Source organism: Acinetobacter sp. ANC 4178, from assembly GCF_004331175.1.
Classification (GTDB): Bacteria; Pseudomonadota; Gammaproteobacteria; order Pseudomonadales; family Moraxellaceae; genus Acinetobacter.
In genome coordinates, this window is the sequence record NZ_SJOD01000006.1 from 113,707 (window position 1) to 171,377 (window position 57,671).

The 57,671-nt window shown below is 41.0% G+C and carries 53 protein-coding genes and 1 pseudogene (2 of these 54 only partly in view); 16 read left to right on the forward strand and 38 right to left on the reverse strand.

The genetic code is table 11. The annotated features are described in order from the left end of the window. Window positions 1-374: the end of a YccS family putative transporter gene (yccS, locus tag E0H87_RS13230; RefSeq protein WP_131324019.1), read on the forward strand. It extends 1,777 nt beyond the left edge of the window; 374 of the gene's 2,151 nt are visible here — the last part of the coding sequence; the start codon falls outside the window, past its left edge; the stop codon is at window positions 372-374. 158 nt (window positions 375-532) lie between these two features. Continuing rightward, a complete protein-coding gene (locus E0H87_RS13235) occupies window positions 533-817 on the forward strand; it encodes a DUF3817 domain-containing protein (RefSeq protein WP_131324020.1) in 285 nt (94 codons plus the stop codon). A gap of 77 nt (window positions 818-894) precedes the next feature. Here the strand turns inward: E0H87_RS13235 and E0H87_RS13240 are convergent, their stop codons facing one another. The 4 genes from E0H87_RS13240 to E0H87_RS13255 form a co-directional block, all read right to left on the reverse strand. Next, a complete protein-coding gene (locus E0H87_RS13240) occupies window positions 895-2,124 on the reverse strand; it encodes an MFS transporter (protein WP_131324021.1) in 1,230 nt (409 codons plus the stop codon). A 296-nt stretch (window positions 2,125-2,420) separates the two neighbouring features. Further along, window positions 2,421-3,893: an AbiH family protein gene (locus E0H87_RS13245; protein WP_131324022.1), complete on the reverse strand. Its 1,473-nt coding sequence runs from the start codon at window positions 3,891-3,893 to the stop codon at window positions 2,421-2,423. Window positions 3,894-3,980: 87 nt separating this feature from the next. Then, window positions 3,981-4,352 carry a hypothetical protein gene (locus E0H87_RS13250; RefSeq protein ID WP_131324023.1) on the reverse strand — a complete coding sequence of 124 codons (372 nt, stop codon included), beginning with the start codon at window positions 4,350-4,352 and terminating at the stop codon, window positions 3,981-3,983. A 179-nt stretch (window positions 4,353-4,531) separates the two neighbouring features. After that, the gene (locus E0H87_RS13255; RefSeq protein WP_131324024.1) at window positions 4,532-5,941 is read right to left on the reverse strand and encodes an FAD-binding oxidoreductase; all 1,410 of its coding nucleotides are present in this window, start codon (window positions 5,939-5,941) and stop codon (window positions 4,532-4,534) included. 355 nt (window positions 5,942-6,296) lie between these two features. Here E0H87_RS13255 and serA point away from each other — a divergent pair, with 355 nt between their 5' ends. The 4 genes from serA to E0H87_RS13275 all read left to right on the forward strand — a co-directional run bounded on the left by serA (window position 6,297) and on the right by E0H87_RS13275 (window position 10,952). Further along, entirely contained in the window at window positions 6,297-7,529 is a 1,233-nt protein-coding gene (gene serA, locus E0H87_RS13260) for a phosphoglycerate dehydrogenase (RefSeq protein WP_131324025.1), read from the forward strand. Window positions 7,530-7,818: 289 nt separating this feature from the next. Then, window positions 7,819-8,724: an EamA family transporter gene (locus tag E0H87_RS13265; RefSeq protein WP_131324026.1), complete on the forward strand. Its 906-nt coding sequence runs from the start codon at window positions 7,819-7,821 to the stop codon at window positions 8,722-8,724. 69 nt (window positions 8,725-8,793) lie between these two features. Then, on the forward strand, window positions 8,794-9,684 hold the full coding sequence (locus tag E0H87_RS13270) for an EamA family transporter (RefSeq protein WP_131324027.1): 891 nt from the start codon (window positions 8,794-8,796) through the stop codon (window positions 9,682-9,684). Between the two features lie 182 nt (window positions 9,685-9,866). Further along, a complete protein-coding gene (locus E0H87_RS13275) occupies window positions 9,867-10,952 on the forward strand; it encodes a glycosyltransferase (protein ID WP_131324028.1) in 1,086 nt (361 codons plus the stop codon). Window positions 10,953-11,027: 75 nt separating this feature from the next. On the opposite strand, the gene E0H87_RS13280 is transcribed toward E0H87_RS13275, so the two are convergent. Both E0H87_RS13280 and truB read right to left on the reverse strand, forming a co-directional pair. Continuing rightward, complete coding sequence (locus E0H87_RS13280; protein ID WP_131324029.1) at window positions 11,028-11,798, reverse strand: sulfite exporter TauE/SafE family protein; 771 nt, start codon at window positions 11,796-11,798, stop codon at window positions 11,028-11,030. A 13-nt stretch (window positions 11,799-11,811) separates the two neighbouring features. Beyond that, complete coding sequence (gene truB, locus E0H87_RS13285; protein WP_131324030.1) at window positions 11,812-12,717, reverse strand: tRNA pseudouridine(55) synthase TruB; 906 nt, start codon at window positions 12,715-12,717, stop codon at window positions 11,812-11,814. A 153-nt stretch (window positions 12,718-12,870) separates the two neighbouring features. Between truB and E0H87_RS13290 the strand changes: the two genes are divergently transcribed. The 3 genes from E0H87_RS13290 (at window position 12,871) to E0H87_RS13300 (ending at window position 16,061) form a co-directional block, all read left to right on the forward strand. Then, entirely contained in the window at window positions 12,871-13,908 is a 1,038-nt protein-coding gene (locus E0H87_RS13290; protein ID WP_131324031.1) for a lipase secretion chaperone, read from the forward strand. Between the two features lie 33 nt (window positions 13,909-13,941). Further along, window positions 13,942-14,925 carry an esterase/lipase family protein gene (locus E0H87_RS13295; protein ID WP_131324032.1) on the forward strand — a complete coding sequence of 328 codons (984 nt, stop codon included), beginning with the start codon at window positions 13,942-13,944 and terminating at the stop codon, window positions 14,923-14,925. Window positions 14,926-15,089: 164 nt separating this feature from the next. Further along, window positions 15,090-16,061 carry a lipase family alpha/beta hydrolase gene (locus E0H87_RS13300; RefSeq protein ID WP_131324033.1) on the forward strand — a complete coding sequence of 324 codons (972 nt, stop codon included), beginning with the start codon at window positions 15,090-15,092 and terminating at the stop codon, window positions 16,059-16,061. Window positions 16,062-16,118: 57 nt separating this feature from the next. On the opposite strand, the gene rplS is transcribed toward E0H87_RS13300, so the two are convergent. The 12 genes from rplS to ispH all read right to left on the reverse strand — a co-directional run bounded on the left by rplS (window position 16,119) and on the right by ispH (window position 27,239). Continuing rightward, window positions 16,119-16,493 carry a 50S ribosomal protein L19 gene (gene rplS, locus E0H87_RS13305; protein WP_016168675.1) on the reverse strand — a complete coding sequence of 125 codons (375 nt, stop codon included), beginning with the start codon at window positions 16,491-16,493 and terminating at the stop codon, window positions 16,119-16,121. 187 nt (window positions 16,494-16,680) lie between these two features. After that, window positions 16,681-17,415 (reverse strand): tRNA (guanosine(37)-N1)-methyltransferase TrmD, encoded by a 735-nt coding sequence (gene trmD, locus E0H87_RS13310; RefSeq protein WP_131324034.1) that lies wholly within the window; start codon window positions 17,413-17,415, stop codon window positions 16,681-16,683. Window positions 17,416-17,458: 43 nt separating this feature from the next. Beyond that, a complete protein-coding gene (gene rimM / locus E0H87_RS13315; protein ID WP_131324035.1) occupies window positions 17,459-18,007 on the reverse strand; it encodes a ribosome maturation factor RimM in 549 nt (182 codons plus the stop codon). 25 nt (window positions 18,008-18,032) lie between these two features. Next, window positions 18,033-18,290 carry a 30S ribosomal protein S16 gene (gene rpsP / locus E0H87_RS13320; RefSeq protein ID WP_131324036.1) on the reverse strand — a complete coding sequence of 86 codons (258 nt, stop codon included), beginning with the start codon at window positions 18,288-18,290 and terminating at the stop codon, window positions 18,033-18,035. A 146-nt stretch (window positions 18,291-18,436) separates the two neighbouring features. After that, entirely contained in the window at window positions 18,437-18,871 is a 435-nt protein-coding gene (locus E0H87_RS13325) for a type IV pilin protein (protein WP_131324037.1), read from the reverse strand. Further along, a complete protein-coding gene (locus E0H87_RS13330; protein WP_319922778.1) occupies window positions 18,865-19,413 on the reverse strand; it encodes a type IV pilin protein in 549 nt (182 codons plus the stop codon). The genes E0H87_RS13325 and E0H87_RS13330 overlap by 7 nt, the downstream gene beginning before the upstream one ends. Next, window positions 19,388-23,401, reverse strand: a complete 4,014-nt coding sequence (locus E0H87_RS13335; protein WP_131324038.1) for a PilC/PilY family type IV pilus protein — start codon at window positions 23,399-23,401, stop codon at window positions 19,388-19,390. The genes E0H87_RS13330 and E0H87_RS13335 overlap by 26 nt, the downstream gene beginning before the upstream one ends. A 17-nt stretch (window positions 23,402-23,418) precedes the next feature. After that, a complete protein-coding gene (locus E0H87_RS13340; protein ID WP_131324039.1) occupies window positions 23,419-24,219 on the reverse strand; it encodes a pilus assembly PilX N-terminal domain-containing protein in 801 nt (266 codons plus the stop codon). Next, on the reverse strand, window positions 24,216-25,121 hold the full coding sequence (locus E0H87_RS13345; protein WP_131324040.1) for a PilW family protein: 906 nt from the start codon (window positions 25,119-25,121) through the stop codon (window positions 24,216-24,218). The genes E0H87_RS13340 and E0H87_RS13345 overlap by 4 nt, the downstream gene beginning before the upstream one ends. Window position 25,122: 1 nt before the next feature. Next, entirely contained in the window at window positions 25,123-25,644 is a 522-nt protein-coding gene (gene pilV, locus E0H87_RS13350) for a type IV pilus modification protein PilV (protein ID WP_131324041.1), read from the reverse strand. Next, a complete protein-coding gene (locus E0H87_RS13355) occupies window positions 25,641-26,240 on the reverse strand; it encodes a GspH/FimT family pseudopilin (protein ID WP_227547362.1) in 600 nt (199 codons plus the stop codon). The genes pilV and E0H87_RS13355 overlap by 4 nt, the downstream gene beginning before the upstream one ends. A gap of 48 nt (window positions 26,241-26,288) precedes the next feature. Further along, on the reverse strand, window positions 26,289-27,239 hold the full coding sequence (ispH, locus tag E0H87_RS13360) for a 4-hydroxy-3-methylbut-2-enyl diphosphate reductase (protein ID WP_131324042.1): 951 nt from the start codon (window positions 27,237-27,239) through the stop codon (window positions 26,289-26,291). Window positions 27,240-27,374: 135 nt separating this feature from the next. Here ispH and gmk point away from each other — a divergent pair, with 135 nt between their 5' ends. The 6 genes from gmk (at window position 27,375) to bfr (ending at window position 32,265) form a co-directional block, all read left to right on the forward strand. Beyond that, complete coding sequence (gmk, locus tag E0H87_RS13365; protein WP_131324043.1) at window positions 27,375-27,998, forward strand: guanylate kinase; 624 nt, start codon at window positions 27,375-27,377, stop codon at window positions 27,996-27,998. Between the two features lie 79 nt (window positions 27,999-28,077). Continuing rightward, window positions 28,078-28,359: a DNA-directed RNA polymerase subunit omega gene (rpoZ, locus tag E0H87_RS13370; protein WP_004978050.1), complete on the forward strand. Its 282-nt coding sequence runs from the start codon at window positions 28,078-28,080 to the stop codon at window positions 28,357-28,359. Window positions 28,360-28,582: 223 nt separating this feature from the next. Beyond that, entirely contained in the window at window positions 28,583-30,688 is a 2,106-nt protein-coding gene (locus E0H87_RS13375) for a RelA/SpoT family protein (RefSeq protein WP_131324044.1), read from the forward strand. Between the two features lie 74 nt (window positions 30,689-30,762). Next, window positions 30,763-31,146 (forward strand): RidA family protein, encoded by a 384-nt coding sequence (locus E0H87_RS13380; protein WP_044739681.1) that lies wholly within the window; start codon window positions 30,763-30,765, stop codon window positions 31,144-31,146. Window positions 31,147-31,366: 220 nt separating this feature from the next. Then, on the forward strand, window positions 31,367-31,561 hold the full coding sequence (locus E0H87_RS13385) for a bacterioferritin-associated ferredoxin (RefSeq protein ID WP_016168690.1): 195 nt from the start codon (window positions 31,367-31,369) through the stop codon (window positions 31,559-31,561). A gap of 239 nt (window positions 31,562-31,800) precedes the next feature. After that, a complete protein-coding gene (gene bfr / locus E0H87_RS13390) occupies window positions 31,801-32,265 on the forward strand; it encodes a heteropolymeric bacterioferritin subunit Bfr (protein ID WP_016168691.1) in 465 nt (154 codons plus the stop codon). Window positions 32,266-32,306: 41 nt separating this feature from the next. Here the strand turns inward: bfr and E0H87_RS13395 are convergent, their stop codons facing one another. From E0H87_RS13395 to E0H87_RS13480, 18 genes and pseudogenes are all read right to left on the reverse strand, one after another. Next, entirely contained in the window at window positions 32,307-33,935 is a 1,629-nt protein-coding gene (locus tag E0H87_RS13395) for a PglL family O-oligosaccharyltransferase (protein WP_131324045.1), read from the reverse strand. Between the two features lie 67 nt (window positions 33,936-34,002). Then, window positions 34,003-34,728, reverse strand: a complete 726-nt coding sequence (gene tfpZ / locus E0H87_RS13400) for a TfpX/TfpZ family type IV pilin accessory protein (protein ID WP_131324046.1) — start codon at window positions 34,726-34,728, stop codon at window positions 34,003-34,005. A 282-nt stretch (window positions 34,729-35,010) separates the two neighbouring features. Beyond that, a pseudogene (locus tag E0H87_RS13405) lies at window positions 35,011-35,110 on the reverse strand (type IV pilin protein); the annotation flags it as partial. A 169-nt stretch (window positions 35,111-35,279) separates the two neighbouring features. After that, window positions 35,280-35,630, reverse strand: coding sequence for a prepilin-type N-terminal cleavage/methylation domain-containing protein (locus E0H87_RS16300; RefSeq protein ID WP_131324047.1), 351 nt, complete (start codon window positions 35,628-35,630; stop codon window positions 35,280-35,282). Between the two features lie 263 nt (window positions 35,631-35,893). Then, complete coding sequence (locus E0H87_RS13415; protein ID WP_131324048.1) at window positions 35,894-36,454, reverse strand: TPM domain-containing protein; 561 nt, start codon at window positions 36,452-36,454, stop codon at window positions 35,894-35,896. Next, the gene (locus E0H87_RS13420; protein WP_131324049.1) at window positions 36,448-37,497 is read right to left on the reverse strand and encodes a TPM domain-containing protein; all 1,050 of its coding nucleotides are present in this window, start codon (window positions 37,495-37,497) and stop codon (window positions 36,448-36,450) included. The genes E0H87_RS13415 and E0H87_RS13420 overlap by 7 nt, the downstream gene beginning before the upstream one ends. A 26-nt stretch (window positions 37,498-37,523) precedes the next feature. Then, a complete protein-coding gene (locus tag E0H87_RS13425; protein ID WP_131324050.1) occupies window positions 37,524-38,114 on the reverse strand; it encodes a LemA family protein in 591 nt (196 codons plus the stop codon). A 136-nt stretch (window positions 38,115-38,250) separates the two neighbouring features. Next, a complete protein-coding gene (locus tag E0H87_RS13430) occupies window positions 38,251-39,129 on the reverse strand; it encodes a metal-dependent hydrolase (protein ID WP_131324051.1) in 879 nt (292 codons plus the stop codon). A 187-nt stretch (window positions 39,130-39,316) separates the two neighbouring features. Further along, window positions 39,317-40,738: an FAD-dependent oxidoreductase gene (locus E0H87_RS13435; protein ID WP_131324052.1), complete on the reverse strand. Its 1,422-nt coding sequence runs from the start codon at window positions 40,736-40,738 to the stop codon at window positions 39,317-39,319. 69 nt (window positions 40,739-40,807) lie between these two features. Further along, entirely contained in the window at window positions 40,808-45,283 is a 4,476-nt protein-coding gene (gene gltB, locus E0H87_RS13440; RefSeq protein ID WP_171458381.1) for a glutamate synthase large subunit, read from the reverse strand. A gap of 446 nt (window positions 45,284-45,729) precedes the next feature. Beyond that, entirely contained in the window at window positions 45,730-46,602 is an 873-nt protein-coding gene (locus E0H87_RS13445) for a hypothetical protein (protein WP_131324054.1), read from the reverse strand. A gap of 10 nt (window positions 46,603-46,612) precedes the next feature. Then, window positions 46,613-47,695 (reverse strand): 3-dehydroquinate synthase, encoded by a 1,083-nt coding sequence (aroB, locus tag E0H87_RS13450; RefSeq protein ID WP_131324055.1) that lies wholly within the window; start codon window positions 47,693-47,695, stop codon window positions 46,613-46,615. Between the two features lie 20 nt (window positions 47,696-47,715). After that, a complete protein-coding gene (gene aroK, locus E0H87_RS13455; protein WP_131324056.1) occupies window positions 47,716-48,258 on the reverse strand; it encodes a shikimate kinase AroK in 543 nt (180 codons plus the stop codon). Between the two features lie 37 nt (window positions 48,259-48,295). Beyond that, entirely contained in the window at window positions 48,296-50,443 is a 2,148-nt protein-coding gene (pilQ, locus tag E0H87_RS13460) for a type IV pilus secretin PilQ family protein (protein WP_131324201.1), read from the reverse strand. Between the two features lie 60 nt (window positions 50,444-50,503). Continuing rightward, complete coding sequence (locus E0H87_RS13465) at window positions 50,504-51,031, reverse strand: pilus assembly protein PilP (RefSeq protein ID WP_131264630.1); 528 nt, start codon at window positions 51,029-51,031, stop codon at window positions 50,504-50,506. Beyond that, window positions 51,028-51,774, reverse strand: coding sequence for a type 4a pilus biogenesis protein PilO (locus E0H87_RS13470; protein ID WP_131324057.1), 747 nt, complete (start codon window positions 51,772-51,774; stop codon window positions 51,028-51,030). Before E0H87_RS13470 ends, E0H87_RS13465 begins: the two co-directional genes overlap by 4 nt. Continuing rightward, window positions 51,771-52,448 (reverse strand): PilN domain-containing protein, encoded by a 678-nt coding sequence (locus tag E0H87_RS13475; RefSeq protein WP_131324058.1) that lies wholly within the window; start codon window positions 52,446-52,448, stop codon window positions 51,771-51,773. Before E0H87_RS13475 ends, E0H87_RS13470 begins: the two co-directional genes overlap by 4 nt. Next, window positions 52,448-53,506 (reverse strand): pilus assembly protein PilM, encoded by a 1,059-nt coding sequence (locus E0H87_RS13480; protein ID WP_131324059.1) that lies wholly within the window; start codon window positions 53,504-53,506, stop codon window positions 52,448-52,450. Before E0H87_RS13480 ends, E0H87_RS13475 begins: the two co-directional genes overlap by 1 nt. A 165-nt stretch (window positions 53,507-53,671) precedes the next feature. On the opposite strand from E0H87_RS13480, the gene ponA reads away from it, so the two are divergent. Further along, window positions 53,672-56,197, forward strand: a complete 2,526-nt coding sequence (gene ponA / locus E0H87_RS13485; RefSeq protein WP_131324060.1) for a penicillin-binding protein PBP1a — start codon at window positions 53,672-53,674, stop codon at window positions 56,195-56,197. Window positions 56,198-56,255: 58 nt separating this feature from the next. On the opposite strand, the gene E0H87_RS13490 is transcribed toward ponA, so the two are convergent. Both E0H87_RS13490 and mraY read right to left on the reverse strand, forming a co-directional pair. Continuing rightward, complete coding sequence (locus tag E0H87_RS13490; RefSeq protein ID WP_131324061.1) at window positions 56,256-57,059, reverse strand: putative RNA methyltransferase; 804 nt, start codon at window positions 57,057-57,059, stop codon at window positions 56,256-56,258. Between the two features lie 72 nt (window positions 57,060-57,131). After that, window positions 57,132-57,671: the 3' portion of a phospho-N-acetylmuramoyl-pentapeptide-transferase gene (gene mraY, locus E0H87_RS13495; protein WP_131324062.1), read on the reverse strand. The gene runs 579 nt beyond the window's last position; only the last 540 of its 1,119 coding nucleotides appear in the window; its start codon lies beyond the right edge, outside the window — the gene reads right to left on this strand; it ends in the stop codon at window positions 57,132-57,134.

Consider the following 57,671-nt stretch of genomic DNA (forward strand, 5'->3'; position numbering starts at 1 on the left):
TGATTTCCAGTCTAAGTGCTGAACCACAGCCAAACCCTGAACTGATTCAACACGCCTTCCGTTATCTGGTCTATAGCCATAGCCAACTCAGTTATATTGCTGCTTTGGGTAGTCATCGTGAGCAGGTTCAAGATCCTAAAATTTTGGAACTGTTGCAATGGTGTTTACAGACCTTACAAGATAGCTTAATCCTGCAACACGAATTGGATCAACAACACATCCAAAGCAAACTGGATGAACTTCAATGTATGAGTAATGACTCTGAACTGCCTGAACATTGGCAATTGGTGCTCAAGCAAATGAGTCTATTACTCGAAACCTTGCCTGAATTATTAAGGCTGAAACAGCGCTTATTGGCATTAGAAATTAAATAAATGTGAATCATACAAAACATTCAGAATTTTGTGCTGATTCACTCAGATTGGTCACTGAAGACAGCTAAAGTTTTGTCGATTAGACCCACTTTCTATGTATAAAGATTCACCTGATTCAGCTAGAATCGAGATTCATTCTCAATTTTATTGTTTTTAATATGACTATTAAAACCTTACGTATTGTTGGTTTTCTGGAAGGCTTATCTTTCCTACTTCTCCTGTTTATTGCCATGCCTTTGAAATATATTTGGGGTAACCCTATTTTGGTGAAGTTCGTCGGTATGGGACACGGCATTTTATTTATTCTATTTTTGGCCGTACTGTTTGCTGTGTGCGAAAAACAAAAATGGTCGATTAAAATGTTTATTCTCGGTTTTATTGCCTCAATTTTACCCTTCGGCCCCTTTGTTTTTGATCACAAATTAAAGAAATTTGAATCTTAAACAATTGCATGTTCCTAGTATCAATAAAAGTCAAACAGGCAAATATTTGCCTGTTTGAACAAAAAGTTTTAAGCAAATTAAAACTCACCTTTGGCTTTACGTTCCAACAAGATTTGTTGCAACATGCGTCGTGGGAAACTAAACCACAATGCAATTAAAGTGAAACACGCCAAGCCATAGGCCAGTAAGTGGTACTGCTCATACAGAATACGCACCCCTTCAATAATAAAAAAGAAACTGAACATCAACAGCATCGACACGGCGGCAGCCACAGTACCTTTCGACACCTCAGAAGACATTAAAGCAAAACGGTACAGCACCGAAAAACTAATCCCCTCACCAAAGCTGATCAAGGTCATACCGATGATTAAACACAGCAAGAAATAATCGCGCCAAAAAATACCCGCTAAAATTAGTAGCGTGCCTAACAGCATAATCGGTAAACCCATCATCACCGTTTTGCCCAAAGCCAGTCGATCAATGATTTTAATCAATACCAAATTACCCGCTATCAACCCGCCCAATACAGGGAATTGTGCCAGACCATATTGCAGACTGCTCAGTCCCAGCTCTTCGACCAACATCACGGGTGAAAGTGCAATCCATAACATCAAAGGCATACTCACCATAGGCAAGGCCAAAGTTAAACCAAGAAAACGTTTATTTTGATAGACGCGTTTAAAGTCCGAAAAAATATAACGTAATGGCTGTTTCACTACGGTTGGTTGGGTTGCAGGCATTTTTGCTTTTAAGCCAAACCAACTGAGAAAGGCCAATAATGCAATCCCGATAAAGCCCCAATGCCATGACACATGGTCAATCAGGAATGCCCCTAGAACTGGACCGAGCAAAGGTGCAAGTAAGGAAATATTGGCCATCAGTGCCATGACTTTAATGGCATCACGCTCTTCAAAAGTTTCCTGAATGGCAGCATAACCCACGGCTGAAATTACGGTTAATCCTATGCCTTGTAAAAAGCGTAGGGCCAGAAATTGCTCAATGTTGTGAGTGAGTAAAATCAGTAAACAACAGACGCTAAAAAACAGTACGCCTGTTAACAGTACTTTTTTACGCCCTAATCGATCTGATAATGGACCCAACAGCCATGCCACACAGGCGCCACCCAACAGATAAAAAGACATGGATGATGGTGCCCAACTGCTGCTGACCCCAAATTCTTTGGTGATGGCTAGCATGGCAGGTTGGACTAAATCATTTCCGATATAGACGGAAAATTCGAACAGCACCAAAGCTAAAGGAAACATCAGCGTGGCACGGTTCAACGTGGTTGTTTGAACTTTTTGCATTATTTTCTACAGATCATGATGGTCTGGTCGAGGTCTTACGCTATTTTTCGGGAGATAAACGTCAGCCCAATGACCAGCACTGAGAGATTTATTTAAATTACGTTTTTTTGAATGTGCTAAGGTTTAGCAGCTTAATACACCGTATTCACAAGGTGTCTAAGACAGTTTAAGTAATTTCAGTTGTGAGATTTTTATAACTCAAGCTAGTACACCCACTAGGTCAAGTGGGTGTAGTTTAGCAGTTTATGCGCTAGGAATTGTAATTTTTTACATTAAGTAAAAGATCAAAATCTATATTAAGCAATTTGTTGATTTTCAGCTTCTATAAATTTAATTTCTGGATTTTCTTTAAATTGCAGCCACTTATTTTTCATCCATTGTTCAATTTTATCTTTGCCTAAAATTGCTAATAAATTATTTAATAATGCAAACTTTGCTGGCTTATTGAAATAGTAAACCGTAACTCGAACATTACGATCCATATCATCATTTAAACTAAACAGATCGATAATATAATCTTTATCCGAAACATCTAGCGAGTGCCCCCAAATATAAAAATTCAAATTCAAAAAACTTTCATTTTCTAATCTGGTCAAGCCACTCATCGCTTGCTGCAGCCGTCCCTTATATTCCACTTTAAAGTCTTCAATTTCTTTTTTATTTGAAGCTACTTTATTTTTATACTTATCTAAAAATAGATAATCTGTATCCTTGAAAAGCTTCTGCTGATATTTGGTAAAGCCATAGGCTTTTATTTTCTTTAAAGATTCATCTTCTAAATCAGAAACACCCAAAACGATATTTTGATTTTGGCCACAACTACCATGTAAATATTCCACTTCAACAGATTTATGAAGACGTTGATAAGTATTGGTATAATTAAATGAGAAAATTTTATCAGGATAAATCCAATCTTCACTCTCAATAGAAAAGGTATCAGTAGAGGATAATTGACTAACTATCAAGTCAAGATATAAATTAAAAATAATAATAAATTCATCTAGTATTTCTTGTAAATAATTAAATAAATTATCATTATTTAATTTTACGTATCCTGAATATTTTTGAATATATTGATCATTGATATAAAATCGTAAGCTTCCATGATCAGGATCGCCAATATCAATTGACACACTAAAACTGTATCCCCTCTCATCATAGTCATCTTGATCTATGAAATAGCCTGAATTTAGGATATTTAATTTTTCTAATAGGTTACATTGCTCTCTTGTTAAAAATATTTGCCGTGGCTCTCCTCCACCATAGAAATTGATTTCATGAGAAAAACTTCCAAACTCATCTAACTTACTATCTAAACTTACAATAAATTTTGCTACAACTCTTAGTGCATCATTAATCTTAGTTTCAAAATCAATCCATGTTTTTACTTCTCTTACATGATCTTTGAAGTATTGATACCAATAATTATTTTTTAACTTATATTGAAATTTCACAATTTTTTCTATTGAGAGCTCTACAGATGAAATGTCATAGATCTCTTTGGTTTTATCAATAAATTTCTTATCTCTGCATTCAAGAAACAGACTATTAAAATTCATCTTGTATGTCTTTTCGTCTGTAGCAAGTTTGATGTCTAATACCTTTAAAATTAAATCGGGTAGAGTATTAACAGGATTATTAAGGACGTTTTGAATAGGTTTTCCTAAATCCTTTTTTTCTATCGCCGCCATAACATCCATAAAATGATCGTACTTAGTCGGCAAATAATGGGATAAATCAAAGCCATTCCCCACAATTAAAATATTCATTTTTATAAAGTCTCAAATAAAAAAAGCGCATCACTCGATACGCTTTTTATGCGACAAAATACTCAAACTTTCAAGCCTATTCCTACATTAAGAACACTTCTCTGTTTGGAAATTCTTAGTATTTTTACCACGCATACATTGGTACGATTTTTCAGTTTCAATCAACTTCCAGTCATTATCCATATGTTTAAAACTATAAATGGTCCGAATCGAACGAACTGAATCATCCATTAAACCTGTTTCCGTCACTTTCACTTGTGCAGCCGTTGGTGCTTCTACACTGTTAAAAAATTGACGAATTTCCACAGTAGATAATTCTTTGACTAAATCTGGGCGCTCTTTTAATACTTTTGCCAACGGCGTATCTGAACTACTGACTTTATTGACTAGATTTTTGGTTGTAGCACAGCCTGCCAATAATCCTAAGCATAAAGCTGAAACCGAAACTAAACGTAACATGACAAATTCCCCATAGATATCATTACATACCCGTTATGATGCATGGCTTAACCGCATAACACTATGGCAACAATGTAGCGTTTATTTTGCTTAATTGAGGGATGTATCCCTTTTATTCAAGCTATAAAAAACACCGCAATGTTGCCATTACGGTGTTTCGCATTTCATTCGATTTGAACTTATAAATCGAATAATTTACCCGGGTTCATAATCCCGTTCGGATCGAAAACTTTTTTCAAAGCTTTCATGTATTCAATTTCTTCAGCACTGCGTGAATATTCCAAATATGGCTTTTTGGTCATACCCACACCGTGCTCGGCAGAGATAGAACCGTCATATTTTTTCACAGTATCGAATACGTATTTATTCACCACCTGACATTTGGCAAAGAATTCATCTTTGCTTAAATCAGCAGGTTTTAAAATATTTAAGTGCAAGTTACCGTCACCAATATGACCAAACCAACAGATTTCAAAGTCTGGATAGTTTTCTGCCACAATACTGTCAATTTCTTGAATAAACGCAGGCACGTGCGTAATCAAAACTGAAATATCATTTTTGTATGGAGTAAATGGCGCAATCGACTCTGAAATGTCTTCACGTAAACGCCATAAGCTTTCTACTTGCTCTAGGCTTTGGCTTAACACACCATCCAGTACCCAACCTTGTTCCATGCAATGCTCAAAAATTTCCATCGCCTTGTCCATAATTGGCTCAAACGGCGCTTCAAATTCAAGTAGCACGTAGAATGGGCATTCTGTTTCAAATGGGCGTTGCACATGACCATGATCCAGTACTTTCTGCATTGCCAATTCACCAAAGAATTCAAATGCAGTTAAGTCAATTTTAGCTTGGAAGGCATGTAGTACAGGCATCACCGCATTAAAATCAGGTACACCCAACACCATCACTTGAAGGTCTTGTGGTTGACGCTCTAATTTAATTTCAGCTTCAGTGACTAAACCTAAAGTCCCTTCACCGCCAATGAACAAATGCTGTAGTGCATAACCCGTGGCATTTTTAATCATGCCTTTGTTTAAACGTAAAATGTCGCCTTTACCCGTCACCACGGTTAAACCCAACACCCAGTTACGGGTCATGCCGTATTTAATAACTTTGATCCCGCCCGCATTGGTGCCAATATTGCCGCCAATTTGTGAAGAACCTGCAGAAGCAAAATCTACTGGGTAGTACATGCCTTGTTCTTGGGCATAACGCTGTAATTGTTCAGTGACCACACCCGCTTGTACGCGCACCATACGGTCAGCAGGGAAAAATTCCAGAATCTGGTTCATTTTGTCCATGCTCACCACGATTTCACCATTGGCTGCCACTGCACCCGCAGATAAACCTGTACGACCACCCGATGGGGTTATCGCAACATTGTATTGGTTCGCAAGCTTAACAATGGCTTGAACTTGCTCAGTCGTTGCAGGGAAAACGATCACAGATGGGTTCGGATCAAAGTGTTTGGTATAATCCCGACCCCAATTTTGCAGGCTATCGGTATCCGTTTTAATACGGTTTTCGCCAACAATTTCGGTCAATTGGGTCAACAACTCTGGGGTTAAAGCGACTGGAGCATTCATCGTTTTCAGACCTTGCAATGAAGTAAACAAGTGGTGTCGAATCTAATGCATTATTCAGCTGAAACTGCGTAACAAAGGAACAATAACTAGACAGCACGTGAAGTAACGGACAGTCCATCTGCACCGTATTTTTTCACGGAGCATTATTATATGCCATTTTTCGTCAAAACCCGCAGAAAATCGCGTTTTAACAAGGTTACCTTGTAAATTACAGGCTTAGTTAGACCAATTACGACAAGTTGTGACGTATATTTCATCAAAATACCTGATCGCAGGGTCATAAAGGAAATGTATATCGACCTAAGTCCTATGTTATGATACCGCGACCAAATTTGGCCTTTGTAGCGGAGCCGTAATGAGCCAACATCTTTCCCTGCCTAAAGATAAAATTCGTTTCTTGTTGTTAGAAGGCGTTCACCAAAACGCTGTCGACACTTTAAATGCTGCTGGATACACCAACATCGATTATCGTAAAACTGCGCTTGAGGGTGAAGCGTTGAAAGAAGCGATCAAAGATGCCCATTTCATTGGTATTCGTTCCCGTACACAACTCACTGAAGAAGTGTTTGAAGCAGCAAATAAATTAATTGCTGTAGGCTGTTTCTGTATCGGGACTAACCAAGTGAACTTAAATGCCGCGATGGTTCGTGGTATTCCAGTATTTAACGCACCATATTCAAATACACGTTCAGTAGCTGAACTTGTACTTGCAGAAGCGATTCTTCTTCTTCGTCGTGTACCTGAAAAATCAACAGATACACATGCGGGTGGTTGGAACAAATCGGCTGTAGGTTCGTTTGAAACACGTGGTAAAACTTTAGGGATTGTCGGTTACGGTTCAATCGGTTCTCAACTTTCAGTTTTAGCTGAAAGCATGGGTATGAAAGTCATCTATTTTGATGCAGTGACTAAATTACCTTTAGGTAACGCACGTCAAGTCGGCACTATGGCTGAACTTCTTGCCAATGCTGATGTGGTTTCTTTACATGTTCCAGATGTTCCATCTACACGTAACTTCTTCGGTAAAGACCAATTTGCACAAATGAAAGAAGGTTCAATCTTCATCAATGCTGCACGTGGTACATGTGTCCTCATCGAAGACTTAGCAGATGCCTTAAAATCAGGTCATGTTGCGGGTGCTGCGGTTGACGTATTCCCGAAAGAACCTAAAGCCAATGGTGAAGAATTTGTTTCTCCACTACGCAACATTCCAAACGTGATTTTAACCCCACATGTGGGTGGTTCGACTATGGAAGCGCAAGCGAACATTGGTTTGGAAGTGGCTGAGAAATTCGTTTCTTATTCAGATAAAGGCATGACTTTATCTGCGGTGAACTTCCCAGAAATTGCGTTGCCATTAACTGAAGGTAAACACCGTTTACTTCACATTCATAAGAATGTGCCTGGCGTACTTTCAAAAATCAACAACTTGTTTGCTGAACACGGCATCAACATCTCTGGTCAGTCTTTAATGACCAAAGGTGATGTTGGTTATTTAGTGATGGATGTTGATGCTACTGCATCTCAAGAAGCACTTGATACATTACAAGACGTTGAAGGTACAATCCGCGTTCGCGTATTGTTCTAAGTTATTTGATGTGAAAAACCACAGACTTGTGTCTGTGGTTTTTTATTGATCCATCCTCCGCTTAATGGGATCAATAAAAAGCATTTCACAGCGCAAAACCGATCTATTGCCGATGGGAAATAGATCGGTTTTGTTTCAATTCAGTATTCTAACCAACATGCTCTTGCTTTGTTCTACATCTATTGCACTAATTTAGTTCATCCCTGACAAGCTATTTCACCAGCACAGTGTTATGATTGAAAAAAATACACAAATTGACCATCTGATATAAAACAAAATGTCCTAACTCATGTTGAACTTTAAAACACCCTCATATTTACAAGCGGTTTTCCTGCTCTTTATTGCCATGCTCTGTGTGCAAAGTAGCGGTTCATTGGCCAAAATTCTGTTTCAGCAATTTCCAGTTCTTACCGTTTCTGCCATGCGTATGCTGCTAGGTTCGCTCATTCTGGCGATTATTTTCCAGATCTGGAAAATTAATTTTAAAAGTGTTCGTTGGTCTTCTATTTTAAGTTATGGCATTGCACTGGCAGGCATGAACGGACTGTTTTATTTATCGATTGAACGGCTTCCTTTGGGCATTGCAGTTTCATTTGAATTTATTGGTCCCTTGAGCGTCGCCTTGTACTATGCACGGCAAAAATACGACTTACTTTGGGTCAGCATGGCAATTTTAGGCTTAGTCTTGCTGTTTCCTTTCGATCAAGCCACACAATCGCTCGATTTAACAGGCATTGCCTTTGCAATTGGCGCAGGGGCATGTTGGGCCGTGTATATTATTGCAGGTCAACGTCCTTCGGGTATTTCAGGCAATCATACGGTGTGTTTGGGCATGTTTGTCGGCATGCTGTGCTTACTGCCCGTCGCCTTATTTTCAGGGATGACCAGCAATGTTTTCCAGCCACCCAATTTATTTTATTTTATCGGTTTGGCCATTCTGGCAAGTGCTTTACCCTTTACCTTGGAAATGATTGCCTTACGTAATTTGACTGCCTTGAGTTTTGGGACCTTAATGAGTCTTGAACCCGCAATTGCAGCACTTTCTGGCTTTGTGTTCTTGAATGAGCAATTGCTTTGGACACAGTGGTTAGCCCTAAGCACTATTATTATAGCCTCGATAGGCTGTACCTATACGACTCAACAAGCCAAACGTGCTAAAGAAACCCATTTAGCATCTTCAAGCCCAATTGATTGAGATGGGCTGCACCGATTATCTCAATCAATTCATACCAGACCCACCGCCCAGATGTAGAGAAAAAGCGATATGCGCAACAGCCAACTGAGTGCCGTATTTTTCATGGTGTTATCCATGTTGTCCTATCAAGTCAGTGCTTCGTTTGCCAAGCAGCTCATGCAAGCATTAGACCCGTTTACTGTGGTGACCTTACGTCTCAGTTTTGCCTCTATTTTGGTGGTATTGATGTTCCGTTCATGGAAAATCATACAACGCCTGCCTTATTTAAAATGGCGTGATTTACTGTTTTACAGTGCTGCTGTCTGCGTCATGAATGTTTTGTTCTATGCTTCTTTAGGCAAGTTACCACAAGGCATTGCTGTTGGATTAGAGTTTTTAGGACCTCTGACCTTGGCGCTACTCTCGATTAAACACAAAGGTGACTATATTTGGGTCGGACTCGCAATTGCGGGGATTGCCCTGATGGTGCCTTGGCAAGATGCACAGGCTCACAATTTCTCTTATATCGGTGCAGCATGTGCATTAGGTGCAGGTATTTGTTGGGCATTTTATATTTATTTTGGTCAAAGAGTTGCACGCCAGAATATGGGAATGCATGCACTGAGTATCGCTATCGTACTATCAACCCTGGTTTTATTGCCGATTAACAGCGTGCGTAATCCTGAAGCGATGCTGCAATTTCAATACTGGCCACAAGCTTTAATCATTGCCCTTTTAGCCACTGCAATTCCGTATGCACTGGATTTAATGGCACTCAAACGCCTGAGCAAACTCAGCTATGGCACACTGTCCAGCTTATCTCCTGCTTTAGCAGCAATTGCAGGTATGCTGCTGTTAAAAGAACATATCACCCTCTGGCAAACTTTGGCCCTGATCTGCATTATGACCGCTTCGGTTGGTGTCACCTATCGTGCCAGTCGCACTGCACCTGAATCTGATATAGAAGCATCGACCTCTTAAATCCAAATTTAACATATCAAGAACAGTTGCTGAATTTTAAAATCTACAACTGTTCTTTAAACGACAAAATCCCATCCAGCCAAGTACCCTCAACTAAAATAACGCTTACGGGAAGACCCTTGAATTCAATGTGCTGAAAAACTACTATAATCAAAAGGATTGAAGGGAACATAAGAACAACAATGCAACCACATATTCGCCTCAATATGATTGTTAAAAACGAATCTGCTGTGATTTTACGATGCTTAAAATCGGTCAAACCGTGGATTCATTCTTGGGTGATTGTCGATACGGGTTCAACCGATGGCACACAAAAACTAATTCAAGACTTTATGCAGGATTTGCCTGGCAAGCTATTTGAACGCCCTTGGCACAATTTTGGTTTCAATCGTACTGAAGCTTTACAATTGGCACAGGATTCCTCCCTTCCACATGCCGATTACCTGATGTTTATTGATGCCGATGAAAGCCTCTTGGTCAAACCCGAATTTCAATGGGGCACATTATCGGGTAGCGCGTATTATTTTGAATGCATCTATGATCATTTACGTTATCAACGCAATGCCATGATCTCGACCAAACTTCCTTGGGTGTGGAAAGGCGTATTACATGAATATCTTGATTCTACCTCTCCGCATCAATGGACATCTCTAGACGGTCCGCGCATTTTTGTACAACATGACAGCGCCCGCGGACATGACCCGCAAACCTATCTCAAAGATATTGAGGTTTTAAAGCAGGGTATTCTGGATGAACCAGAAAATTTGCGTTATCAATTTTATCTCGCCCAAAGTTATCAAGATGCGCACATGCCTCAGCAGGCATTAGAAGCCTATCAACGACGTGCCAATGCAGGTGGTTGGGAAGAAGAACGCTGGATGTCGCAGTTTAGAGCAGCAAAATTTATAGAAATATTAAAGAAACCTACAGAAGAAATTCGTAGCGCTTATTTGCAAGCTTGGGTCAGCCGCCCACAACGTGCGGAACCACTCTATGAACTGGCACGCTATTATCGTGAACAAAAACAATTTGAAAGTGCATGCCAATTTGCCTTACAAGCCTGCCAAATCAAACGACCCAGTGACATTTTATTTCTCGATGACAGTGTCTATGCATGGCGAGCACTCGATGAACTGAGCGTTGCTGCATCCTATTGCCCTGACTATAAAGAAAAAGGTAAACATGCCATCCTCAAATTATTGATGGAACAAAAATACCCTGCCTCCGAAGAAGCACGACTTATTACCAATCTACATGTCTATAAATGAAAAAACCTTGCCGAAGCAAGGGTCACTTAGAAATTGGATTTAAGCAGCTGATGCAAAATTGCATCAGCTGAACCATCAGGCTGCGAAGAAAATCTGATAACTTAAACGGACAATTAAAATAGATACTAATATTAAAAAGATGATGCGAATAAAACCACTGCCATATTTTAAAGCCAGTTTAACCCCAACCAAAGAGCCTGCTATATTGGCAACAGCCATAGTTAAGCCAATGCCAAATAACACATGACCTGCGGGCACAAAAAAACTCAGTGCAGCAAAATTGGTCATAAAATTGGCAATTTTGGAGAGCGCCGAAGCATGAAGAAAATCGACTTTTAAGTAGCGAATAAAATAGAAAATAAAGAAACTGCCCGTTCCTGGTCCAAAAATCCCATCATAAAAACCAATCAACACACTGCCGACTGCTGCAAGTACCAGTATTTTAGTGGTGATTTCCTGTTGAAAATGGACCTGACCAAATTGTTTCTTCATGAATGTGTAAATTGCGATAATAATCAACATACACAGGACAAAGGGTTTCAGTACTTGGGTGGGAATCATGGAAACACAGGCGGCTCCCACGTAAGAACTAATAAAAGCACCGATCCCAATCACCAACAACAACTTCCACGACAATGATACGCGACGCATAAATGAAAATGCCGCAGATGCCGTACCAAAAATAGAAGAAAGTTTATTGGTGCCAAAAACTGTAGCAGGTGCTAACTGTGGCATTGCTCCCATAATGGCCGGGATTTGAATTAAGCCACCCCCACCTACTGCTGCATCAATGGCCCCAGCACAAAAAGCAAAGAAGACCAAGCTCAGAATCAGATCAAGTTCCATGGTATTAAGCCTCCTACAGATTCAAAACACGTTTAGGAATTAAACGCTTTCGATCATTAATTTCGGCCAAACCTAAGCACTTTTCACCATCAAACACGAGCACTTGTGCTTCGGCAGCATGCTCAATATTGCTTTCCATGCCACGACTAAAATATTCTGCTCGACCTTCTGGGACTTGAATTTGAGTAAAATGCTGAACAGGTGCATACACAGGTAACAACAGTGCTTCGCGCTCCTGTTCAGTTAGCCCTTCTAAATAGTCAATGGTATAACTTGGAATCAGCTCAAAATGCCCAGTTTGAATGCGATGCAAATAAGTCAAATGCCCTCGCGTCCCTAAAGCTTTGGCAATGTCTTCCCCCAATACACGAATATAAGTGCCTTTAGAACAGGTCACATCTAAGGTAATACTGCTTTCGGTAAATGAAAGCAACTGAATGGCTTCAATGGTTATAGGACGTGCTTCACGTTCCACTTCAATCCCTTTACGTGCCAATTCGTATAGCGGGCGACCCTGCTTTTTGAGTGCAGAATACATTGGAGGAATTTGCTGAATTTCTCCAACAAACTGATTCAATACCTGCTGAATTTTAACTTCAGTCAATACTGGCACCGCTTGTTCGTGCAGTATCTCACCTTCCACATCACCCGTCGTTGTGCTGTGACCAAGCTGTATCGTGGTTTGATAACGTTTGGTGGAATCCAATAAGAAATGAGAAAACTTCGTGGCTTCGCCAAAGCAAATCGGTAATAGACCTGATGCCAGCGGATCTAAAGCACCTGTATGCCCTGCTTTCTCTGCCCTCAATAACCAGCGTACTTTTTGTAATGCCGCATTTGAACTAATACCCAAGGGTTTATTTAACAAAAATACCCCATGAACCGCACGGCGCTGGATTTTTGCAGCAGATGATTTCATAACTCAGAACACGTATTTCAACTGCCGCAATACTAACAACCGCTCATCTAGTTTTACAACTTTTCTGTTGTTTATTTGCGTTCGCATTGCACAATAAAACAAGTTCAGCGAATGAACCAAATAAAAATTAAAAATGGATATTAGGCATAGGATATGCAAAAAAAGAAATTATGGCTGATACTCGCCATTGTACTGGTTATTCTACTGGGCTTTTTGGTGTGGCTTGCGCCCAGTGCAACCACTGGCTCCAACACTACAGCCTCTTCACTCGCAGAGGCACAGTCGAATTCGACCTCAGCCCTTGCAGGAAATAAAACGCTATCGCATGGCACAGCACCAACTTTTGTGAGTGCAAGCCAGCAAGACACTGAAATCAATTGTCAGCTCAGTTTAGATCAAAGTCAGCATTTAATCGTGAATGAACAAACGCGAAATTGCTTTGAATATTTCATTACCCAATATGGTGAAAAACAAATTGATCAAATTAAGCAAGACTTCACGCGCTACATGCAAAAAGGCTACAAAGAACCTGCGTTAAGCCAAATTATTGATTTATGGAATCGCTATATTGATTACCGTATTCAGTTAGGTAACCTAAAAGAACCCAACTTAGACAAACAAGATCCTGAGTACTACCGAAAAGTTTTTGCGCTGATGAAAGACTTGCGCACACAATTTTTTTCCCTGCCAGAAATTGAGGGATTATTTGGCGCAGAAAATACCTACCATGAATATACCTTAAACCGTATGTCGATCATGGCAGATAAGAACTTAACTGAAGCACAAAAAGCACAAAAACTGAAAGAGCTATTTGCCCAGTTGCCTGAGGACTGGCGTGAAAATCTGGAACAATTGTCTAAATTGGAAGATTTACGCAAACTGACCAGCGATATTAAAGCCCGCGGTGGTTCTGCTGAAGACCTCCGCCAAATGCGCATGAATTTAGTCGGTGCAGACGCGACTTCTAGACTGGAACAACTGGACCAAGATCGAGGTCAATGGAAGTCACGTGTGAATGACTATTTAACGCAGCGTGACCAGATTCTAAAGAGTCAGATGAGTGAATCCGCGCAGCAACAAGCCATTGCTCAATTACGCCAACAACAATTTAAAAATCCACAAGAACAACTTCGACTTGGAACCTTTGAAACTACACATGACTCAGGAGGAAAGCTCCCGTTCGCGGAATAATGCTGCATCACACACTTTTTTCAGGATGAAAATATGTATAAAACGAAAAATATAGCACATAGTCTTTCACTGCTCGGATTAGCCGTATGTATCGGGCTTGGCACTCAAACTGTATCTGCTGGTGTCCTAAGCGTGACTAACACAGCTCAAAGTACCTATGCCAAAACCAAATATCCATTATTGTTCACTCATGGAATGTTTGGCTTTAGTCGCGTTGGCGTCGCTGAATTCGGCTTGGATTATTGGTATCAAATTCTGCCCGATCTGGCGCGTAATGGTGCCACCACCTTTGCGGCGCAAATCTCACCTTTAGAATCAACCGAGGTTCGTGGCGAACAACTGTTACAACAAGTCGAAGAAGTGATGGCGATTACAGGTAAATCCAAAGTCAATTTAATTGGACATAGTCATGGAGGTCCGACTATTCGCTACGTCGAGGCAGTCAAACCCCAATATGTTGCGTCCCTAACTGGGGTAGGTGCAACATTTAGAGGCTCCAAAGTCGCAGATGATTTACTGTCAAGCCAAACAGGTTCACAGCTCTTGAGCATCGCCACGGATTATATTATTGGACCACTTATTACCTTTGCCGAGGGGAACCCATCGCTACAGAGTGATCTTAAAGCCTCTTTGACCTCGATCAGTGAAAAAGGCTCTCAAGTCTTCAATCAAAAATACCCAACCACTGCCTTAGCATCCGACTGTAGTAAAAGTGGAGCCAGCTCCAATAATGGGATTTACTATTATTCTTGGACAGGAACCTCTCAAGTGACCAACGTCATTGATGTTGCAGACAGTGCTATTTCGCTACTGGCGCCAATCTCATATCTCAGTACCGACAATGATGGATTGGTGACACGTTGCAGCACCCATTTCGGCAAAGTCATTCGTGATAATTATGATTGGAATCACTTAGATGAAGTCAATCAAGTCTTAGGATTAAGAGGACTGTTCAGCCCAGATCCAGTCGATGTTTATCGTCAACATGCCAACCGCTTAAAACTGCAAGGTCTTTAATACAGCTCCCTCGCTCAGCATATGACTCAGCGGGGGTTTTAGAATTATAAAGTTACAAATTGTATTTAATTTGATCGGATTTATCCGCCTAATCTTCAGCCCAACTTTATACTCATTTTGACAATTCTTTTTGTCGATAGAAAAATTAAAATAGAGGAAGATCAATGAAATATGGACTCTTGATAGCGGGACTGCTATCAACCTGTGTGCTAAGCACCACCCAAACTCAAGCCAGTGCATCGCAAATTCAAGCTAAATACGTCGCCTCAAACTATGCAAAAACCAAATATCCATTGGTCTTTGCACATGGTATGGGTGGATGGATTCGTGCGGGCACAGATGAACTGGGTGTGGATTATTGGTATCAAATTTTGCCTGATTTAGCACGCAATGGTGCCAATGCATGGGCAACACGTGTTTCACCTTTTAATAGCTCGGAAGTACGCGGCGAACAACTGCTACAACAAGTCGATGAAATTTTAGCAATTACAGGTGCAAAAAAAGTCAATTTACTGGGGCATAGCCACGGCGGGCATAGTATTGCTTATGTTTCAAATGTTGCCCCCTCTAAAGTCGCCTCTTCAACTGCAATATCAAGCCCTTTAAAAGGCTCACCTGTGGCGGATTTGATTATTTCTGCTCAAGGTACACCACTCGAACAGCCTTTGGTCAGCCTGATTAACTTTGGCTCTAAAGCAATTGTATGGGCACAACAGCAGGATCCTAACTCCCTCCCGCATGATGCCCTTGCTGCAGGAAAAAGCTTAAGTCAGGGCGGATCTAAATCATTTAGTCAAAAGTATGCTTTAGGCATGCCGAAGACAGCCTGTGGTGAAGGTGCTGCAACAGAAAATGGAATTTACTTCTATTCATTCTCAGGCAATTCGACTTTAACCAATATCCTTGATCCTGATTCACTATTGGCAGCAACAGGTTTACTGATGCAAGCCCCGAATGACAATGATGGCTTGGTTTCACGTTGTAGCGCAAAATATGGCAAGACCATTCGAGACAATTACAACTGGAACCATTTAGATGTGATTAATCAATTCTTTGCTTTACGCTCAGTATTCTCACCAGATCCAGTCGATGTTTATCGCCAACATGCCAACCGTTTAAAACTTCAAGGTCTCTAAAATTTAATCAAAAAAAATGCGCCAAACGGCGCATTTTTTTCACTCAAATAAAACTGATTAAGCAACAGTTTTACGAGCTGGTAACTTTTCACGAATACGTGCAGCTTTACCAGACAATTCACGTAGGTAGTAAAGTTTAGCACGACGAACGTCACCACGACGTTTCACTTCGATTTTAGCAACGATTGGAGAGTGAGTTTGGAATACACGCTCAACACCAACACCGCTAGAAATTTTACGTACTGTGAACGCAGAGTTCAAACCACGGTTTTTCTTCGCAATTACAACACCTTCAAATGCTTGAAGACGCTCACGATCACCTTCTTTTACTTTTACCTGAACGATAACAGTATCACCTGGTGCAAAAGCTGGGATGTCTTGTTTAAGCTGTGCATTTTCAACAGCTTGTACTAAAGGATGCTTACCGCTCATGGGGTATCTCCAATATGTGTGGGTCAGAAGAGGTCTGATATCCACTGGGTATAGAGGCTAAAACGCATAGACCCGATTGACTTTCCCTTTATGCTTGACCGCTTCAAGACACAAAGAGCCTAATAAACAACACTTCAACACAACCGTTCAAGTATTGGATTCGGAAAATAACCTAAAGTTATCTCCCTTATAAATCTTTGAGCCATTTTTTTTGCTGCTTGCTCAACTCAACCTTTTCTACCAACTCAGGTCGGCGTTCAAGAGTCCGTTGATAACGCTGCAAAAACCGCCATTTTTCAATGTTTGCATGATGTCCCGACTTTAATATATCGGGTACATCCAAACCTTCAAAATGGTCTGGCTTGGTATATTGTGGACAATCTAACAGACCATCCACAAAAGAATCTTGCACAGCCGATTGCTCATCAGACATGGTATTCGGCAAACGTCGAATAATACTGTCCAACAACACCATCGCAGGAAGCTCTCCACCTGATAAAACGTAATCCCCGATTGACCATTCCTGATCAACATATTTTTGGATTAAACGCTCATCTACCCCTTCATAACGCCCACACAACACAATCAATCCATCATAATTGACAAACTGCTGTACCGCTGGTTCATTTAAGGTTTTTCCTTGTGGTGACATATACACCACAGGAACATGAACGGCTCCCGCTTGCTCTGCAAGCTGTTTGGCACGTTGAATGGCTTTTGCCAAAGGCTCCGCCATCATCACCATACCTGGACCACCACCAAAGGGACGTTCATCCACTCGTTTGTAGTTGCCTTCAGCAAATTCACGTGGATTAATACAATGGACTTGTACAATCTCACGCTTTGCTGCGCGCCCGCTAATACCGTAGGCTGTAATCGCTTCAAACATTTCAGGAAAAAGCGTAATGACTGCAAAAAACACCGCAGACTCCTCTATTTTCCTGCTGTGTGAATCCTAAACAGGATTAATAATCTACGCCCCAATTTACGTAGATACGACCAGCTTCTAGATCAACGCGTTGCACCACATCTTTATGCCATGGAATCATACGCTCTTCACTATCGATGCTTTCAGCAGTTGCGCGAACCACCATCACATCATTAGCGCCTGTTTCAAACAGTTCGTGGATTTGACCGAGATTCACTTCTTGTTCTTCATCATTCAGACCTAACACTGTTAAGCCTTTTAAATCCGACCAATAATACTCGTCCACGCCCGCTTGGGGCAGTTGCGATTTTGAAATCCAAACATTTGCACCGACTAAATTATCTGCTGCTGTGCGATCACTCACACCTTTCAGCGAAACAACCAAGCCTTTGCCATGTGGTTTCCAACGTTTTACATCAATCGTTTGCCAACCTGCTTTGGTCTCAATGTACCAAGGCAGGTAGTCAAATATGTTGCTCATAGGTTCTGTATTGGAATAGACCCAGAGCCACCCATTTAATCCATATGCTGAACGTAACTGTCCAATCTGAATACGATCTTCGGGAACATTCTGTGTTGGTGTCATGGGCTACCTACTACTTAATCTAAAATTATGCAGCAGTTGCAGCTTTCTTAGCTTGAGCAGCTAAAGAAGCAACACGATCAGAAGGTTGAGCACCTTGTGCTACCCAGTGAGCAAAACGGTCAGCATCTAAACGAAGTTTTTCTGCTTTACCTTGAGCTGTAGGGTTGAAGAAACCGATACGTTCGATGAAACGACCGTCACGTGCATTACGACTATCAGTCACAATGATTTGATAAAACGGACGTTTTTTAGCACCACCGCGTGCAAGACGAATAACTACCATGATACAACCTTATAGTTTTTACGGATTATCCCTGTACCGACCATCGATACACTTCAAACCCCTTTCATAGAGGGCAATATTCTACGCTAAATTCTGCAATAGGGAAAGATCAAAAAATGATTTATCCACAGTTTTGAATTTTATGATTAATCCCAGCTTGTTGTTGCTGAAAGCGTACAGGTTGAACCTTTCACCCAGCATTTCTGTCCTTGACTATTTAACATAACGGAACCGTTCCCATTCTGAATTGTTCCGGAAACTGGATTAGCCGAAAGTGACCATGTTAAATTATCATTCGAAATGCTTAATATGACTTCATATTTCGCAGTTCCTGAACTAGGATAATTTTCCTTCAAACCACCACTACTTAGTTGTGCATCCTTAAATGATCCTTTAGCAACTTTATAATTTGTTAGATTCCGTGCAATAACCAGCATTTCAGTCTGGACATCAACTCGATTTGTTTTAATCACATATTGTGTATATGAGGGATAGGCTATTGCCGCCAATATTCCAAGAATTGCTACAACAATCAATACTTCGATTAGTGTGAAGCCTGCTCTAAAGTATTTAGTTACCATGTTTCATCTCCAGAACACGCTGTATAAGATGAAATACTTGACTTTGTTTTACATCTTAATCCCTTGCTCGTCATTAGATAATTATAGTTCTTTACATCAGAGCTCTCAGCTTTAATTGCCCAACCAAGTCCACGATTATCAGTATCCGCGGAAGTAAGAGCCTTACCTGTGTCTAAATCATAAATCGTAATTTTATATTTGATATCTGTACCTGTCGCTCCATTCGGAAGTACCACCTCATTTAAAGTGGAGACCCCATAAATATATCCCGGATCAAAACGCTTATAGGTAAAATTTCTCGACTTATAACGCTCTAATTGTTCAGCAATTTTTTGTATTTCTTGCTCAGCTTTTGCAGCAACTGCCTTACGTGTATATTCTGTATAAGCAGGCAAAGCTATAGCAGCAATGATTGCAATTATTACAACAACAATCATTAATTCAATTAATGTGAAGCCACTGCGTGCATTAGACCCACTCTTGCCATATTTTATGGCAAGAGTATCCTTATACAAATTAATTTGAAGAAACATATTTTTCATACCAACGTACCGGGTTAAGTATACGACTACATTTCCATTTGCCTGATCCTTGAATATTACCTATAAGAGTCAAACTACCACAGCTATTCTTGGTTTCAGTACCAGAACCACCCGTATCTGGACCAAGGGTTATACCTCGTATACCAGAACCGATCACATTTTGATTTTTCCCATTTGTAATAATTAATCCTGTCTTTTGTTCTTGATCTAAGTTTTTTGAACCATCTGCATTTAAACAAACCCCGAATGGTAAACAATACTGCTGACGATTCGACTCACCAATAATTCGAGTCGAACAAGAGTCTAACGGCTCTACACCAGTCCCTTCAGGATCGTAAACAGGAATAAAAAGATTATTTTTTAATGCAATTGGCTCTTCTTCAAATGCCTTAATACCACCAGCTGTACGTCCCGTCACTTCCACACCGCTATAATTACTGGATAGTGAGCGATACCAACCCTGTTTGCCTGAAGCAGAAAAGAGGCTGGTAATATCTCCAGATTGTGTTTGTGGATTCACTTGGAGATTCGCCAAGGTTAAGTCTTTAGTTTTTAAAGTTGGAGCTCCAGTGATTAAATTATTCTTAATAAAATCACGGTCAATAATTCCATAAACTTTATTCGTTAAACGACCAGTTAAAATTGCTGCTGGCAACATCCCTTCACGTCCTTTATCTGGACTGACATCTAAAGGGGTACTTCTATCACCTGAGGCAATCCCCACCAAAATAAATGAGCTACCACCATTACTGTGCTTGGTTAAAGTTGGTGGTTGGTAGAATCGCGGCTGATTACCATTTGTAATTGAACTACCAGTTGACGTAGTCCCTAAATTCACCAAACGCACAACGCGTTTACCAAAACCAGAAGCAGATGTACCAGCAAGATTATTTAGATCTGCTCTAAAGACTTGCCCACCTAAATCACCGAAATATAAATGATCAACCAATCCATCTCCATCACGGTCCAATGTAGAAATACGACTTACAATACTATGCACCATATTAGAATCATTACTATCGGCACCAGTATTACTTGCCCACCATAACCGTTTACCCGTTTTTGCATCAATAATGTACACAGCATTACCATCAGCTTGAGTTTTTCCATCACAGGCAGTATTTGGATAATCTGTATTTGAATTGGTTGCCCCTAATTTAAATTGCGGATTTTCATAACACATGTCATATCCGCCACCAACAATCATGACGCGCTTAATTACTCCATTATAGCGAATGTTCGTTAAAACTGGTTTCGACCAAGATTGCCCCATACGACTAAAACTAGTCTGATCAGCTCCAACTCTAAACAACAATTTCGGGGACGTAGGATTCAACAAATCCAATCCATAATAGCTTTTACCCCCCATACGCATACCACCATAAACATTCATCTGATTAGCAGTTACATATAATTTATCGTCAGACGATCCTTGTCTAAAGTTATAAGCAGCATCAGCAACCCAAGCCCCACCAACGCCATACGAAAGATCACCAGCTTGATCAATCCCTCGCAGCGCCTTAGAAGCATTTGCATCTTTTAATATCTCAGATGGAACAAATACCATCTGCTCAACACCAGTCGCTGCATTTAATACATGCAATCCACCTTCCATACTTCCATATAAAACGGACTGTTTACGCGTTGAGGTTAAATCACCATTTGAATCTAGAACCCCTTCATATGTCAATTGTACTGGAATGGAATGAATACTTCCCCCCATTGTAATAAATGGCTTAGATGGGACTGCAAGAATTGTTGGTAAAGTTGTAGTTGTTGAAAGAGGTAAGTCATATCCCAAATAGTTAACCAGCTTCACTTTCAAATCATTCGGAAAGTCTTTTAAGATGTCTTGTTTTGCAAAACTATCTAAAACATAAGCCCCATTGGTCACAGAGGAAGAAGTCTTGCTCGGAATTTCCAATAAAGAACCACTACTTGATGATTGAAGAACTCCTGAACTTACACTACTCACATCGGTAAATAGGTTACGTAATGCATTCGGTGCAGCCAAAATGGCAGGAATAGCTCGGATTGTCTTCCCATCCACTACTGTTTCAGCAACCGCAGCAACGGCTGCTGTTGGCATTGGTAAGTTCCAATATGCACCACCCTGGTCAATGACCTTACCATCAGCCACACTGGTTGAGTTCCACAAATCATAGGTTGTCGTAGTAAAATCTCCCTTATCATTATAAATAAGAGAATTCTTAAGGTCGGTAAGTGCCCCCATATTTCCGATATTATATTTTTTTAGATTTCCCGCCCAAACCATGGTATTTGATCTAGGGTTAGGTGCAAATGTACGAAGATAGCCATAAGGCTGATAACCATTCGGATTTAAAGCATCTACAGGCACAGAAATTGCACCTGTAGGTAGCGGATCCAAAGGATCATCAAAAGTTCTTAAAAACTCAAGTACACTTGCCTGTACTTGAGCTGAACTACTCGCTTCATAGTACAAACCATTGCCATAACCAGGTTTGGTTAATCGATATGGAGTTGCTTGAGTTGGAGAACAAGCATCATCCCCTTTACGCCTATCCTGCGTACGCGAACTTAATTGACACGCTTGCTGCACATGTGGAGCACTTAAGCCGCTAAAATCACTACCAAAACCTACAAATGCAGTACGAATTTCGGCTTTTTGCGGATTATTACCTGAATATAATCGTTTAGCCAACTCCCCCATACAATGCCAAGCAGACCAATCATTTGCATTCCCCGATCGATCTGTTCCCGTAACTAAATTCTTTAATCCATCTGTTGGGCATTCAAAACTATTATCATTTAATGCAGTACGCATTAAAGTCTGCGCACGACTTGTGCTGGAACTATTGGCTTCACCATCTGACAAGAAGTAAATCCCATTTCCATCACAACTCACTTTTTTGGTCGGCAGAGGAGAACTATATGACGTTCCATCAGCTGTTTTAGAACTACTTACCGAAGATGAAAAACCACTATCAGCATTTGAATATAGTTGATTTTCTTTAGAGTAATATCCAATTGTAGAACTATCATAAGTTGCCGCAGTATAATTTGCTAAATCACTCGGAGGCATAGTTCCTAAATTATTCCAATAACTCGTACTAGTCCCAGTCATCCCATTACAGTACTGGACCTGATTATTGAAATCAGTGCTAGCCCATGATTTACATTGATAAAAATTGTCGGCATAAACCGTCTTATAGACAGCAACAGCGTCACGTGTACGTCCCGTGAAGTTTGCATTTTCATAACAAACCCCTGTGGCAGAGTTTAAATACGGTCTATTCGTTCGGTCACAATAGTAATAATCGACTACTTGGCTACTGGTCGTCACCTTTTTATAGATAAGCTTAAATATTTCAACTGGGGATAATGTAGAAGTACCTAACATATAAGCTGCAGCTTCTGCATAAGCATGTGCTGAAGGAGTCCCCCCACTTGCTGTTAAATTTTTAATCGCAGTTTTCAAAGCTTCACGTTGCGTAGAGCCTTTTTTTCCTAATGTTGCAGCAGGAACCAAAATTTTTGCAGATCGCCCATCACCATTAACTGAAAAATGTCCCAGCCCTATAGATGCACTCGGTAAATTTGGATCAGTAGTATTATCAAGTAAGGCAAACATACCATCTTTAAGTCGTGTCAGACGAGAATAAGCAACTTTTACCCCACTACTATTTTTACAATAACTTCTTTCGTATGGAACCGCTGTAGTAGCAGATTCAGTACCCGTACCATAATAATAAGCTCTATTATAATAATCATAATAGATACAAGAATCATTATCATATTCCGCCATAGATCCTGAGGTATCTAGCATCAAAACAATTGTTTTCTTCCCAGCTTCAGGCTTTGCGTAAATTTGCAAATCTGTCGCTTGGGCAACTGAACTAATAACAAGTAAAGACATCACCGCAGAAAGGGCTGTGAGTACCATTTTCTGCTTAGGCTGTCCCTCGCCTTTCATTAAATGTGAGGTTTTTTGTTTATATTCTTTCATTTTTACTCCTCACCCAATCAAGGATTTTCTGTTTGTTCAAACAAGGTTTGCAAGTTAAACTCTTGTGTCTGACTATTTACTGGTATACCTAAGCTAACTAAACAATCAGCAATTGTTCTAAAACCTTTAGTTGAAGTGTCAGAATTATCACTAATATAACCAGGTTGTGTCGCATCTTTACCTATGCAGGCTTGTGCTGCATCCATGTCCTTCGCAAAAGATGGGAAAATTGCTGTAGTTGTTACCCGAATGCGCTGTTGCTCAACAATATTTTTAGGTAAAATTGTACCTTCACTTAAATTAGTACCTTCACTTAATAAAACACCAGCTTCTAAATCACTTAAAGGGTCTGTCGGAATTTTTACTGCTACCTGCGTAACAACCGCTTCTCGATTACTACCAAAATCTGTTTTTAAATTACAAAATCCCGTAGAGCCACCTTGTGCAACAGTCGCCTTGCTATCTTTATCCGCTGGTGGTCGAATAACAGCCACCCCAATAGATCCACCAAATTTTTGCGATGACGTAGGTCTATAACAAAATATATATTCTTTACCTGGTTCTAACTTGCTATCCTGTAATGCAAAACCTACTACACCACTTAAGTCCACCATTTTTGATAAGTCAGAGTTATAGACCTGATTCAAAGGTGTATCTGCAGTCTGGCTTAGAAATTGTCCAACCTGAGTATTGGTCGCAATATTCAAAGTCGTCATAGATGTTCTAATTGCTAATACGCCGACAATAGTAATCAAAATTAATATAAACATGACTATGATGAAGGTTGAACCACGTTGAGAAGAACGCATGTACATCATAATGGCTCTCCCATAGCATTTCTTAATGCAACTGTTGTTGTATATTCACGGCGCATATACGTACTAGTTTTATCAGTCAATGTAACTGTACCTTCAGCAAATTGCTCTGTACCTTCACTAGAAGGCTTTAATAAGTCGCTCTTTGTTTGATCTTTTGAACGTACCAACACAGAGATTTTTACTGAAACAATACGAGGTGCTTTTTTACTTGCAGCTCTGGCATTTTTTGCTGTAGTTAAATACTCGTCAATTGTATAATAAGCAGCTTGTGTTTTATTTTCACTTTGGGTACCCAAATAAAATCTTACAAGATCTACGCGTGGCATAATTATTTCGCCCGCGTTTGATCCCCCAAACTCGGTAATTGCAGCAATTGAATTTGCTGGTGGTTTATTTGCATCACACGCTAAACCATAGTCCGTGCTATTAGAGGCACTCGTGTCTTTTCTAAGAAAATATCTTTGAATAACATACTCACCTGCTTGTACTTCTTTACCCTCACAATTAAACATGCGATTAGGCGCGATAAACAGAATTGTTAATTGATCACTTTTAATATCAACATTTGAAACCCCGCCAACTGCCGTAATAGCATTTTGTAAATCATCAAGCGGTAAATTGGTTGTTCCAGCAGTACCTGAAGTCAACACGATCCCCCCTAAAGTAGTTTGATCATTTAACTCTGGATGGCTAATATTTCCATAATTTGCTAGCCTAATTTCTGATGCCATATATTCAAGACCAAAAATTCCACTATCCTGAAGCTCTGCACCTGCCTCTTGCAACCTTGTAGTAATCAAACCACCCATGAAAAGTTGCATTGCTGCAGCCGTAATAATCAATCCCAATGCCAAAGCAACTATTAATTCAATTAGTGTAAAACCTAGATCTTTATTTTTCATTTTAATATGCCTCCATCATGAGGCACTTAGCACCATTTATATAAATACCAGAACTACTAATGCACTCACTATAATCTATGCCTGCAAACTTAGTCTCATCCCATGCTACAAATAAACACTGTCGGTTGCTTGTAGCTTTATTTGCACCTGGGCATAGAGTCATGGTCATATTCATCCCATTTTGGAAAGCAGCTCTAGCAACTAAATAAGCATCATATGCAGCCATTTCTTCTGGGTTACATACCGCATTTAAACAAGACTTAACGCCTGTCGGCAAAGCACTCATGGCTGAATATGCTTGTATTTTTTTTGGGTAAAATGATTGTCCTTCTGAGTTTGCACGAATACTTTCTGTTAAACCCCTCATTAAAATTGTGGCTTGAGAGCGCTTTAAAGCTTCATTACCCGCTTCCACAGCTCTTAATTGCAATGCAGTATAGCCAAGCACACCTATTGCCAAAATAATTAACGAGACCAACACTTCAACCATGCCAATGCCCAATTGATTAGCTCGAATATTCATGAACAAGTCCCCGTAGTTTGGTCCAATGTCCCAATTTTTGAAATAGTTATAGTTTTTGACTCACCATTAGAGCAAAGTACAATTGTATTGGTGGCTTGAATTGTCCCCGTGGGTTGGAACATTACTCCTAAACTATCTGATTTAACGTCTACTTTTTTTGAAACTTTAGCCAATAAAACTCTATTTTGATTTATGTAAACATTAGGATCCAAACTTGAGTCTATAGCAGCGATGCACTGTGCAGGCGTGATAGTTGTACCAGCCTTATTTTTATTAACACATACAGCAACACTTACTCTCATTGCAGCAGACCGACTTCTAGCCTCATTTAACGTTCCTTGTAGCTCTTTCGCACTACCGCTTAAATTTTGCCTGCTTATCATATCCGAGAAAGAAGGCACCGCCATCATGGCAATAATCGCCAACACTGCAATTGTCACCATGAGTTCAATTAAGGTGAACCCTCGATTTGTTCGCATACGCCCTCCCCAAGGCAATTTCTCTTTTACCCTATTTAAAATCATATTTCTTTTTTTTACAAAACGAACACAAAAAGGATAAATGGCATAAAAAAACAGATGATTGCCAAAAAGCAACCATCTGTCAAATCTTTAATAAAAATATAATGTTAAGTCTGCAACACTTTAAGCTTGTGTTACAGGAATACGTAACTCTTTCGGCAAACTAAAGGTAATGTTTTCTTCACGCCCTGCAAGCTCTTCTGGCACTTTCGCGCCCCAATCTTGCAAACGCTGAATGACTTGTTTAATCAAAATTTCAGGCGCAGATGCACCAGCCGTTACCCCAATTTTGGTATCCACATTAAACCAGTCTTGCTGTAATTGTTCCGCATTATCGACCAAATAAGCTGCTTTACCCATACGCTCTGCTAGTTCGCGTAAACGGTTCGAATTCGATGAGTTTGGAGATCCAACAACCAAAACCACGTCACACTGCTCAGCTAAATCACGCACGGCATCTTGGCGGTTTTGCGTGGCATAACAAATATCATCTTTGCGAGGACCCTGAATCTTCGGGAATTTTTTGCGTAGCGCATCAATCACTTTCGCAGTGTCATCAATCGACAACGTTGTTTGCGTCACAAAAGCCACTTTATCAGGATGATGCACATTCAACTGAGCGACATCTTCTTCATCTTCAACCAGATAAATCTCGCCCCCATTTTTTTTGTCATATTGTCCCATTGTGCCTTCCACTTCAGGATGACCTTCATGACCAATCAAAATGGCTTCCACCCCTTCACGGGCATATTTAGTGACTTCAATATGCACTTTGGTGACCAAAGGACAAGTTGCATCAAAAACTTTTAAACCGCGACGTTCTGCTTCTTGCTGTACTGCTTTAGATACACCATGCGCGCTAAAAATCACAATATTGTCATCAGGCACTTCATCGAGTTCATCGACAAAAATCGCGCCACGCTGACGTAAATCATCTACCACAAATTTATTGTGTACCACTTCATGACGCACATAAATAGGCGGCTGAAAACACTCAAGTGCACGATTTACAATCGCAATGGCCCGATCAACCCCTGCACAAAAACCACGCGGATTAGCCAATACAATTTCCATAAAACCCTCATTGCTCACTTAAATGCACGTCATGCGAAACTAAATTTATGCAAACTAAAATTCGACTAGCTATTTAGTTTGCAACACATCTACTCTAAAATAGAGAAGATATTTTATCATATCAGGAAAAATATCATGTCGGGTCTCTTGTTTGTCGTTTCTGCTGCGTCAGGAACTGGCAAAACATCTCTCGTAAAAGCCCTACTTGAGCGTGTAAGCAATTTACATGTTTCTGTATCTCATACCACCCGTGGACAGCGTCCTGGTGAACTTGACGGTGTACATTACCATTTCACTCAAAAAGAAAACTTTCTAACGTTGGTGGATCAAGGCGGATTTATTGAGTATGCAGAAGTTTTTGGCAATTATTACGGCACTGCGCAAGCAACTGTAAAAGAGCAACTCGCCAAAGGACATGATGTTTTACTGGAAATTGACTGGCAGGGTGCAGAACAAGTCCGCAAATTATTCCCAGAATCCATACAGATTTTTATTTTACCGCCGAGCCAATTCGATTTACGTCAACGTCTATCTAATCGTGGCACAGACAGTGTAGAAGTGATTGAGCATCGTTTAAGTTGTGCCGTTGAAGATATGCAGCAGTTTGTTAATTTTGACTATGTCATTATTAATGATGACTTTAATAAAGCCTTGCATGATCTTGAGTCTGTCATTACGGCAAACCGTTTGGTTCTCACGCAACAAGCCAATCGTCATCAAGACTTAATTCAAAAGTTGATCACTCCCATTGAATCGTGATTAAACCTTGAGTCTAAACTGAAAGCATTTTATACTGTGTAGTCTGTTTCCGAATTTTAGCATTTATACGAGAGCACCTATGGCACGCGTAACCGTTGAAGATTGTTTAGACCATGTAGACAACCGCTTTGAGCTTGTACTAGTGGCAAGCAAACGTGCGCGCCAACTCGCACGTCAAGGTATTGAACCAACTGTAGAATGGGACAACGATAAACCAACAGTTGTTGCACTGCGTGAAATTGCAATTGGTCACGTTTCAAAAGATATTTTGAAACAACGTGAGCAAGACTATCAAACTTCAAGCCTTGATCTTGCACTTTCTGCAAACAATTTGAATTTAGATGGTTTCTCTTTCCAATAAGAAAGAAAAACTACATAAAAGCCTAGTTTTTAACTAGGCTTTTTTACGCTTGGAACTTTAATATTTCTTCAAGAACAGTTATAACATTAACTTAAATTACGCTATTTTTTTAAACTGCCAATTTGCGATTTTTGCACAAAAAATTTGACAAGTTTCGCACTTTGCTTTTTATTAAAAATTGAACTAACGAATAGATTCCTCATGGTATAGGTACAGGTGTTATATGCCAGGCGCAGAAGTCAGCCAAGCCAAACAACAACTCAAAGTGATTATCGACGCTTATCTTAATGAAAGCGAAGTCGAGCGAGTACTTGCGGCCTGTGATTATGCCGATATTGCGCATGATGGAATTACACGAAAAAGTGGTGAGCCATACATTCTGCACCCGATTGCCGTTAGTTGTATTTTGGCGCACATGCGTTTAGATGCAGAAACCCTTATGGCTGCATTACTACATGATGTGATTGAAGATACGGATTTTAGCAAAGAAGATATTAAAGAAAAATTTGGGCTGACCGTGGCAGAACTAGTCGACGGCGTCACCAAACTCAGCCATTCTAGCGATAAAGAATATAACAAAGCCGCTTCGTTCCGAAAAATTTTACAAGCTACCCTACAAGATCCGCGTGTCATTATTATTAAATTGGCTGACCGCTATCATAATATGACCACGCTGGAGTCTTTACGTCCAGATAAGCGCGCACGCATTGCCCAAGAAACTTTTGATGTGTTTGTGCCGATGGCTCGTTTAGTGGGCATGAATGAAATGGCCGACAATCTTGAACATCTCTGTTATCAAAATCTTGATTTAGATATGTTTAATAATGTTCAAGAAGCTTTGCTTAAAACCAAGCCCAAACGCTGTGAATATCAAGCTTTATGGGAAAAAAATCTAACTGCACTGTTACAACAAAATCAAATCAGTGGTCGAATTAAAAAGAAAAACAACAACATTGAGTTACTCCGTCACTTCGTCAAAAACGACATTGATTTGCAAGAATTGACTCATAGTCATGCTTTTGAAATTGTTCTACAAAGTATTGCGGATTGCGACAATCTCGCTGAAATTTTACAAGAACATTTCCAAGTTCTGTCTTATCAAGACCATATCCGACGACCATTGCCGGGTGGTAACCAGTCGCTCATGCTGCGCCTCAAAGGCGAAAAAACCACACTCTCACTGACTTTACAAACCGAATTGATGCGTAAGGCTGCGCGTTATGGCGTTGTATTGGGTGAAAATGCCCCTCAAGCCTGTCGTTCTGCCATTCAAGCCTCCATGCAAAACTTAAATGTTTTAATTGATAGCAGTTGCGCAAAAACCACCTTTAACGATTTACTGGATTATTTACACCAAGAAAAAATTTGGGTGTATACCCCGCACGGGCAATTGCATGAATTACCACAAGGGGCAACTGCCGTAGATTTTGCCTATTCAGCGAGTCTTTTTTTAGGCAATCATGCGGTTGGTGCGAAAATTAATGGTGAAACCAAGCCTTTATCTACACCACTTGTGAGTGGGCAAGTCATCGAGATTATTACCGATGTTCTCGCCACGCCAAATCCAGATTGGCTCAGCTTTATCAATACACAAAAAGCCCGTCGTGCCATTCAAAATATCCTACGAGATCAAGATGTAGAAGAGCAGCAATTGGTTGGGGAACAAGCACTCAACCGTGCCTTAAAACTTTTCCATCGCTCTACAGACGACCTGACGGAAGATGATTGGTTAGATCTTTTAGAATGGCGTCATCTAGATTCTAAAAATCGTTTATTCCAGCAAATTGCTGTGGGCGACTTATTACCACAACTGGTCGCCAATCATTTATTTGCTCAAGATCAATCGATTGAAGATCATAGCTCTGATCGCCTGATTCAAGGTACAGAGGGCGTTGATGTTAAATATGCACATTGCTGCAATCCTGTGTTAGGCGATCCAATTCAAGGACATCTTTCACGTCGTGGATTAATTGTGCATCGTGCACGATGCCATAACCTATTACATGAGCAACATTTACATCCTGAAAATATCATGCCACTACAATGGTCTTCCGAAGACCTTGATGATGTCAGCTTTACTGCCTATCTTTGCATTGACATGGAAATGGATGATGAACAGATTTCAGATCTAATCTACCAATGCCGTAAAGCCAAAACAGGGGTAGAAATGGTACGCAATTACGACCATAAAACCTATGTAAATATTGTGGTCAATAATCGCAAACAAATTGCCCAGATCATTCGTGACTTACGCATGCACTACGGCTTTCCACGTATTACCCGCCTCGCTATACCACTAAATATGACCGAAGCTTCTATAGCAAGTTAATCATTTAAATCGATAGGGCTTCTGTATCTGAATACAATCCTTTAAGATGTATTCAGATATAAAAGGAGAAATCGATGTCCCGCCAAGTTATTCATACTGAAAATGCCCCTGCTGCGATTGGTACTTATTCTCAAGCAATTCTCGTTGGTGAAACACTTTATCTTTCAGGGCAAATCGGTTTAGATCCGTACAGTATGGAATTGGTAGAAGGCATTGAAGCGCAAATTCGCCGCGTTTTTGATAACTTAAAAGCCGTGTGTGAAGCCGCAGGTGGCTCTCTGGCCGATATTGCCAAACTCAATATCTTTTTGACTGATTTATCTAATTTCCAACTGGTCAACCAAATTATGGGTGAATATTTTGCCCAACCCTACCCAGCACGTGCTGCGTTAGGTGTGGCAAGTCTACCTAAAGGCGCTTTGGTCGAGATGGATGGTATTGTGATTATTCCACAATAATTTATAAAATTAATTCAATCGCCACCTTCAATTTTTAACTCTAAACCATATTAAAGCTCTTGCGCAAAATCCGAGCAGAACTCGGATTTCCGCTCAGCTGGTATTTTTTTATTCAAATTCCCAATGATAATAATTCTCTTTTTAAATGAATGTTATTGACAAACGATAACAATTATCAATAATATTACTTATCGTATTTAAATTCATCTGGCTCGCAGTCATGTACGTATGTTTGTGTCGTGGTATTACAGATCAAGATATTAAAGATGCCGTTGCTAACGGTGCAGAAAGCTATCGTGAAATCCGTGATTTGCTTGATCTTGGTACATGCTGTGGTCGTTGTGCGCCTGAAGCACGTGCCATCATTAGTGATGAAATTGCAGAGATTGCGGGACGTATTGCCGTCGCAGCCTAAGAATAACAATACTTAAAAATGCAATAGTCTTAATTGACTATTCCCCCTCCCCCGCCTTTGACTCTAAGCGGGTTTTATTTTTCCAGTTTAATATCCAATTGTTTTTGATTGCGATTTTCATTTGCTGTTCAATAAAGCACTCGCCTTTCACCATTTTCTTGTTTAAGATTTACAGAATAATAGGCTGTTATGGCCTAACTTAGAATTTTAAACCAGCATTGATTGATGGAGTTTATGCTATGAAAGGCAATCGCGATGTGATTAACCAGTTAAATCAGGTGCTCTATCATCATTTAACGGCTATTAACCAATATTTCCTACATTCAAGAATGTTTAATGACTGGGGCATTGAACAGCTGGGCTCTGCTGAATACAAAGAATCCATTCGTCAGATGAAGCATGCCGATAAAATCATTGAGCGTATTTTATTTTTAGAAGGTTTGCCGAATTTACAACACCTCGGTAAACTTTATATCGGTCAGCACACCGCTGAAGTTCTGAATTGTGATATCCGCAAAGTAAAAGAGAACATTGAAAGCATCAAAACTGCGGTCACTTTGGCTGAACAAACCTTGGACTATGTAACACGTGATTTGGTTCAAGAAATTCTAGAAAAAGAAGAAGAATATTGGGACTGGCTCACCACTCAACTAGATTTAGTCGAAAGCGTTGGCATTGAAAACTATATTCAAAGCCAACTCTGATCAATAAAAAAGCCAGCATATCGCTGGCTTTTTTAGATCTTTTATTTTGCTGGCTCTAACAAAGACTCATAACTTACATCGACATGCTTCAATTGTTTTAATAACCATAATTGGTGACGTGCTCCCTGTTCATCCCCATTAAAGGCGAGGACACGTGCATATTTCAATAGATCGTACTTGGTTGGATAACACTGCACCATCTCATAGATTTGCTGCAATTCCGCTTTACTCAATACCGTGTTCGGGTTCAATCGAATCCATGCAATTCTGCGACTCAGTTCATCTAAGACATAAATGCGATCATGGTTGGTAATTTTTTCAGGGGTATGCTCATAACGCATCGACTGATTCAGTTTAGGCACTGCCACCATATAATCACGATGGATTAACACCAAAAGCAAGCCCCCTACCACAAACATCATTTGGGTATATTTAGGCGCCAAAGCCCAAACTTTCAGTTGAGGTTCCTGCGACAGCACCAAACCTACGATAAAACCCAATGGTAATAAGAAGTAAGCATAGTTCTGTGGATACTCCAATAAGGCATGCACCAATACTGCCACAATCATCAAAATACCGATGACCGACTCTGTAGAGCTCACTTTGCTAATTAGGCGATATCCGAGATAAATTAAATACCCCAAAAATGGCACACCAATCAGTAAGCCATTCCATACCAAGAAATCCAGCACAAAATTATGTGAGCTTCGCACCCATTCAGGAATACGATAGTATTCACTGACTGCAACTTGGGCCACACTGGTCTGATTCCAGCCATAGCCAAACCATGGGCGGTCTGAAATGGCATAAAGCATTTGTTGCCAGATACCCAAACGCAAATGCCCTGTACTTGCCCGCTCAATCGCTGTTGGCGAGTCCGCAATTGCCAAATGTGCAGCTTGTGCCACCCAATGGTCAATGGTTGGCATGATTAAAATTAGCCCAATAAATAAGCCAACCCAAGTCAACATTGCATACCACTTGAGGCGCAAATACCCTCTATATTGCTGATAGAGGAAATAAGCTAAAAATAGAATGCAGACAACCCATGACGTTCTAGACTGACTTAAAACCAATGCGATCAAGATCGTCAATGAACATAGGTTCAAAATCCACGCCTTAAGCTTACTTTTCTCAAATAAATACAGACTCGCCATTAATGAAAGAATAAGGAAAGTGGCCATATTATTTGGCTGAGCAAAATTCGCATATGGGCGGTTGCCGCCAAAATTAGCAATACCAGGAAAGTGGTTTTCAATGGTGAGCCACTGACAAATTGCCATCACTCCAGAAAGCGTACCGACTACCAACAAGACATAACTTAAATTCGTAAATGCTTGCTCTCGATCTTTTAAGGTTAAAGATAAGTTATAACCCAATACCGCACTTAACCAAAAAGCAAAGACAAAAAGGCTTGAAATTAAAGCAACACTAAAGAAAAACTCTAGCCCAAATACCCACTGCAACAATGGAATAAAAGCCATAGCGACGAATGGAAGCGTCAAAACTGGTAGTTTTATTTTTTGCTGAAGAAAAATTGCGGTAAGAGCAAATAAGGATAAAAAAGCAAATAATTCACCCGTATAAGTAACCCACGGACGATAGTGAACGGGCAAAAGCCAAGCCAGTGCTATAAGCACACTGGCAAGTAAAGAAAGAATAAATTTCATGGGGTGCTACAGTTGCAGAACTGCGCATAGTGTAATTCAAAATGTTGGTTTTTTCTTCTGCTTCAATTTATTTCCACGGACGCAGGTCAACAATTTTAACAATCTCAGCCGTATCTTTATTGACTAAAATGGTCATATTCATTACTGGTGCAGCAAGAGGCATCCAAGCATTTGCTTGAGGATAGCGTTTTAACGTAGATATCACTTGTTCTTTTGAATTGAATTTTTCTAACATTGTTAGATCTTGTATCGCATATTTAAAACGGTTTTCAACTTTATCAATAGATATATAGCGTGCTGGATAGTTAAACCAAGCACCCTGACCATTCTGTACCGTTGAAACATGAGAGCGGTGATTAAGATCAGTTCTTATTCCTACAAATTGAGGGCCTATCCAGCTTCTGGTTTTGAACGCTTCTGCAGCATACTGAATGGATTGATCGTTAATTTCATTATTCTTCACCAACTGAAAGTTATAATTACTAGCAACAATCCACAATGGACGCCCTTGAGCAATTGTATAGAAGCCAAAAGTAAATGCAGCAAGCTGCGTAAGAATTACGACTGCCAAATCAAATTTAAGGGTATTTTTTCCTTCTTTATAAACTAACAAACCCAATAATGGCCCAATAATCACATCTATAATGATTAACATTACAAAAAGAGAGGTTACCCCTACTGCTTTCGCCAAAGGCTGCGGATACCATACCAAAAAAATTAAAATTGCCGTAGCGATTGCTATTAATAACGAAACACTCAGGTGACCAATAAAAAATTTAATACGTTTAGACATTATCACCCCCAAAATAGAAAATTAAAACTTATCGTACAGATGCAAACTTACAAACAACTGACACCCCTAATGTACATTTTGCATATTTTTTGGAGTTTGAACTAGGTCTCTTAACCTCACCAGAAATTCCAGTATTACCAACTGCTATGCTTAAATCCTTACAAGCATCTGCAACTGGTTGAGTAATAGTTCCCAAACTTTCTGGATCATTCAACTCCCAAAATAAACGATGTGATACTATTTTTACCTCTGCTAAACATGCATTCTCCGAACTTCGATATGTGTAATTCAAATAAGCAGGAATAGCAATAGAGGCTATCACCCCAATAATTGCAACCACGATCATTAATTCAATCAATGTAAATCCATTATTCCTTTTCATTTTCTTCTCAGAACTTTTAAGCTAAGTATTTACCAATAAAAAGCATACCAAGAATAAATATTATAAAAATACAATAACTTAAAAAAAGTGGAATTTTCAGCAATTGTCAGTATATGACTTTTTTAAAACAAAAAAAAAGCGCATTCTAATGCGCTTTTTTTTCTTCAGATTATGATAATACACATTGACCTGTAGCAACAGTACACGTAGCAGCTGTTTTTTGACCACCAGTGATTGCAGCTGCAATAGATGTAGCAGACTTATCAGCAGCTCCATCAGTAATCACACATTTTCCTGTAATATTAAAGTTAGCTGCTTGTGGTTGAGGAGTTACACCATCAGGATCATTAGCCCAAAGAATATATTGGTTTGTATAATTCTTAGTGCTAGCTAAACATGATTGATCAATCGAACGTTTAGTGTAATTTTGATAAGCAGGAATCGCGATAGCCGCCAAAATACCGATAATAGCAACTACGATCATTAATTCAATAAGAGTGAAACCCTTTTGAGCGTTCATAACATTCTCCACAAATGTTTTGTTTAGTTTTTTTTAAGCTTTGTAAAGCAAGAAGCGCTTTTGTATGCTTTGTTTATAATGAGCACGGAATGTGCCAAGATTTATTATAGTTAAATCCAACAAAAAAACAGCACCTTAGCCATTTTTTTTTCAAATAATTTTTATTCATTATTTCTTCAAATTTGACATATTAGATACATAAGTGACAATAATTGTTAGTTTCAAGTTTAACACTCAGTATGTTTGTGCCCCAATTCTCATTCTTAATCCAAAATAATCGGCTCATTGGGTAGTTCATTGATTTGATCAATTTCCTTTTCAGCATAAAATTGCTGTAGCAATTCACCTATGCTAGAAATTGCTTGTATAACCGCCTCATCATATTGATACTGACCAAATTGTTGCACCAAGCTCTGACAAATTGAATTCCATACCTCTTGCTCAGTTGCTTGCTGCAATCCTCGATCAAAGACTAACTCCACCTTTCGCTCGCATAAGTTTAAGTACAACAATATTCCACTGTTGTGTTCCGTATCCCAAACACCCAATTCTGCAAATAATTGCTCTGCACGTTTTCGTGTATTTTGCCGATAGGCTTGCAGACATGGCAAATGCCCTTCGATGACCACTTGAATCTCACCAACATGCCCCTGCTCTGCGTGTTGTACCGCCGTTGCTATTTTCTTTAGCTCAACGGCTTTAAAATAGCGTCGCGTATTTGAAAAATAACAACAATGCTTGAGCCAGCGTTTAAAACTGGGTTGAACATGCTCTTGCACATTCGGTGTTGTGACTATTTGAGTTGAATCTGTTTTTGTTACCATGAGCCTGAAGCACCTCCACCACCAAAACCGCCACCACCACCTCGGTAGCCACCACCCCCACCAAAGCCGCCTCCACCTGAACCTCGTCCAGAACCTGAAGCCAGTATTTGTAAAATTAATTGTGCCAGAGAAGTAACCAATAATAAGAAAATACCTGCGCCTACCAATAGACTGGTCAATACACCTACACCACTGACCAAGCCTGCAACCACACCTGCCACACCCGCAGTCGCAGCACTAAGACGTTTACCAATCATCATTGATGCAAAGGCGCCAACCACAATAATAATTAAGGCATAGGTCCAGAATTGTGATCGTGCGTGTTGTTCATGTAATGCCTGAGCTTGTTTCTGTTGTAATTCTTGTGCAGCTTGTTGTGCAATTTCAGGGTCTAAATTCAATATTCGCTCAATTTCATTCAGTCCAGATTGAATGCCTTTTGTATATTCAGCTTGTTTAAAATAAGGGGTAATCTCGTTACGAATAATGCGCCCAGCCACAATATCAGGCAATACCCCTTCTAAACCGTAGCCAGTTAAGATCTGAATTTTACGGTCATTAATCGCAATAACCATAAGCAAGCCATTATCGCGCTTTGCCGTTCCTAACTGCCATTGTTCAGCTACGCGCATCGCATAATCAAAAATGGCTTCCTGTCCTGTAGTCGGCACAATCACTACACCAATTTGTGCCTTACCCTGCTCATGCAATTTTAAAATGTGTTGGCTCAAGGCCTGTTTATCTGAATCAGATAAAATGTTGGCTTGATCAATCACAGGAGTATTTAGGCTTGGCAATTGGCGCATTTGCCCATCAGCCAAATCATTTGCAACTTGTACTGAGGATGCTGCCTGTTGTTCAGCATCTAAAGGTTGAGTGCCTTTTTTGGCCTGCTGAATAACCTGACCAATCACCACAGCATCTTCTGAACCATCGACTGTTGGAGGTGTCTCTGCCCAATTAAATGAACAGAATATTAACGACAACAAAGCACCTAACAGGAACCTTGCCGCCTGCTGGATGGGGTACTTTAAGCGATACATTCACTTATTCCAGTTAAGTTTGATACTTAATCAAAGGAGACTTTGGGTGCAGTTTGCGCACTTTGTTCTGCACTAAAGTTTGGCTTGGTATGCATCCCAATGACTTTTGCGGTCATCACCTGCGGAAATTGTCGTACATAGGCATTATAATCTTGCACCGTGGTGATATAGCGATTACGTGCGACCGCAATCCGATTTTCAGTGCCTTCTAGTTGAACTTGTAAATCACGGAATTGCTCATTGGCTTTTAAATCTGGATAACTTTCTTGCACCATTAACAGACTTTTTAAAGCACTACTCAACTGATCTTGTGCTTGTTGATACTTTTGAAACAGCGCTGGATCTTCTAGCACTTCTTTATCCACTTTTAAACCCGCCACGCTGGCTCTGGCTTGAGTGACTTCTGTAAGGACTTTCTCTTCATGTTTGGCATAACCTTTGACCACATTGACCAAATTCGGCACCAAGTCCGCACGACGTTGATACTGGTTTTGTACTTCTGACCAAGATGCGGTTACGGCTTCATCTTTGACTTGTAACGTGTTATAGCCACAGCCTGTCAGCATCAAGCTACCACTCAGCAACACAATCAACGCACTATTTTTAATCCACGGCATCGTTCAATCCTCATCTTTTTCTTGGCATGTCATTTCTTATTGAATGCAAATATTGTAGACCGAATTGATTTCCGTTGTGTTTGATTTATTTAATCACCCATCGGTATAAAAAAGTCGGGAAAATCCCCGACTTTAATTATGATACAGATACAGTCTCTGCCACGAATCCCTGCATCTGATAATCCTCCGCCAAGCGTTGTTTCCAGTAATTCACAATTTGACTGTAGTCGTGTGCTGCAGGATGGAATTCCTTTTGGTAATAACTCAAATATTCAGGTGCCAATTGAATCAGCATCTTCAGCAATAAATAACTACCAAAAAGATTCCCTCTTACTTTCAGTACACTTTTTCCTCGATCTTGCCAAAACAAACGACTGGCGGAATAAAAAGTTAAGCTGGCAAAACCCGTGGTGACACTGCGCATAATCATGCGACGTACGGCATCATCTCCATAGACATGTTGATAAACATCAAATGCCACAGCGCGATGTTCGATTTCTTCTATGGCATGCCAGACCCATAATTTTTGCGCATCCTCTTCTAAGGTACTGAGCACTTCAGGATGACGTAAAATATAGCCCCCCAATAGCGCGGTAAAATGTTCAAAAGCACAGGTAATCGCCAACTGGATTTTAGGGTGTAAACTTTTGACATGGTGGTCTTTTCGTGCCAACCAGTCTTGAAAGCGATCTAAATTATAATCTTCACGTCGCCATGCCTGATTAAATTCAGTATGAGCCTTGGAATGCATCGCTTCCTGTCCAATAAAAGCCGCAATTTGCGCTTGTAACTGCGCATCGGTCACCAAGTCTCGTACATTACGCACACTATGTACAAAAAATTGTTCACCAATTGGAAAAGTTGAAGATAGTGCGGTCAGTAAATGTGACATCACCGGCGAATTGGCAAAATAATGGCGGCGAATGGCTTTGGGATTAAACTGCAATTTACGAACAGTAATTCCGTGCGCTTTAGGACGATTTAAGTATGATTTTTCTGTCGTCTGTTTCAGCATGATGACTTCTCAATATAAGCAAAGTACAGATGCTCAGTATCTAAATGTCATGTTCATCACAACATGGCAAAAATGCTTAGTCGATTAGCCAAAAGATTCAACCCGACCATTGGCAAAAAATTAAAATAAAAAACCCACCGAAGTGGGTTTTTTATGAATCCAGAACCGTTAACGAGGTAAATCCATCTTACACATCTAGGTAATCTAAAATACCTTCAGCCGCTTGGCGACCTTCCCAGATTGCAGTCACAACCAAGTCAGAACCACGCACCATATCACCACCCGCAAAGATTTTTGGATTCGACGTTTGGAATTTATATTGTTGCTTTTCAGCAGCAACAACACGACCCGAACCATCTAAACCAATATTGGCACCCGCGAACCAGTCTGCTGGGCTCGGACGGAAACCAAATGCTAGCAATACAGCATCTGCTGGTAAAATTTCTTCAGAACCTGGAACAGGTTCAGGGCTACGGCGACCACGACTATCAGGTTGACCCATTTGTGTGGTGACGAATTTAACGCCAGTCACTTTGCCATTTTCACCGACAATCTCAATTGGCTGACGGTTAAAGAGGAACTTCACCCCTTCTTCATAGGCATTTTTTACTTCACGTGCAGAACCCGGCATGTTGCTTTCGTCACGACGGTATGCACAAGTCACGTCATGTGCGCCTTGGCGTAATGAAGTACGGTTACAGTCCATTGCTGTATCACCGCCACCGAGTACAATAACCTTCTTACCATCAACATTGATGTATTCGCTTGGATCTTTTTCCCAGCCTTGGCAACGGTTAACATTGGCAATCAGGAAATCTAAAGCATCGTACACGCCATTGAGATCTTCGCCTGGGAAACCACCTTTCATGTAGGTATAAGTTCCCATGCCCATGAACACCGCATCATAGTCTGCAAGCAATTGCTCAATAGTCACGTCAGTGCCAATTTCAGTATTTAAACGGAATTCAACGCCCATCCCCGTGAAAATTTCACGACGACGTTTCATCACGTCTTTTTCCATTTTAAATTCTGGAATACCAAAAGTGAGTAAGCCACCAATTTCAGGACGCTTATCAAATACCACGGGTTTAACCCCACTGCGCACCAAAATATCAGCACAGCCCAGACCCGCAGGTCCTGCACCAATAATCGCAACTTTTTTGTTGGTCCATTTTACATGCGACATGTCTGGACGCCAGCCCAATGCGAATGCCGTATCATTAATATACTTTTCTGCATTACCAATGGTCACCGCACCAAAGCCATCATTCAGGGTACACGCCCCTTCACACAAACGGTCTTGAGGGCAAACACGACCACAAACTTCAGGCAATGTATTGGTTTGATGGCAAAGTTCTGCTGCTTGGAAAATACGACCTTCAGCAATCAGTTTTAACCAGTTTGGAATGTAGTTATGGACTGGACATTTCCATTCGCAATACGGGTTACCACAACCTAAACAGCGGTGGGTCTGATTAGCAGCCACTTCCGCAGTAAACGGTTTATAAATTTCCACAAACTCTGCTTTGCGGACAGTAATATCTTTTTTCTCTGGGTCTTGGCGCGCAACATCCAGAAATTGAAAGTCATTATTTAGGCGCTCTGCCATGTCTCTCTCCGTGGGTAGGTGCAGTCATCGTTATTTGCTGCACCTGCCTATATATCTGCAGTAGTGGAATTATTGAGGATCAGCTTTGGTCGTTTTCAAAAGCGTAAGCAAATTAGCAGCTTTTGGTTTTACAAGCCAGAATTTACGGCTGTAAAAATCGAACTCGTTGCGGATCTTATAGGCCCATGCACTACCCGTTTCAGCAATATGCTCATCAAGAATACGCAGTAAGAACTCTTTATGTTCTTCCATTGATTCAGTTGATATACGGTTCAACTCAATGAGCTCATGGTTGTAGTAGTCGACAAAGTCATTGTCCAAGTCAAGCACGTAGGCAAAACCACCTGTCATACCCGCACCGAAGTTGTGACCTACTTTACCCAGTACAGTGACCACACCACCTGTCATATATTCACAGCAATGGTCGCCAGCACCTTCAATGACCGCAAAGGCACCTGAGTTACGCACCGCAAAACGCTCGCCCGCTGTACCCGCTGCAAACACTTTACCGCCAGTTGCACCATATAAACAGGTGTTACCAATAATCGCAGTTTCTTGTGTTTGGAATGGCGAACCTTTTGGTGGGAAGATCGACACACGACCACCCGCCATACCTTTGCCGACATAGTCGTTCGCATCACCTTCAAGTTTGATATGCAAACCACCTGCATTCCACACCCCTAAAGACTGACCCGCAGTACCTTTTAGGTTCATCACAACTGGGTGTGATTCCATATCCAAATTGCCATAACGACGTGCAATTTCACCCGAGATACGTGCACCAATTGAGCGGTCACAGTTACCAACCTTGAAGCTATATTCACCACCTGTACCCGCTTCAATTGCTGGCAACATTTCGGCTACCATCTGCTCAGCCAATAAGCCTTTATCGAATGGTGCATTACCTTCAACTTGGCAATATTGTGCCTTACCGTTAGCAGCTGGATGCGATTCAAGCAATGCGCTCAAATCTAAGTGAGCATGTTTTTCAGTTTCACCCGGTAAAACTTCAAGTAAGTCGGTACGACCAATCAAATCTTTTAAGCTTGAAACACCTAGGGCAGCTAACCATTCACGTGTTTCTTCCGCAATAAAGTGGAAGAAATTGATCAACATTTCAGGTTCACCAATATAGTGTTCCTGACGTAGATGATCTTGCTGCGTTGCAACACCCGTTGCACAGTTGTTCAAGTGGCAGATACGCAGGTATTTACAACCTAAAGCGATCATTGGCGTAGAACCAAAACCAAAGCTTTCTGCACCTAAAATTGCAGCCTTAACCACGTCCAGACCAGTTTTTAAACCACCATCAGTCTGCACACGTACCTTGCCACGCAAGTCATTCACACGAAGTGCTTGATGCGCTTCACTTAGGCCCAATTCCCATGGTGAACCCGCATGGTGAATCGATGAAAGTGGCGAAGCGGCTGTACCACCGTCATAACCTGAAATGGTAATGAAATCGGCATAGGCTTTTGCAACACCTGCGGCAATGGTTCCCACACCCGGCTCAGAGACCAGTTTCACAGACACCATTGCTTGTGGATTCACTTGCTTCAAGTCAAAGATTAATTGCGACAAATCTTCAATCGAATAAATATCGTGATGTGGTGGTGGAGAAATCAGCGTCACACCTGGCACTGAGTAGCGTAAACGTGCAATTAAGCCATTCACTTTACCGCCCGGCAACTGACCGCCTTCACCCGGTTTAGCACCTTGTGCCACTTTAATCTGCAACACTTCAGCAGAAGTTAAGTACGCTGGTGTTACACCAAAACGACCTGATGCAATCTGTTTGATTTTTGAGTTACGAATCGTGCCGTAACGTGCAGGATCTTCACCACCCTCACCTGAGTTCGAGCGACCACCAATGGTGTTCATGGCAATTGCAATTGCTTCATGCGCTTCAGGAGACAAGGCACCCAAAGACATACCCGCTGAGTCAAAACGTGGCAAGATTGCCTCAACTGACTCAACTTGCTCTAAAGCAATCGAGTTATCTGTTTTTAACTTGAATAAATCACGGATGGTTGCAATTGGACGATGATTCACCAACTCAGCATATTCTTTAAAGTCAGCATAATTACCTGAACGTACCGCTTTGTGTAAAGCATTAATCACGTCAGGGTTAAATGCATGGTATTCCTTGTCGAATACAAATTTCAGCAAGCCACCTTGGTCAATTGGCTTACGTGCTTTCCAAGCCGTTTCAGCTAATTTTTTCAAGTCATTTTCAAGGTCAACAAAGGTTGCACCTTTAATACGGCTTGGTACACCGGTAAAGCATTTACTCACAACTTCTTCAGATAAACCTACCGCTTCGAACAACTGTCCGCCACGATAAGATGCGACTGTTGAAATCCCCATTTTTGATAGGACTTTCAGTAAACCTTTATCGATCCCTTTACGGAAATTCGCTTGAGCATGAATTGGATCACCCAATAATTCACCTTTTGCAATCAAGTCATTGATTACATCGTAAGCTAAATATGGGTAAATCGCTGTTGCACCAAAACCTAAGATCACGGCAAACTGATGTGCATCACGCGCAAGTGCTGTCTCTACAACGATATTTGCATCTGTACGCAAACCAGCATTGATCAAGAAATGATGAATTGCACCTGTGACCATTGCAGCATTTGCAGGTAAAAAGCCTTCACGGATTTTACGATCTGAAATAATTAATAAAGTTTTTCCATCACGAATCGCTTGTGCAGATTCTTCACAGATTCGGCTTATTGCAGACTCTAAACCTTCCGCTTCAGGATAATTCAGATCGATATCTGCAATTTCATAACCCTTACGACCTAAAGTACGGATTTGATGCATTTTCGAGTTTGACAATACAGGACTTGAGACAATTAAACGGTCTGCATGTTCTGGACCTTGTTCAAATACATTTTGCTCACGACCAAAACAGGTTTCCAATGACATCACAATCGATTCACGTAATGGATCAATTGGTGGATTGGTGACTTGCGCAAATTGCTGACGGAAATAATCAGTCACGTGACGAACTTGACGAGACAACACCGCCATAGGTGTGTCATCACCCATTGAACCTACTGCTTCCTGACCACTTTCAGCGATTGGACGCAGTAGTTGATCACGCTCTTCAAAGGTCACCATGAACATTTTTTGCGCTGCTTTCAGGTCATCACCTTTTAAGCCTTGATCACACAAATATTCTTCAAGTTCTGGGCTGCCTTGCAGGCGAATTGAATTTTCACGCAACCATTCACGATATGGACGCATTTTTTTCAAGTGGTTGCTGACATCTTTGGTGTCAAGCAATTTACCTGTAAAGGTATCTACCACAAGAATTTGACCAGGACCAACACGACCTTTAGAAATCACATCTTCAGGTTGATAATCCCAAACACCAATTTCAGAGGCTAAAGTAATATAGCCATTTTTCGTAATCACCCAACGCGCTGGACGTAAACCATTACGGTCCAGCATACAGATTGCATGACGACCATCTTGAATCACGAGACCTGCAGGACCATCCCATGCTTCCATGTGCTTCGAGTTAAACTCATAGAATGCACGTAAGTCAGCATCTAAAGTTTCAACGTTTTGCCAAGCGGGTGGAACCAACATACGTAGCGCACGGAACAGATCCATACCACCACCAACCAGAATCTCAAGCATATTATCCAAGCTTGAAGAGTCAGAACCTGTGCGGTTCACAATCGGCTTAAGCTCAGTTAAACCTGGCAATAATGGGTTTTCAAACTTTGGTGTACGCGCCATTGCCCAGTTACGGTTTGCAGTAATGGTGTTGATTTCACCATTGTGCGCAAGATAACGGAAGGGTTGTGCCAAAGGCCAACGCGGTAAAGTATTGGTTGAGAACCGTTGGTGGAACACCACGATATGTGATGCTAAGCGCTCATCAGCAAGGTCTGTATAGAAGTCTGCAATTGCAGCAGGCATCATCAAACCTTTATAGCTGATGACAGTTGAACACAAAGTTGTGACGTAGAATGATGGGTCATTGCTAAGTTGCTGCTCTGCACGACGACGTGCCAAGAATAGCTTACGGTTGAATTCAACCTCAGTGACACCCATAGGGCAGTTCACAATAATTTGTTCAAAGGCTGGCAAAGATTGCATCGCAATTTCACCCAATGCCGCATTGTTGGTTGGCACTACACGCCAAGCCAAAACGCGAAGACCTTCTTCTTCAATTTCTTTACTTAGAATTTGCTTTGAATGCGCAGCGATTGCTGGGTCCAAGTTAAGAAAAATCGTACCTACCGCGAAAATTTCACTGAGAGTAATATCACTCAGTTTTTTTGCTTCTTCGCGGAAGAACTGTTTCGGCATCGCCAATAATAAACCACACCCATCTCCGGTCTTACCATCGGCGGCAATACCACCACGGTGGGTCATACAGCTCAAGCTATGAATAGCGGTCTTGACCAGATCATGACTTTCATTCCCTTGCATATGTGCAATAAGGCCGAAACCACAGTTATCTTTAAACTCATCCGGTTGGTATAAACCTTGAGCGGGAGCTACAGTATTAGGCGATGGCATGTGCATAGCGTACCCTTCTTTCTACTTGGCCCTGAATCGGGCGCTGACTATCTAACTTCTTTGCGACTTAGTCTAACTTTCTCACACTAAGATCAATTTAATGCAATGATTTTGCACTCTCATGTCAAAGATAGACTGATTTTATCTTTTGTACATGACCGAAATGCAAGAAACTATTGCGACTTTTGCGCACTCTTTTAAAGCAAGCAATCTTGATGTTTTCGCACACTCTTTGAATCTTTTCGCGCCAAAATAGTGACATCAACTCAAATCATGCACCATTTAAGCAAAAAATATGCCAACTTAGGATTATTAAATCTAATTCTTTTAAATACAGAAATATCAAGTGTTCGACCTGAATTAGAGCATTTGAAGCTTTATATTAATTGCACCATTTTTGCGCATTTAATCATTGGTATAGCACAATGTGCTCTATTTTAGAACGATTAATTAAATGGATCTGCAATTTCTTGGCGCACAGACGAATTAGAATTGTTCGGTGAAGTGGTTGATTTTGTGCCAGTCTCAGCATGTGATTGAGATTTTTGTACATCAATCACATTACCTTCAGCATCTCTACGGGTTACTGTCGTACTGGTAGATACATTGCCCGTATCCGAGCGATTCGCTGTTGTATCAACAGCTTTGGGTTGGCTTAAGTTCAGGATAGCTACGTCTGGTTTTGGTAAAGCAGCAGGATGTAATTTCACTTCATACACTGATGTGGAACCTTGTAACTCCTCCATGCCCATATCATTCACTTGCGCCTGATAATCTTCTAAAGCTCTTACTGTAGGATGGACAGATGCGGGTAATTTTAAACCCAACTGCTCTCGTGCTTGATTTGCTTCTCTCTCACCCGAATATAAACCATAAAATAAAGCATAGCGTTCTTGTTGCTGATCTCCAGCCAATCGCAGATAAAAATAATTTTTCCGATCGCTCTGTTTATTCAAAAAGCTTTTAATAATGTCTTCTTCAGTAACACTAAATAGCTCTAGTGTAGACTTATTTTTCTGCTCTTCAATAAACTTACTTCCTCGGAATTCATTTGCATGATTGCCTGTAGCAACAACTCTGGTGGTTAGCGCAATAGGGCGAACTTCTTCTTGCAAGGTGCCTAAATTGGTTGCCGCGGTGACACGTGCAGGTTGAATTTGCAGCTCAGCATCAGACTCCACTGCTTTATTCACTTCGACCAGCTCTTCACGACTGTCCGATCCTGCCCAAAATATCAATGCCACGAAAAGACATAGCACTCCGCCCACAAGCCAGATATAACGCTGTGTATTTTGCCAATATTTGCGAAGTGCTGTCATGATTTCACCTTTATATTGTTTGATTGGCAAGAATCGCCTGCTGCATCAGTTCAACATCAAACTCTTTGGTAATGATTGCTTGACCCAACTGTTTTAGCAGCACCAATCTAAGTTGACCATTCAATACTTTCTTATCATGCGCCATATAGCCCAAGAAATCTTGCAATGGAATCGCGGGACATACTATCGGCAAACCAGCACGCTGTATAATTTTTTTTGTACGTTCCACATCTGCTGCTGAAATCCATCCCATGCGTTGTGATAAATCGGCAGCCATCACCATTCCTGTCGCAACTGCCTCACCATGTAACCAGACGCCATAGCCCAAATAAGACTCTATCGCATGACCAAAAGTATGGCCTAAATTCAACAAGGCACGCTCACCTTGCTCTTTTTCATCATTTGCCACAATTCGTGCTTTATGAGCACATGAACGATAGACAGCTTCAGCCAACAAATCAGGATCTCGTGCGACCAAGCCATCCATATTCGCTTCCAACCATACCAAAAAGCTTTCATCACCCAATAAGGCATACTTGATCACTTCAGCCAAACCTGCAGAGAGTTCACGATCGGGTAAGCTTTTCAATTGCGCCATATCGGCCATTACCACTTGCGGTTGCTGGAAGGCTCCAATCATGTTTTTACCCAAAGGATGATTAATACCCGTCTTCCCACCCACACTGGAATCAACTTGAGACAAAAGCGTGGTTGGTACTTGAATGAAATACACACCACGTTGGAAACACGCCGATGCAAAACCCGCCATGTCGCCAATCACACCACCGCCCAATGCCAATACCGTACAATCACGGTTAAAACCTGCTTCAAGTAGGGCATCAAAAATCAGATTCAGATGTTGAATATCCTTATACTTTTCACCATCAGGCAAAACACAGGTAGCAACTTTTTTACCTAAAGCCTCAACCGCTTTAACATAATGCTCTAAATACAAAGGCTGAATGGTGGTATTGGTCACAATCATGACTTGCTGGCCAAAAATGTACGGTGCCAGTAAATCATGAGGATTTAAATCACTGCCAATGAAGATAGGATAACGGCGTTCACCGAGTTCTACATGTAAAGTTTGCATGGGTTCAACTACTTTCGTATTCAATCAATAGGTTGTGTGGTAATCATCGTTAAGATTTTATGCGCAAGATCTCGTGCTGCACCTTGATTGGTCTCAATAATATAATGAGCCACATCCCGATATAAAGGATCCCGAATCGCCAGTAAATCACGTAATTTTTGCTCAGGGTTCTCAACCTGAAGGAGAGGACGATTTTTATCGCGATAAGTACGTTGAAGCTGAATTTCAACAGGAGTATAAAGATAAACAACGATACCACGTTGCTTTAAAAAATCACGATTGGGGGCCTGTGTCACAGCTCCCCCACCAGTCGCCAAGACCAAATCAGGTCGAGCAGTCAACTCATCAATCACAATAGTTTCACGAGTACGAAATCCAGTCTCACCTTCTTTTTCAAAAATCCACGGAATGGTCGCACCAGTTTTTCGTTCAATTTCATGATCACTGTCGAGAAATTCACGGCCTAACAATTCTGCCAAATGCCTTCCGACTGTTGTTTTTCCTGCCCCCATTGGCCCTACCAAATAGATATTTGGTAGGGAATCAAACTCTTTGCTTGGCAAGGAGTCACCTATTAATTTTGTTTAAATTGAAAATATATTAATGATTTCTTGAAACACTGTCATTAACAATTCGTGGCGTCACAAAAATCAACAGCTCTTGCTTGTCATCTGACTTGGTATCTTTTCGAAACAATCTTCCAATATAAGGAATATCCCCCAAGAACGGCACCTTTCTTTGTTCATTTTTTGTCGTCTGTTCAAACACACCACCTAAAATCACCGTTTCACCATTATTAACCAAGACATTGGTCGTAATGGTATTTTTATTTAGAATAAGCTCACCATTTGGTGCCTCACCCGCAATTGAGTCTTTTGCAATGTCAAGCTTCATTTGCACTTTACCGTCTGGGGTAATACTTGGTGTAACTTCCAAACTGAGCAGAGCTTCTTTGAATGAGGTAGTTGCTGTTGAGCCAGAAGCAGAGTTCGTTGTGGTTTGATAAGGTACTTCTTGACCTGTAGCTACCTTGGCCTTTTGTTTATCTCCAGTCAAGACTTTTGGTGTTGAAATTACTTCACCATAACCATCTGCTTGTAAAGCTGAGAGTTCAAGATCCAACATAAAATCAGACAAGCTAATCAAGCTAAAGGCAATTTGACCGGCAGGATTACTTACACCCAAATCAACATTTAAGTTATCTGGACGCTGAATGGTATATTTCCCCTTATCATCAGGGGTTTTTAAATCCCATAACGTTTGATCGCTCCCCCCTACCAAGAGATCATTATTACTATTAATTCCTTGTGATAAAATCCCCCACTTCACCCCCATCTCTTTAGTGAAAGAAGTAGATGCACGTACGATGCGTGCTTCAACCATGACTTGCTGTACTTGCACATCCAACAAATCGATCATCTTACGTATTTGATCAATTTTCTGAGATGTATCATTAATGATCAAAGTATTCGTCCTAGGATCTGTCGAAACCGTACCACGCGGACTTAATAAGCTACCTACACTATCACCTAGTGGATCTGATAGATTTACATTATTCGGATTATTACCTGAATTATTACCTGAATTATTACCTGAATTATTCTTACCTTGAATAATTAACTTTTCAATATCAGTAGCTTTTGCATAATTTAATTGAATATATTCCGTTTGCAATGGAGCAAGCTTAACACTCTGCGCAATCGCCTTGGCCTCATCTTCTTCCGCTTTAATTAGCTCAGCAACTGGTGCAATCCAAATCACATTGCCATTACGACGTTTATCCAAGTTCTTTGTTTTTAAAATAATATCAAGTGCCTGATCCCATGGAACATCTTTCAGGCGCAAGGTAATATTGCCTTGAACTGTATCGGCAGCCACCATGTTAATACCAGTAAAATCTGCCAATAACTGCAATACGCGGCGTACTTCAATATCCTGGAAATCCAGTGAAATTTTCTTACCTGTATAGCTATTTGCCGCACGCGGCTTCATTGGATTCTTATCCACTGGACGCTTTAAGCTGATCGTTAACTTATTCTCAGCTTGGTAAGCCATATATTCATAGCTACCAGAAGACTGGATAGTAATCACGCCACTATTGCCATCATTATAAGCATCTACGGTTGCCACAGGAGTTGCAAAATCATTGACATTTAGGCGGCGAGTCAAATGTGCTGGAATTTTACTCCCCAACATGCGCACCACAATTTTACTCCCTTGTTGCTGCACATCTGCTGGCGTATTACTCCCTAGCAAATCAATCACAACCTGACCTTCACCCTCTGAACCACGTTGAAAGCCAATATTTGAAACACCTTGCGATGGTGCTTTAGCCGAAGTTGCCACAGGGGTTGCAAAACTATTATCCGTCGCATTTATCTTCAGAATAAAGGTGTTGCCTTCAACTTGGGTGGTAAAAGCACCTGCATCCGCAAGATTAACGGTCAAGCGAGAACGCTGTGCATCAGAAGAGACATCGACCGAACTGGCTTCTTTTGTTGCAACCTGAATATTATTTTGCTTAAGTGTTTGTTCTGCTTTATCAAAATCTAAAATAAGTCTTGATGGCTGTTCAAGTTGGTAAGCTTGAGGCTGTGGCGGTATTCCGTTAAACATCACACGAATTTCAGTCCCTTGCCCAGGAACTTGCATAGGTACGACATTCGTAATGCTCACTTGTGCACTGGCAGCTTGCATGACAGCCATAGCAACCGCACCCATAGAAAATTGACGGAAAATATGATTCATTGTATTACCATCCCCAAATATAAAATCTTGAATACTGTTTTTCATTTTTATTCCTTTGAATTAAGGTGCGGGTCCAATTAAGACAAGGCTACGCGGACGCTCAACATACCCCTCTCGACCATCGGGAATAATTTCCACAAGATCAATCTGTGTAGGCGTAATTTTCACAATTCGCCCCTGATTCACCCCCATGTAATTTCCGACTTGCACACGCTCAATTTCACCATCTGGCGTCTGGATTAGCCCCAAAATTTGCCCAGACTGATTACGCATACTCCCCTTCATATTCAAGGATTCTAAAGCATAACTTTCTAATGGCTGCGACTGACGCGAGAAATTCGGATACACTCGCTTACCCGACATAATTTTTAATTCTGCTGCCAAAGAACTCGGCATAAACGGACTTTTCAATTGATGTGCTGCATAATTGAATGTCGGTACAGGTGGAAAAACAGGTGCTGGCTCAATCGGCAAAGGTTGCTGATTACGAATATTTACCATTTCCATGTTCACCGCATCAATACGTGAATCACACCCCACCAAAACCAATCCAAACATCAAAGCAAATGCTATTTTTTCAAATTTCATTTCTTCGCTCCTTCTGGAGTAACTTGAGCAGGTGGCGTTGTGGTTTTTGCATCAGCTGCCGCAGCTTGATTCTCTGTATTACCTATATAGCGATAGGTACGTGCCTTCGCAACATAAGTCACTTGCGGAATTTCAGATTTTTTATCTGTACTAATTGAAGAACTGATATCAAAATCATGTAAGGTCACAATTCGAGGTAATGCAGCGATGCCACTCGCAAAAGAACCAAAGGCATGATAATCACCTGTCGCTTCAATACTAATTGGCTGCTCAACAAAAAACTCTTGTTTGACTTCAGGCTCTAAACGGATATTTTTAAATTTCAACCCAGAATTTACGCCTGTCACGTTAATATCTTCAACCAGACCAGGAATTTCAGTTTCCTTCGGCAATTGCTCCAGTTGTTGATTAAAGTTCGCCTCCATCTCCTGCAACTGGGCTTGGTATTGTTGCAAATTACGCAACTTTGAATCTTTCTCTCTGAATTCATTCAGTAAGTTTTGCTCTTGTGCATGTGCGCTAGAAATCGCATCTAACTGTGGCTTGATCACCACAAAATAACCAACAGCACCAATTAAAAAGACAATAAAAAGCCAGCAAGTAATTTTGACCGATAAAGGCCAACTGCCATAATTATTCGGATCCAACGTATTAAATTGTTGAAAAAACTTATCCACTGTCATTTTTTTCTTAGGTTTAACGACAGCCTCTTGATTTAAATCATCAAACTCATCACGACTCATTTTGCTGCCCCCGCTGTTGAACTAGCTGCTGCATTTGCATCATTTGCCGCTACAGCCATAGAACCCGCAGCTTCATTCGCTGCCTCTGTAGGCATAGCAATCTCATCCAGATCCGCAGTCACCACAAAGCTGCCATAACTATCCTCAACACGAGGAACAACAGAACTCGGCGCTTTATTTTTATTATCTTCCACAGCCAGGAAGGAATTCATAAAAGCATTGCGATACCAAGCAGAAGCTTCTAAATTACGTAAAAATTCAGCCACCGCATTTGGACTTTCTGCCTTACCTTCAATGGTAAATTTATCGCCAACACGAGTGAACTTAGTAATATATAAATTCGCAGGAACTACACGCGCCATCTCATCAATTAAACGCACGGCAATTGGACGTTGACTTTGCAGCCCCTGAATCAACTTCATACGTTCTACAATCGCATTACGTTGCTCTTGCAAACCTTCTAAAGATTTTAGTTGCACATCCAAGTTTTGATTGGTACTGATAATGAGCTGATTCGCTTGTTCTTGGTCTTCAAGCTTATAGTTGTAATAGAACCATGCCCCTACAACCAATAACACCCCAATTAAAGCCACCCCAATACAAATCACAATAAATTCTTTTTTTCGTTTCTCTCTCAGCTCATCACGCCAAGGGAGCAAGTTAATCTTTGCCATTAATCAAAACTCCTCAATGCTAGACCACACGCCACCAAGAGAGAGGAAGCATCATTTTCAATTTTTTTAATATCAATTTTTGGCGAGAAACCCATTTGTAAAAATGGATTTGCAATCGTGACACGATATCCCAACTTTTGTTGCAATAACTTGGCCAAACCTGGAATATTGGCATTTCCGCCCGCCAATAAAATATGATCAATTTCATTAAACTGCGAAGATGAGAAGAAGAACTGCAAAGAACGTGCAGCCTGTTGCACCACGGCTTCAAGAAACGGCTCTAAGACTTCCACGTCATAATCATCAGGCAAAGTACGGCTTTTTTTGGCACGTCCCGCTTCTTCAAATGACAATCCATAACGATTTTGGATTTCTTGGGTCAATTGCTTTCCACCAAAAACCTGCTCACGGCTATAGATAATTTTGTCATTCTGCATGACCGATAAAGTGGTCATGGTATGCCCAATATCTAAAATACCGACGGTATTCACCCCCATCGGCATAGTATCAGAGAAGACCTTATAGACGTTTTCCATTGCGAAGCTTTCAACATCCGCAATTTTAGGCGTGATTCCAGCCAGTTCCAGCACTTCTGAACGCGCTTCAACATTTTCTAGACGTGTTGCCACCAAAAGCACATTGACCCGATTCGGGTTGGCTAAACGATCTGGCAAAACTTCAAAATCAAGGCTGACTTCGTCTAAAGGGAATGGAATGTATTGTTCAGCATCCATACGGATTTGAACTTCACGCTCATCATCCGTCATATCCGCATCCATCTCGATGATTTTACTGATCACCATAGACGTCGGAATGGCAATTGCTGCTGCATGTGATTGAACATTTGCTAAATTTAAAGCGCGCTCCAAAGCCTCCCCAATAGCTTCAGGATTCAAAATGTTCTTTTCAACAACGCTGCCTTCTGGTAACGGGACCAAAGCATAGCTTTCTACCCAATAGCGACCGTTTTTTACAGACAGCTCTAACAACTTAACAGAAGTGGAACTAATATCTACTCCTATTAACCCCTTATTTGGCTTACGATATAACCTGAGCACAATACTATTCCTATTATTTTTTTATCCCCAATAGAAGTAACTAACTAACTGGCTGCGGTCTATAATTTTATACGGATACAATAACTCATTAACAATCCGTATCTGTAAACGGCTATACTGACCACCAATTAGTTTGCCATTAGCTCCTATTAAAACTTACTTGTTATGAAAAAGCTATCTTGTTCAGGCCGTGTTCATCCATTTTTTTTGATCATAATTATAGTTTTGGTCGCAATTCCTATGGGGTTTTATGGCATGTATCTCTATATTGCCCCCTCTTTGCCTGAAATGAGCATCTTAAAAAAGGCTCCCTTATTAAAACCATTACAAGTTTATAGTGCAGATCAGCAACTTATTGCAGAATATGGTGGCAAACTTTCTGTTCCTGTTGAATATGATCAAATTCCAAGAACCTTTATTCATGCTTTTTTAGCTGCAGAAGATTCCGCTTTTTTTGAGCACAGTGGAATTAGCTTTAAAGGTTTGGGACGTGCCGTGAGTGAGAGCATTACTGGCTCGAATGTACAAACAGGTGGCTCGACCATTACCATGCAAGTGGCAAAGAACTATTACCTGAGTCCTGAACGCACACTCAAACGCAAACTGACCGAAGTTTTTCTTGCCCGAAAGATTGAACAAAATCTAAGTAAAGAAGAAATTCTAACCCTGTATGTAAACAAGATTTTTCTGGGTAAAAATGCCTACGGCATTGCTGCTGCTGCCAAAATTTACTACAACAAAAATTTAGAAGATTTAAGTATTGCCCAAATGGCCATGATTGCGGGTCTTCCCAAAGCCCCTTCAAAATACAACCCCGTTGCCAATCCTGAACGTGCATTAGAGCGTCGCAACTGGATTTTGGGTCGTATGCTGCAATTGGGCTATATCAACCAAGAGCAATATCAAAATGCGATTGCTGAACCGATCAATCTAGACATGCCTGAACGCGGTGTCAGCAATCAATTTCCTTATGTCGGCGAAATGGTCCGTGCAGAATTGGTGAGTAAATTTGGGGAGCAAGCGATTGATTCTGGCTATAAGGTTTACACTACTATCAATAGCCAACGCCAATTTTTTGCTGAACAATCTGTACAAGATGGTTTAGAAGCCTATGATCAACGCCATGGTTGGCGCGGTGCCGAAGCACACGATAAAGATTTAAAGCAATTTACTGCTTATGCCAATACCTATCCTGCCAAAGTCAGTAAAGTAAATGACAACTCTTTTGACGCCTTCATGCAAGATGGCTCTACCGTAACTGTACCTTGGTCAGGAATGTCTTGGGCGCGCGCTTATCGCAATGCCAACAGCGTCGGCCCTGCACCCAGTCGTGCTTCTCAAATTGTAAAAGTCAAAGATATTGTGCGCTTAAGACCGAATGCAGACAAAACCTCATGGTCGCTGGTACAAATCCCGAAAGTCCAAGGACAACTGATTGCACTCAATCCAAATAATGGTGCAATTGAGGCTGTGGTCGGCGGATACAATTTTTATCAATCCAAATTTAACCGAGCTTTACAAGGTTGGCGTCAACCTGGTTCAACCATTAAACCCTTTGTCTACGCTTTGGCTTTAGAACGTGGCATGACCCCTTTTACCATGGTCAACGATAGCCCCATTACCATCGGAAAATGGTCACCCCGAAATTCAGATGGGCGCTATTTGGGCATGATTCCTTTACGTCGTGCTTTATATTTGTCCCGAAATACCGTCTCAGTACGTTTGCTGCAAGCAGTAGGCATTGAGCGCACGCGCCAATTGTTTATGGATTTCGGTTTACAAGAAGATCAAATTCCAAATAACTACACCATTGCTTTAGGTACACCGCAAGTATTGCCCATTCAAATGGCAACAGGTTATGCCACATTTGCCAATGGTGGTTACCGCATTCAACCGCATTTTATTGATCGCATTGAAGATGCCTATGGCAAGGTGATTTACCGCGCCAACCCTGAATATGCCTGCATTGAGTGTATCAATGAACCTGTAAAAGAATCATCAGAAAGCACGCCTGTCACTCCTGATGACGAAGTGATTGAAGTTACCAATCAATCCACCGAAGCAAAGATAACAGAACCCCATGCAGCCAATGCGGAATACCGTCAAGCCCAACGAATTTTAAAATCCAGCTCTGCCTTTGATATGGCGAACATCCTCAAAGATGTTATTCAACATGGTACAGGGCGCGCTGCACTTAAAATTGGGCGCGATGACTTAGGTGGTAAAACAGGAACCACCAATGATGCCAAAGATGCATGGTTTGCAGGCTTTAATGGTAAATTGGTCACGGTGGCATGGGTCGGCTTTGACCAACCCACCACTCTCGGTCGACGTGAATATGGTGGCGTTGCCGCATTACCCATTTGGACCAGCTTCATGGACAATGCCTTGAAAGGCACACCATCGGCTTGGGTACATTTTGACAAAGATGCTAAGGCACCTACACTACATAATGATACCCAATTTATTGAAGGCGAAACCAAAAAAGATTACCGCTCATCACCACCACTGGCACAACCTTTATATCGTCCTAAACCAGCAGCTCCTGCACGTGCACCTGAGCGAGACTTTGATGATTTGCCAGACGAAGAAGCTTTGCTTCCAAGTGATCAAACTCCGCCTGCAATGCAACCGAATGCTCCAAGTAAGAAATCAGATGCCATTGAACATTTGATTGATCAATTTCAATAGCAGATCTTAGTCACCGAATAAAAAGCCCGCATTATTTAAGCGGGCTTTTTATATATATTTATTTCTTTTGAAATAAATAGAGCTGGAATTGTGCCGTCACTTTAAACTCAGCTAAAGCCTCTAAAGCACTTCTTCGATCTACTTTCGCTTTGTAAGCATAGGGTGTCATTGCAATCAGGTTTTTGAGCTGCTGCTGTGGCAGCGTTAAATCTGCACTCACCACGTGCGACTCAATGAGTTCAAAATCCTGCGCCAACTGCTGCACAAACTTATTTGGCTCGTGTGGTTTTACCTCTTCAAATAAAGCCTCACGAATGGCAAATAAATGTTCAGGTGCTGGTGTCACCACCAATAAATAACCCTTATCCTTCAGTACACGTAATATTTCTTGCTGAGGAATCGGACTAAACAAGCTACTGCACAGATCGATGGATTGATCTAATACAGGCAAAGTTGCCCCCGTGCCCACCACCCATGTCACATCTGAATTCAGTTTAGCCGCAACTTGCACCGCATTTTTCGCAATATCCACACCAACACATTGCATCACCTCTGCCTGCATCGCATCGGTGTAATAACCTTCTCCACAGCCAATATCCAAAAGATTTTCAATGCGAAGCTGACGTAGTTTTTCAACCACAGCTTGCTGTAAAGGTGCATAAAAACCTGCGCTTAAAAATGCGCGACGAGCTTGTACCGACTCGGGTGTATCGCCCGGGGTTTTGCTGTGTTTATGCTGCACTACGTGCAAATTCACATAACCCTGCTTGGCAATATCATAGCTATGACGATGCTCACATTGCCACGTTTTATCCACCAAATTTAATTTCTCACGACATACAGGGCACATGAGCAGATTCATCATTTTCTCCAATAATCGATCAACGAAAATAAAAAGGTCGGCATATGCCGACCTGATTTTCGCGGATTTTGCTTAACGCAATTTTAAGGTCATCAGACCCAAAACCACCAGCATAATTGTGATAATCCAGAATCGGATAACCACTTGGGTTTCTCGCCAACCCTTTTTCTCATAATGATGATGCAAAGGTGCCATCAAGAAGACACGTTTATTCCGCATTCGTAACGAGCCAATTTGCAAGAAGACCGAAATCGCTTCTACCACAAATACACCGCCCATAATCGCAAACACGATTTCTTGACGAACCATCACTGCAATGGTACCTAGCATCGCTCCAAGTGATAAAGCCCCCACATCCCCCATAAAGACTTGGGCAGGATGTGCGTTATACCAAAGGAAGGCTAAGCCTGCACCAATCATTGCAGCACAAATCACCACCAATTCAGACGAATATTTCACATAAGGAATATGTAGATAATTGGCAAAACGGACATCACCCGCCAAGTAAGCAAATACACCTAAACCTGCTGCAACCAAGACAATCGGCATAATCGCCAAACCATCTAAACCATCGGTCAGGTTGACTGCGTTGGAAGCCCCGTTAATCACCAA

Excerpts from the sequence above, each read along its gene's own strand:
- E0H87_RS13345 (WP_131324040.1), bottom strand. The coding sequence starts at position 25,121 with ATGAAAAATAAAGATCTAGGTTTTACACTAATTGAATTAATAGTTGCT.
- aroB (WP_131324055.1), bottom strand. The coding sequence starts at position 47,695 with ATGCAAACTTTACATGTAGAACTCGGTGAACGCCGTTATCCTATCTTC.
- serA (WP_131324025.1), top strand. The coding sequence starts at position 6,297 with ATGAGCCAACATCTTTCCCTGCCTAAAGATAAAATTCGTTTCTTGTTG.
- E0H87_RS13240 (WP_131324021.1), bottom strand. The coding sequence starts at position 2,124 with ATGCAAAAAGTTCAAACAACCACGTTGAACCGTGCCACGCTGATGTTT.
- E0H87_RS13235 (WP_131324020.1), top strand. The coding sequence starts at position 533 with ATGACTATTAAAACCTTACGTATTGTTGGTTTTCTGGAAGGCTTATCT.
- E0H87_RS13465 (WP_131264630.1), bottom strand. The coding sequence starts at position 51,031 with ATGAAATTTGAAAAAATAGCATTTGCTTTGATGTTTGGATTGGTTTTG.
- rplS (WP_016168675.1), bottom strand. The coding sequence starts at position 16,493 with ATGAGCGGTAAGCATCCTTTAGTACAAGCTGTTGAAAATGCACAGCTT.
- E0H87_RS13430 (WP_131324051.1), bottom strand. The coding sequence starts at position 39,129 with ATGCTGAAACAGACGACAGAAAAATCATACTTAAATCGTCCTAAAGCG.
- E0H87_RS13270 (WP_131324027.1), top strand. The coding sequence starts at position 8,794 with ATGCGCAACAGCCAACTGAGTGCCGTATTTTTCATGGTGTTATCCATG.
- E0H87_RS13250 (WP_131324023.1), bottom strand. The coding sequence starts at position 4,352 with ATGTTACGTTTAGTTTCGGTTTCAGCTTTATGCTTAGGATTATTGGCA.
- E0H87_RS13490 (WP_131324061.1), bottom strand. The coding sequence starts at position 57,059 with ATGAATCTGCTCATGTGCCCTGTATGTCGTGAGAAATTAAATTTGGTG.
- E0H87_RS13475 (WP_131324058.1), bottom strand. The coding sequence starts at position 52,448 with ATGGCAAAGATTAACTTGCTCCCTTGGCGTGATGAGCTGAGAGAGAAA.
- E0H87_RS13335 (WP_131324038.1), bottom strand. The coding sequence starts at position 23,401 with ATGAAAGAATATAAACAAAAAACCTCACATTTAATGAAAGGCGAGGGA.
- rpoZ (WP_004978050.1), top strand. The coding sequence starts at position 28,078 with ATGGCACGCGTAACCGTTGAAGATTGTTTAGACCATGTAGACAACCGC.
- E0H87_RS13395 (WP_131324045.1), bottom strand. The coding sequence starts at position 33,935 with ATGAAATTTATTCTTTCTTTACTTGCCAGTGTGCTTATAGCACTGGCT.
- E0H87_RS13295 (WP_131324032.1), top strand. The coding sequence starts at position 13,942 with ATGTATAAAACGAAAAATATAGCACATAGTCTTTCACTGCTCGGATTA.
- ponA (WP_131324060.1), top strand. The coding sequence starts at position 53,672 with ATGAAAAAGCTATCTTGTTCAGGCCGTGTTCATCCATTTTTTTTGATC.
- E0H87_RS13265 (WP_131324026.1), top strand. The coding sequence starts at position 7,819 with ATGTTGAACTTTAAAACACCCTCATATTTACAAGCGGTTTTCCTGCTC.
- rpsP (WP_131324036.1), bottom strand. The coding sequence starts at position 18,290 with ATGGTAGTTATTCGTCTTGCACGCGGTGGTGCTAAAAAACGTCCGTTT.
- tfpZ (WP_131324046.1), bottom strand. The coding sequence starts at position 34,728 with ATGTCTAAACGTATTAAATTTTTTATTGGTCACCTGAGTGTTTCGTTA.
- E0H87_RS13470 (WP_131324057.1), bottom strand. The coding sequence starts at position 51,774 with ATGAGTCGTGATGAGTTTGATGATTTAAATCAAGAGGCTGTCGTTAAA.
- E0H87_RS13375 (WP_131324044.1), top strand. The coding sequence starts at position 28,583 with ATGCCAGGCGCAGAAGTCAGCCAAGCCAAACAACAACTCAAAGTGATT.
- E0H87_RS13445 (WP_131324054.1), bottom strand. The coding sequence starts at position 46,602 with ATGACAGCACTTCGCAAATATTGGCAAAATACACAGCGTTATATCTGG.
- E0H87_RS13245 (WP_131324022.1), bottom strand. The coding sequence starts at position 3,893 with ATGAATATTTTAATTGTGGGGAATGGCTTTGATTTATCCCATTATTTG.
- gmk (WP_131324043.1), top strand. The coding sequence starts at position 27,375 with ATGTCGGGTCTCTTGTTTGTCGTTTCTGCTGCGTCAGGAACTGGCAAA.
- pilQ (WP_131324201.1), bottom strand. The coding sequence starts at position 50,443 with ATGAATCATATTTTCCGTCAATTTTCTATGGGTGCGGTTGCTATGGCT.
- gltB (WP_171458381.1), bottom strand. The coding sequence starts at position 45,283 with ATGCCATCGCCTAATACTGTAGCTCCCGCTCAAGGTTTATACCAACCG.
- E0H87_RS13325 (WP_131324037.1), bottom strand. The coding sequence starts at position 18,871 with ATGGTAACTAAATACTTTAGAGCAGGCTTCACACTAATCGAAGTATTG.
- E0H87_RS16300 (WP_131324047.1), bottom strand. The coding sequence starts at position 35,630 with ATGAACGCTCAAAAGGGTTTCACTCTTATTGAATTAATGATCGTAGTT.
- E0H87_RS13415 (WP_131324048.1), bottom strand. The coding sequence starts at position 36,454 with ATGGTAACAAAAACAGATTCAACTCAAATAGTCACAACACCGAATGTG.
- ispH (WP_131324042.1), bottom strand. The coding sequence starts at position 27,239 with ATGGAAATTGTATTGGCTAATCCGCGTGGTTTTTGTGCAGGGGTTGAT.
- bfr (WP_016168691.1), top strand. The coding sequence starts at position 31,801 with ATGAAAGGCAATCGCGATGTGATTAACCAGTTAAATCAGGTGCTCTAT.
- E0H87_RS13290 (WP_131324031.1), top strand. The coding sequence starts at position 12,871 with ATGCAAAAAAAGAAATTATGGCTGATACTCGCCATTGTACTGGTTATT.
- E0H87_RS13280 (WP_131324029.1), bottom strand. The coding sequence starts at position 11,798 with ATGGAACTTGATCTGATTCTGAGCTTGGTCTTCTTTGCTTTTTGTGCT.
- pilV (WP_131324041.1), bottom strand. The coding sequence starts at position 25,644 with ATGAATATTCGAGCTAATCAATTGGGCATTGGCATGGTTGAAGTGTTG.
- E0H87_RS13420 (WP_131324049.1), bottom strand. The coding sequence starts at position 37,497 with ATGTATCGCTTAAAGTACCCCATCCAGCAGGCGGCAAGGTTCCTGTTA.
- rimM (WP_131324035.1), bottom strand. The coding sequence starts at position 18,007 with ATGACACCAACACAGAATGTTCCCGAAGATCGTATTCAGATTGGACAG.
- E0H87_RS13275 (WP_131324028.1), top strand. The coding sequence starts at position 9,867 with ATGCAACCACATATTCGCCTCAATATGATTGTTAAAAACGAATCTGCT.
- E0H87_RS13300 (WP_131324033.1), top strand. The coding sequence starts at position 15,090 with ATGAAATATGGACTCTTGATAGCGGGACTGCTATCAACCTGTGTGCTA.
- E0H87_RS13425 (WP_131324050.1), bottom strand. The coding sequence starts at position 38,114 with ATGCCGTGGATTAAAAATAGTGCGTTGATTGTGTTGCTGAGTGGTAGC.
- E0H87_RS13380 (WP_044739681.1), top strand. The coding sequence starts at position 30,763 with ATGTCCCGCCAAGTTATTCATACTGAAAATGCCCCTGCTGCGATTGGT.
- E0H87_RS13330 (WP_319922778.1), bottom strand. The coding sequence starts at position 19,413 with ATGAAAAATATGTTTCTTCAAATTAATTTGTATAAGGATACTCTTGCC.
- E0H87_RS13255 (WP_131324024.1), bottom strand. The coding sequence starts at position 5,941 with ATGAATGCTCCAGTCGCTTTAACCCCAGAGTTGTTGACCCAATTGACC.
- E0H87_RS13435 (WP_131324052.1), bottom strand. The coding sequence starts at position 40,738 with ATGGCAGAGCGCCTAAATAATGACTTTCAATTTCTGGATGTTGCGCGC.
- E0H87_RS13340 (WP_131324039.1), bottom strand. The coding sequence starts at position 24,219 with ATGATGTACATGCGTTCTTCTCAACGTGGTTCAACCTTCATCATAGTC.
- truB (WP_131324030.1), bottom strand. The coding sequence starts at position 12,717 with ATGAAATCATCTGCTGCAAAAATCCAGCGCCGTGCGGTTCATGGGGTA.
- E0H87_RS13385 (WP_016168690.1), top strand. The coding sequence starts at position 31,367 with ATGTACGTATGTTTGTGTCGTGGTATTACAGATCAAGATATTAAAGAT.